The organism is Paenisporosarcina indica (genome assembly GCF_001939075.1).
Taxonomy (GTDB): Bacteria; Bacillota; Bacilli; order Bacillales_A; family Planococcaceae; genus Paenisporosarcina; species Paenisporosarcina indica.
The window spans coordinates 692,057-749,727 of sequence record NZ_MPTA01000001.1; the positions used below are offsets into that span (position 1 = coordinate 692,057).

Genomic DNA, 57,671 nt, shown 5'->3' on the forward strand with positions numbered 1-57,671 from the left:
CATATAGTTACTGATTCAACTGCCGATTTGACAGCTGAACAAATTGAGCAATATTCAATTCATGTAGTACCTTTAACTATTCAAATTGATGGTAAAACATATATTGATGGAGTAGATGTTCAAGCAGAATTATTTCTTGAAATGATGAAAACGTCAAAAAAACTTCCGAAAAGTTCGCAACCGGCAGTTGGTGTTTTTAAAGATCTTTATGATAAATTAGGAAAGAATGGGGATCAAGTTATTTCCATACATATGACGGGTGGGATGAGTGGAACTGTTAAGTCTGCACATGCAGCAGCTGAAATGTCAGAGTCAGATGTAACAGTGATCGATTCACGTTTCATTTCCTATGCCCTTTCTTTTCAAGTGTTAGAAGCTGCACAATTAGCAAGTCAAGGAGCTTCAATGGAAAAAATCGTTACAGCAGTGACCGCCATTCGAAAAAATACAAATTTGTTTGTTGTTGTTGATACATTAGACAATCTTGTAAAAGGTGGACGAATCGGAAAAGGAAAAGCACTGATTGGTTCATTGCTATCCATTAAACCCATCGCGTCACTCGAAGGTGGGGAATATACCCCAGTCGCTAAGGCAAGAAGCCATAAACAAGTCGTACAATATTTGTATAACCGGTTCTTAGAAGATACAAAAGGAAAAGTAGTCAAAGCTGTAGGCATCTCACAAGCCAATGGGCATGCGATGTCTAATCCGTTAAAAAAATTAATTGAAGAAACCGGATTTCCTAATGTTCAAGTAGCTTTCACTTCCCCTATCATCAGTACACACACTGGAATTGGTGCGATTGGTTTTATGTATACGGTTGAATAAGGCTAGAAAGCGGGCAGGGAGAGATCCCTGCTTTTTTATTGGAGGGCTATGTTAAAAAATGATGTTGTTGTGTCTAACGTAAATGTACGATAAACAACAGAATAATTTAACATAGATTGTTGGAAAGGAGAGAATGGTATGGCAAAACGTTTACTATTTGTCATCACTATGTATACTTTCATATTGGTAGGATGTCAAAATGACAAGTTTAATATCCCAGCTGATTTCACTGAGAAACAAACATTTATGTCAAAAGACCTTTCAATAAACAAAACGTTTATTTTGGAAGACATTATACTAGTCGGACTTGGTGATTCATTGACCCAAGGGGTGGGAGATGAACATAACTTTCATGGGTATATAGGACGCTTAAAAGAAGAGATGAGCAATTTTACTGGTGTAAAAGATGTGGAATTGTTTAATCTTGCCAAACGTGGAAAACGAAGCGATCAATTGTTAGAACAACTCAAGTCAGGAGAAGTTGACGAAGAGCTGCGAAAAGCAGATTTTATTATGATGACAATTGGCGGGAATGATATCATGCGAATCGTTAAACAAGATTTATTTCGTTTGCGCATTGATGCTTTCCAAAACGAATTAATCGAATTTACGCAACGTTATCAAAATAGCGTAAATGAAATACGAAAACTCAACCCAGATGCCCCGATTGTATTAATCGGATTATACAATCCTTTCTCAGTTGTAACAGACCAAAAAAATGAGTTTGATCAAATTGTTATGGATTGGAATAAATCAATAAAAAATGTTGTGTCATCCGATACAAATGCTTGTTTTGTACCAGTAGATGATTTATTTAATTCGAATATAGATTTGGTGTATCATACGGATTTTTTCCATCCAAATAGTAAAGGCTACGAACACATGACTGACCGCATCCTCGAATCCCTTGAAACGTGCGGTTTAAATAAATTGACAAATGGGGAAATAGACTTCTAAGGAGTTGAACCATACATGAATCGTTGGAAAGTGGCGTTTTTCTTTCTGATTGCGCTGATTATTACAGTATTTGTTGTATTTATCTTTTGGATCAGCTCGCCATCCGAAAAAACACACATACGGGAGCCGAAAGTTGCTTCCGAAGGAAATGTTTTGACTCTGAAAACAACGAAAGTAGATTTTGAAGGAATCGCAAATACCTACATGAGGGAAGCTATGGAAGGTCAACCAATGCCCGTGACGATCAATGTGGAAGACCAGATATTGATTTCTACAGAAATGACGATATTTTCATTCAAGCTACCCGTCATCATGAAGTTTGAACCTTTTGTTGAACCAAATGGAAATTTGCGATTAGTACAAACGGAAGTTGAAGTCGGCAGACAAGAAATCCTACCTGAAGTTGTGCTAATGTTATTAAAAGATTCGGTTTCATTACCTGAGTGGATGATTGTGCGTCCTCAAGAAAATGATGTATATATTGATTTATCGAGGATACCTATGAAGTCAAATGTGGAAGTACGGGCAAAAGAATTCAATTTAAAACAAGATGAGATTATTCTCGAGATTCTCATACCGAGCAAGTAAAGGAGGACTCACGATGAAATTAGAAAAAGCGACTTTTGCAGGTGGGTGCTTTTGGTGTATGGTCAAGCCATTTGATTCCTATGAAGGCATTCATTCCGTTATTTCAGGTTACACAGGAGGGGAATTAGAAAATCCGACATACGAACAAGTTTGCTCGAATAGGACTGGGCATAAAGAGGCGGTTCAAATCACATTTGACCCTGACTTGTTCTCGTATGAAAATCTAGTTCAACTATTTTGGATGCAAATAGACCCAACAGATCCAGGGGGCCAATTCTTCGATAGAGGATCTTCCTATGAATCTGCGATTTTCTATCATGATGAGGAACAAAAAAATATTGCCGAGCAATCAAAAAACGAGTTACATGCAAGTGGGAAATTTTCAAAACCTATCGTGACACCAATTTTACAAGCTAAACCATTTTATCCAGCAGAACAATATCATCAAGAGTATTACAAAAAAAATCCAACCCACTATGAACGCTATCAAACAGGTTCAGGGCGAGCTGGCTTTAAAGAAAAAATGTGGGGTGAGCATTAATGTCTAAAGAAGAGTTGAAAAATAAATTAACGCCTTTGCAATATCATGTTACACAAGAAAATGGCACAGAACCGCCACATCATAATGAATACGATCAACAATTTAATGAAGGCATTTATGTTGATATTATTTCTGGCAAACCATTATTTAGTTCTAAGGACAAATACGATGCTGGTTGCGGATGGCCTAGCTTCTCAAAACCAATCGATGGCCCAGAAGTGACAGAACATTTTGATGAATCACACGGGATGAGAAGAACGGAAGTACGAAGTAAAACGGCGAATTCACATTTAGGTCATGTTTTTCCAGATGGCCCAGGACCTGATGGGTTAAGATATTGCATTAATTCTGCAGCATTGAGATTTATTCCAAAGGAAAAATTACAAGAAGAAGGGTACAGCGAATACGTATCTCATTTTTGAACTTAAAGCTAAACCTTGTCTGCATAAAAGGTTTAGCTTTTTTAAATGTGTTTCTCTTTTTACTTATTAAAAGAATTGCTGTATATAGAGATATAGAAGCACAGTCGAACTTTTAGGAGGGAGGTTACTATGAATCAATCATTTTATAAATACGTACTTACTTATAGAGGTGGATCAAAATCCGATTTAAAAGCAACTTTCGCGGAAGTGATGTTTTACGATTTAAATTTTCCAAAACACTCCACAGATTTTGAAGAAATCTCTAGATATGTTGAAGAATTGGCACATCCAGATATGGCAGCTACAATCTTTGATGAATTGTGGTTATTATATGAAACTAATGTGGGCTTCCAATCGTATTAACTACTAGTTAATAAAAGGGGGATTTATCGTGTCTATTTTCCACAAAGTTTTAGCCTCTGTTGGTGTAGGGAATGCAAAGGTCGATACAAAACTAAATAACTCTACATTTGTAGCAGGTGAAATGATTTCCGGCGTAACAGAAGTGGTAGGAGGTAATGTTTCTCAATCTGTAGATTCAATTTATATTAAGGTTTACACAACGTATGAGCGTGAGGCCAATGACAAAAAATATACAGATTCAGTCGCAGTCTCTTCTTTTAAATTAAATGAACCATTCAGTATTGAGAAGGATGAAAAAAAGGTATTTCCATTCTCATTTAATCTCCCTTTAATTACACCCGTCACAATGGGGAAAACTCGAGTTTGGCTTCAAACAGGTTTAGATATTAAGAATGCTGTAGACCCTGGTGATAAAGATATGATTGAAGTTCGTCCAAATGCATTCATTCAAGCGGGATTAACGGCAGCCCAGAACTTAGGATTGAAATTACGTAAAGTAGACTGTGAAGAAGCACCACGTGCCTATAAAGGGTTGACTAAGTTTGTACAAGAGTTTGAATTCGTTCCAGCCAGTGGACCATTCAGAGGTAAATTTGATGAGGTTGAGCTAACATTCATTCCTAAAGGCTTGGATCAAGTTGAATTACTTATTCAAGTAGATCGCAAAGTGAGAGGGCTTAGCAGCTTATTTTCTGAAGCTTTAAATATGGATGAATCCTTTATTCGATTAATACTTACAAAAGCAGATTTAGCAACACTTGAATCAAGACTTCATCAGGAATTCACACGTTATTCATAATCGATTTGCATCTGAGCTGAAAAAACAGTATGATTAGACGGAAAAGTTTATAAAGTGAGGTTATAATAATGAGTGTTCATATTAATGCAAAAAAAGGCGATATTGCTGATACGATTTTATTACCAGGAGATCCACTACGTGCGAAGTACATTGCTGAAACGTTCTTAGAAGACGTTGTTCTTTACAATGAAGTTCGAAACATGTTTGGTTATACTGGCACTTACAAAGGAAAACGCATTTCCGTTCAAGGAACTGGTATGGGTGTCCCTTCAATTTCGATTTACGTCACTGAATTAATGAATGAATATGATGTGCAAAAATTAATTCGTGTAGGTACTTGTGGTTCAATTCACAAGGATGTAAAAGTTCGCGACGTAATTATTGCACAAAGTGCGTCAACTGACTCAAAAATGAATGAAATCATTTTTAATGGTGTTAATTTTGCACCAACAGCGGACTTTGATTTGTTGTTAAAAGCATATAACGCTGGGAAAGAAAAAGGCTTGAACTTAAAAGTAGGAAATGTATTTACAGAAGATGTTTTCTATAACGAACATGCAGAACATGAAAAATGGGCGCAATACGGAATTCTGGCACTAGAAATGGAATCTTCAGCTCTTTACACGTTAGCTGCTAAGTTTGGACGTCAAGCACTTTCAATCTTGACTGTTAGTGATCACTTATTAACAGGTGAAGTGACAACAGCAGAAGAACGTCAATTAACATTTAACGATATGATTATTGTTGCATTAGAAGCAGCAATCCAAGATTAAGTAGGTTGACCAGGAAAAGGCTGTCATACGTTTATTGACAGCCTTTTTTGTTTCCGTTAAAGGAACTAAACTGATAAACTATACATCAGCATTTACAAGTGAAGAGTAACGGTATCGATTTGAAAGTGGTGAAAAATATGGATGAACAAAAAAATAATCCGAATGAGCAAGATGAACAGCCAAAACTTGATCAACATGATGCACCAGCGGGAAAATATATTCGATTGAAGCCATTCGTCTTCATCATGCTTATCTTTGTATTGATATTAAGTACAACAGGTATAACAATGTTCGCATTAACCTTTGGTGATGAAAAAGTTGTAGATGTAGGAGCACCAGAACGACGCGAGTTTCAAAAACTGTATCAAGCATATGACGAGTTAAAAGCAGGTTATTATGCAGATATTAATCAAGAGACTTTAGTTAATGGGGCCATTAACGGAATGATTGATTCACTCGGCGATCCATATTCTGATTATATGAATCAAGAGGAAGCAGCGCAATTCCACGAAAATATTTCTTCTAGTTTCCAAGGAATTGGTGCTGAAATTCAAGAACGAAACGGTTATATATCTGTCGTATCTCCAATCAAAAATTCACCTGCTGAAAAAGCAGGAATTCTTACAAACGATAAAATAATGGCGGTGGATGGTGAAAGCATTCAAGGAATGGGTGCATCTGAAGCTGTCCTACTAATCCGTGGTGAAAAGGGAACTTCGGTTACATTAACGATTCAACGTGGAGAATTGACCGAACCAATGGAGATAACTATCGTGCGCGATGAGATTCCAATTGAAACCGTGTATGCTGATATGTTGGAAGAAAAAGTAGCACATATCCAAATTACAAGTTTCTCTGAAAACACATATGATGAGTTACTATCTGCCATTTCCGAAATGGAAGAAGCCGGAATGAAAGCCCTTGTACTCGATGTTAGACAAAATCCTGGTGGACTGTTAACATCAGCCATTGATATTTCTAATTTGTTTATTGAAGATGGAATGCCGTTATTCCAAACAAAAGAAAAAGGAAAAGATGCAGATATCTATGTAGCTACGAATGGCACGAAAGTAAAAGTGCCTGTGTCGTTATTGATTGATGGTGGAAGTGCATCAGCGTCCGAAATTTTAGCTGCCGCAATGAGTGAATCTGCTGGCATAAAACTTGTTGGTTTAAACACATTTGGTAAAGGGACGGTTCAAACTGCCAATGAGTTAACTGATGGTTCAAACATGAAATTTACAACAGCAAAATGGTTAACTCCAGAAGGTAACTGGATTCATGAAAAAGGAATAGCTCCCGATGTGAAAGTAGAGTATCCTTCCTATACACAATTACCTTATTTAGACGCTTCCCTACAAATGAAAAATGGCGTTTTATCTGATCAAGTTAAATCTGCAGAAGAAATGCTTACTGCGATTGGTATTGATCCAGGTAAAATAGATGGTTTATTTGATAATCAGACTGAGACTGCAGTAAAACAAGTTCAAAAAGAAGCTAAACTTGAAGAAACAGGTATCTTAACTGGTGAAACAACATATGCCTTAATGGATCGATTACGTCTGAAAATAGAAAAAGAAGACCCACAATTATTAAAAGCAAAAAATCTAATTTTAGAAGAATTAGCAAAATAAACAAAAGCTGGCCTGCAATTTGAGGTCAGCTTTTTTCACAGGAAAGGTTGATAAACATGATAGATGTGTATTTATTTAGTGGCTTTTTAGGGAGTGGAAAGACATCTTTATTAACAGACGTCATTCGTCAATTAAAAGAAAAAGGTCTTAAACCGGCAGTCCTAATGAATGAATTAGGAAAACTCCCATTTGATTCGCAAGCCGTAGAGGAGAACATTCCACTAAAAGAGATGTTAGAAGGATGTATTTGTTGTTCAGGAGCAGAGAAAACAGAGGCACAACTCCAAACGTTGTTAGCAGGTGAGACGTTTGATGTCTTATTAATAGAGACAACTGGAGCCGCTCATCCTGTAGAAGCCTTAGACGCCGTATATTCTCCGTTATTTGCGAAAGAACTGAATGTAAAAGGCATCGTAACACTCGTAGATAGTAAACTATGGATTGATCGCCAACAGCTAAAGCCACAAATACGTTCTTTATTTTTGGAACAAATTCGTCATGCCCATTTGCTCCTAGCAAATAAAATGGACTTATTAACTGAAGGAGAACAAGCAAAAGTGATTTATGAGTTACAAAGCTTTAATCCATCAGCACAGCTTATCCAAACTTCTCATGGGAAATGTCCCATTTCCATTTTAGAACGATTAAAAGGAACGATTCAAAAAAAGGAAGTTCAGCAAGCAAGAATTGGTGAGGAGCTTTCGTTGACAACTAGACTGGTGACGTTTAAACGTTCAGTGGAACAAGAAACCTTTGAAGCATGGTTAAGAACTTTACCGTCAACAGTTTATCGAATGAAAGGCTATGTCCCAATTGACGGCATGAAAAACCCAATGCTATTTCAATACTCATACGGTATGGTGCAATGGTTACCCGAATATGTAAAGATGGAACCTATTATTGTGATCATTGGTGAACAAATTGCAAGTTTACAAGTTCCAGGAAGCGAGTGATTGTTCATGAATGAATTAATACAAGCCTACCAAACCTTATTCTCCAATCGACAATCAGTTTTGAAGTTAGAAACGACAAGTCAACTTGAATCAAGTATACAAATAGAGTTGTTGGATGAGTTAACTCACCCGCGTGTTCGCAAAAGTCCTAAACAAAAACTAGATATTGCCTATGAACGGATTGAAAAAAGCACAGTAAATCCTGCAATAAAACAACAACTAAAAGAGCTATATTCATCTGTCTATAATAAAGTCAATAGCTTATGAGATGAAATATTTGGGATAAAAACTAAAACGAAACAATAAATAGGTAAATAAACAAGCATACTGAGTACCTTTTCATTTCCATTGGCAACATTGGAAACGATTAGGTACTTTTTTAATAGATTTTAAAGATAGACTAGGAATCAGAAAGAGGAGGGAAAACAAATGAAAAAATGGTTACTATCTTTAACAATGGGCGCAATGGTCGTCACATTAGGTCAAGCTGCAACAGCAGAAGCTTCATTTTCATCAAATGCTTCCAAGTCTGATTGTAAAATTAACATGGTAGGGTCTGCAAATTCTCTACAAGTTCAAGAAGCTCTAAAAATGGAGCTGAATAAACATTATGGGTTTGAAAATATTCTTGCTGAATATAACGCATTGAACCCTTCAGTACAAAAAGAGGTTGCACAAAAACCTGCAACTCAAAAGCCAGCAGCACAAAAACCGGTTGAAAACCCAGTTACTCAGAAACCTGTAGCACAAAAACCGGTTGAAAACCCAGTAGCTGAGAAGCCTGCAGCACAAAAACCGGTTGAAAAACCTGTTGCTGAGAAGCCGGTAACACAAAAACCGACTACACCTGCAGCACCGGCAAAACCAGCAACGCCGACTACACCTGCAAAACCAACAGCACCAGCACCAACATCACCATCTGCTTCGATTTCTTCAATCGAACAACAAGTTCTTACATTAACAAACCAAGAACGTTCAAAAGAGGGTTTAAAACCACTTGCTGCTGATACAGCATTGATGGCTTCTGCTCGTGCAAAATCAGCAGATATGAGCAACAATAATTACTTTTCTCATAATAGCCCAACTTTAGGTTCACCATTTGATCAAATGAAAGCACGTGGAATTACTTATAGAGCTGCTGCGGAAAATATCGCAATGGGTCAAAGAACTGCTGCTGAAGTTGTGCAAGGATGGATGGAATCACCGGGTCACCGTGCAAATATCATGAACGGTAACTATACGCATATTGGTATCGGTTATGTTGCAAACGGAAACTATTGGACACAACAATTTATCCAAAAATAATGAGATTAAAAGAGTAACCCAAAAGCTAAGCCTTTGGGTTACTCTTTTTTTTATTTTGAATGCTGATAAGTCGATATGAAAGAGTTACTGCACCTGCAGTTAACCCGACAATTAATCCAACCCAGTAACCGAATGGTCCTAAATCTGTATACTTTGATAATAAGTAACCGATTGGCAATCCAATAACCCAATACGAAATGATTGCCATAACAAATGTCACATTAACATCTTTATAGCCGCGTAAAGATCCTTGTACAGGTGCTTGAATTGCATCTGATATTTGGAAAAGTGCAGCAAAAACAAAGAATTGTATGGTTAAATGAATTACATCATTGTCAGTGGTATAAATACCTGCAATTTGTTCGCGGAAGAAAAACAAGATACACGCAGAGAAAAAGCTAAATAAAACAGCTGTACCCACACTCAACCCACTATAAGCTTTTGCATCTTTAAAGCGTTTTGCACCTACTTCATACCCTACTAAAACGGTAGCACCTATGGATATGCTCAATGGAACCATATAGAGCAAAGAAGTAAAGTTCAAAGCGATTTGATGAGCAGAAATAACAGCAGTACTGTAGGTGCTCATCATTAATGTAACTGCTGAAAAAATACTTGTCTCCGCAAAAATTGATAAACCAATTGGAACGCCTATTTTACTAATATCACGCCATTTGGAAAACTGAACTGACTGCCAATGTTTAAATAATTCATATTGTTGAAATGGTTTTTGTTTATGTACGATAAAAGCGGCAATTAAAAAGAGTAGCCAATAGGTAATGGCGGAAGCAAAACCAGCACCAGCACCTCCAAGTTCAGGGAATCCGAAATTACCGAATATCAACAAGTAATTAAAAAAAACATTAATTGGTGCGGACAATAGGGTGATGAACATTGTAACGCGTGTTTTCCCTAATGCATCCATGTATGAACGCAATACATTGAAAGCAAATAATGGGATTATTCCAATACTCATTGCCATTAAATAAGATTTTGCAATTTTTCCGACTCGCATCTCTAATGACATTGCCTGTAATATTGGTTCTAATACAAGGAATAAAATAATGATGATTACGATTGATAATGCTAATGATAGCAGTAATCCTTGTTGAACTACTGACCTGACTTCATCCTTTTTTTGGGCTCCGACGAGTTGTGCTACGATAGGTGTGATTGCAAGCAAAATTCCTGCTAACCCAGTATAAACAGGTAGCCAAAGCGATGAACCCACTGCCACACCTGCTAAATCTGCACTGCCATACCGACTTGACATTAAAATATCAAAAAATGATACTAAATAAAGTGCGATTTGTGTGACTAGAATAGGAAAAACAATTTTTAACATTAGAGTCCACTTTTGTTTAATGTTTGTTGTTTCATACATAAGTTTTCACCTTGGTTTCTTAAAATTACCAATCAGTATAGCATAAATAAATATAGGTATTATGTTGTGCAATTTATCAGAGTTTTATCGTAAAGTTCAGGTCTTTACCTGAATCGTTCATTTTGTGACAATAGATAGTGTATATTATGTAAAGGACAAATGATGTTCATTATAATTATTAAGACAATGGAATTAATTTGTGATAATGATAGGCACGAAAGAATAGGAGATTAAAATATGAATAAAAAAACGATTGTATTAACAGGTGGGGGTACTGCCGGTCATGTTTCATTAAACCAGGCGATTATCCCGACTTTAGAAAGAGAAGGATTTGAAGTTCATTATATTGGTTCAAAAGATGGCATCGAATTAGAATTAATTCGTGATGCATTTCCACATATAAAATATCATGCGATTTCTAGCGGAAAATTGAGACGCTATGCTTCAGTCAAAAACTTTACAGATCCACTACGTGTAGGGAAAGGTTTATTACAAGCTTTTTACATCCTTAGAAAAGTGAAACCGGCTGTTATTTTTTCAAAAGGTGGATTTGTATCCGTTCCCGTTGTCATGGCAGGTAAGTTATCTGGTATTCCAGTGGTTGTACATGAATCGGATGTAACTCCTGGTCTAGCTAACAAAATTGCAAAGCCTTTTGCCCAGCATATCTTCACGGTTTTTCCAGAAACATTAAAACATTTGCCTGCTGATAAGTCGAGTTGTTCGGGATCCATTATTCGCTCAGAGTTATTTGAAGGAAATAAAATGAATGGCCTAAAAATTTGCGGGTTCAATGGGTTTAAATCGATCCTTCTCATCATGGGAGGGAGTCAAGGTTCTACAGTTTTAAATGATGCAATTCGCACAAACTTACCTCGACTGCTGGAAATGTACGACATAATCCATTTGTGTGGAAAAGGAAAAGTAGATCAAACACTTAGTGGAATCGCTGGCTATAAACAATTTGAGTACGTAACTACTGAGCTGCCAGATTTACTACATGCTGCTGATGTAGTCGTTTCCAGAGCAGGTTCAAACTCGATCTTTGAATTTTTAGCATTACGAAAACCGATGTTATTAATCCCGCTATCTAAACTCCAAAGCCGTGGTGATCAAATATTAAATGCAAATATCTTTGAAAAACAAGGATGGGCTTTGGTTCTTGAGGAAGAAGAAGTTACACCTAAATCTTTTATTAAGACACTAGAAGAATTGCATTTTCAAACAGAACAGATTCGTCTAGTAATGGAGAAATCCGAACTTCCAAAAACACCAAATGATATGGTGAAACTCATTAAATCTTTTGCAAAATAAAAAAATACCGACCATACACTTTTTTAGTGTGGTCGGTATTTTTTACATTGCTTGTTCTTCATCCTCAGCAAACCTTGAACTAGCAGTGGCCAAGTAGAATAAATCTTTGGGTATTTGATAGAGCAAAAACTTGACTTCACCTGCATTTATTTCCTCAAATAATGCCGGATGCGTATTTCTGGCATCCATCGTATAAGGGAGTTTTTCTGTGGCTCTGATGGATTTTATGTTTGTTTGTCGAATGCGAAGAAAAACAGTCGTGATATTATGTTGATAGAACAGTTCTTCCAAGAATAAGTTTTTAGCCTTTTGGTTAAATCCTTTCCCTTGAAAAGGGTGACCAATCCAAGTCCCCAAAAAACCTGATTGATCTTGTATATCATATAGATTAATGGTTCCTATCGGCATCCCATAATCGTCGGTAATCGTACGGGAAATTACTTCTCCTCGTTCTTCTTCTTCCATCAACTGTTTCGTCATAAATAAGAATTCATCAGCTGAATCTGCTTTTTGGCGAACGAAAGGGAAGACAGATGGGTGAGCTAAATACTCGAATAAAGTTCCACATTCGTGTAGTTCTCGTCTTTTAATCATAATAAACGCCTCCAGAATGGGGCAGAAAAGACAGAAGTCTCGCTCTAGCCCCTCGAAATTTTTCATTTTGTGGTGCATAAAAAATTCCGGGGTGGGAATCGAACCCACTAGAACCAGTCTTAATACTGGTGGCGCACCATTTGCCTTCCCTCACGATTTATGGTGGATAAATCGCTTTATGAAATTGTTGTTTGCATTCTTACTATACTAATTTTTTTAAAAAATGAAAAGTGAAAAATTCGTAAAAATTGTGTTCGTTTTGTTACAAATTCAAAGGCTTAATATGATGGAATAGTTGTATACGTTTTCAATAAGATTTATCATAAAAAGATAGAGACTTGGAGGGATTATTTTGACCATCAAATTTGATAAAGTACACGGTTCGGGCAACACCTTTTATTTACATGAAGAAATGCCGAATGTCACTTACAATTGGCCTTTAACAGCAAAACACATGTGTGATTCTACTTTAAATAATGGTGCGGATGGATTGTTAATTATTTCAGAATCAACTGTAGCAGATGCTAAAATGCGTGTTTATAATGCAGATGGATCGGAGGCATCTATGTGTGGGAACGGTCTGAGATGTGTAGCACGTTATGTCCTAACGAAATTAGGTAAATCGACTGCAACCATCGAAACAATGAAAGCAGTATTATTTGTACAGAAGGTAAAGCCCATTTATAAAAATATTGATACGTATTCTGTTGAAATCTCACCTGTATCAGTTGAACTTCCATCGCTTCCGATGAGTTATCAAAATAAACAAGAGTTAATTAATATTGTCATACCAGAGTTTTCTAATTCAATAACCTTTACTGCCGTATCTGTTCCAAATCCACACTTAATAGGGATTGTTCCTATTCAATATATTGAAGATATACAGTTTCAAGAACAACTTTCATCCTCTTTAAATAGAGAAAATGATTACTTTAAAGATGGTGTGAATGTAAGCTTTGTTCATCCTGTTGATGAAGATAGTATTTTTGTGAGAACATATGAACGTGGTGTGGGATTTACCAATGCATGTGGGACAGCCATGACTGCATCTGCATTGGTTTCTGCAACAATAAAACTTGTTCCTTTTGGTGAAGTCACTGTTTATAACCCAGGTGGTTTTGTAAAATGTTTAATTGAAGAAAAAGACAAAAAATTAAATTTATCGTTAATCGGAAACGCAACATTTTTTGCCGAATACACTGGTGAGTTAACAGAAACTGGTGAATTTAAAATACATACAAGTATCATTCATGATCAAGAAATTGCAGAGTACAATGAATTACAAAATGTAGCCCAACAAAAAATTAAGGATGGTTGGTCTAAATAATGAAGACGTGATTAGTAATGAGATACCCCCTCTTTTTGTCAAATCAAGTTAATTTATAGTATGGTATTTTTCAAATTAGTGCTCCTTTTGCTTAGCCTGATAGACAAGACAATTCCACATGTTGGAACGGTTTATTTGAAAATGTTGATAAGTGGGTGAATGAATGCGTAATCGTGTGTTACTGGTTGAAGATGAAAAAAATATTGCTCGTTTTATTGAACTTGAATTGCAACATGAAAATTTCGATGTTACTCATGTACTTTCGGGTAGAGTAGGCTTGGATATGGCAAAACGGGAAGAATTCGATGTAATCTTGCTAGATGTGATGTTACCTGAATTAAATGGAATTGAAGTTTGTCGTCGAATTCGCATGTTTTCACAGATTCCTATTTTACTTATTACAGCAAGAGATGCCATAATGGACCGTGTTGCAGGGCTCGATGCAGGCGCAGATGATTACATAGTCAAGCCGTTTGCAATCGAAGAACTGTTAGCACGAATCCGTTCCGTTCTTAGGAGAACTAGCGGCATGGACGAAGCCAGTACAAGACTAGTATATAAAGATATTACCGTTGATACGGCAGCTCATCTTGTTGAGGTGAACCAAGAGATCGTTGAATTAACAAAAACCGAGTATGATTTACTCGTGTACTTGATCCAGCAAAAGAATCGTGTGGTGTCAAGGGACTTAATCTTACAAAATGTATGGGGATATTTAGCAGATATCGAAACAAATGTTGTGGACGTTTATATCAGGCATTTACGATCAAAGTTACCTCGAAAAGTAGCTAGTTATATAGAGACAGTCAGGGGAGTTGGATATGTGATGCGTGAATGAATCGAATGAACCATTGGAAACAAGTAATATCTTCTCAGTCTTTAAAGAAAAAATGGGCGATTAGCTCATCGGCTGTCATCTTCACAAGCTTTACTGTCATGAGTATCATTTTGTATTTGGCATTAAAAGGTTGGCTCTACGAACAAGAAATGCAAGAAGCTAAACGTACGATGAATGATCTGACAAGTTTCTTTGAATCCCAGGGACCATTTTTAACAGTCAAAGATATTCAAGCGAACACAGGATTAATGACGTCAATTGTGGACAAAGAACAAACCGTCCGTTTACTAAATGCCGATGGAATTGAATTACTTCGAATAAATGATTCCTCTACATTCCCAGTTTTTGATGAAATCGAACTACCGGCTGAAGGTTATTCTCTAATGACTGACGATTCATCGGCAATATCTGCTATTGGAAATGTTGAACTTGGAAGATTTCATGGGTATGTTCAACTTGAACACCCATTAAAAGCATTTCAATCCATCATGACATATATGTTAACTGCACTACTCCTTCTAAGTGTTTGCTCCTTATTATTGTCTGGTTGGATTGGTTATTTACTGGCTAGCTATTTATTAAAACCACTTCAAGACTTAAAAATGACAATGGACGACGTAGCGGCACATGGATTTGAAAAAGAATTATCTATTGATTATAGTGCCAAAGATGAGATTGGGGAGCTAATTGTTGTATACGAAAGCATGATGTCTAAACTAAAAGCATCCTTTGAGCAGCAGCAGCAATTTATGGCGGATGCCTCTCACGAACTGCGGACACCAATTCAAGTCGTAGAGGGCCATCTCGCCTTATTGAATCGATGGGGAAAAGAGGATCCCGATATTTTGAAAGAATCCCTAGGGATCTCATTACGAGAAGTACAACATATGAAAACTTTAATTGATGAGATGCTTGAACTTGCACGTGGTGAGCAAATAAAGGAACGGTCATGGACAAACATTGTAATACTAACTGAAAAAGTGATTGAAGAATTATCTCGAGTTTACCCATCGGCAATTATTGAACATAAACACCCTGTCCAAGATGAACTGGCGGTTTTCATATCTTCGAATGTGTTTCAGCAAATATTGCGTAACATCATAACAAATGCCATACGATATAGTAGAGATCAAGCTAATGTATCAATTTCATATGAGCGTAAGAATGAATATATATGTATTCGTATCCAGGATCAAGGAATCGGTATCGCACCGCAACACATGTCCAAGATTTTTGATCGTTTTTACCGAGTTGATGCAGCACGATCTCGTGACTTGGGTGGTAGTGGACTTGGTTTAAGTATTGTAAAAATGCTGGTCGAACATTCAAGAGGTTCGATAGATGTAGCTAGTGTGGAGGGGGAAGGGACGACATTTTCCATCACATTCCCACTTAATTAAAAGTTGAATACTTGTCAAAATAACATGTTATTTCGGCTTTATGAAAAAGTTTGCTTAATTTTTCAAAAAGCATTGTATTTTCTATGGATAGTAGTAAGATTGTAATGGAAAAAATGTTCTGACTTTTAATCACGTGTGAATCCTTTGATATCAAGACATAACGTGATAAAATAGTGTAGATGTATAAAAGATAAATAGGAAATGCCGTTTGGCAATAAGTTGGAGGGTATTGTAAATGTCGAAAAGCGGGACACCGAATGGGTCACCATGGGCTAAACTTTCAGGTCCAAACTTAGGTTATGTTTTAGAAATGTATGAATTGTTTACACAGTCACCAGAATCTGTAGATACTGATCTTGCTGATTTATTTGAAGAATATGGAGCACCATCTTTTAACGAGAATGTTGTCGATTATTCTGCAGCCGGTCAAGTTGATCCAAACAACTTTGGGAAAGTTTTGGCAGCTGTGCAATTAGCAGATGCTATCCGAGCACACGGTCATTTAGCTGCGGATATTTATCCTTTAAATGATCGTCCAAAAGATACGACAAGAATGGATCCAGTTACATATGGATTAACAGATGCTGATTTGATTAATATGCCTGCAACATTACTGATGAAAAATGCACCGAACAGTGTTCAAAATGGTTTGCAAGCAATCGAATTATTGAAATCTTTCTATACAAATAAAATCGCATACGAATTTGCACATATTATTAATCCACAAGAACGTCAATGGATTCAATCAAAAATTGAATCATCATCCATGAAAGTTTCGTTGAAGTCAGAAGAACGTCAATCATTACTAAAACGTTTATCTGAAATTGAGGGCTTTGAAAAATTCATTCACCGCACATTTGTCGGAGCTAAAAGATTCTCAATTGAAGGCCTAGATACATTGGTTGTTTTACTTGATGAATTAGTTCGTCAATCTGAAAAACAAAAAACGAAACAAGTATTAATTGGAATGGCACACCGTGGTCGATTGAACGTCCTGACACACATCATCAACAAACCATACGATATGATGTTTGCAGATTTTGCACATGTTCCAAATGACTCATTCTTGCCAAAAGATGACTCTTTGAATATTACAAAAGGCTGGTATGGCGATGTGAAATATCACATGGGGGCAACTTACACTGCGAAATCAGGTCTTAAAGTAAAACTTGCGTATAATCCTTCTCATCTAGAAGTTGTGAGTCCAGTTGTGAATGGTCAAACACGTGCTGCACAAGAAGTGACTTCGACTACGGGAATCCCTACTCAAGATCCAAAAGCTGCGTATTCTGTGTTGATTCATGGTGATGCTGCTTTCCCTGGTCAAGGAATTGTAACCGAGACTTTAAACTATAGTCGTGTTCGTGGGTACCAAACTGGTGGATCTATTCATATCATTACAAATAATATGATTGGTTTCACAACTGAATATTATGATTCTCGTTCAACTCATTATTCTTCAGATCCTGCAAAGGGATACGAAGTACCAGTTGTGCATGTTAATGCAGATGACGTAGAAGCTGTAGTAGCTGTTGCACAATTTGCATTTGAGTATCGTGAACAATTTGGCAAAGATATCGTTATCGATCTAATTGGTTATCGTCGTTTTGGTCACAATGAAATGGATGAACCATTAGTAACGAATCCAACGATGTATCATGCCATTCACAAACACCCAACTGTCCGTGAATTATATGGGAAACAATTAGTGGCGGACCAAGTCCTAACAGCTGATGAAGTGAAGAGCTTTGAAACTAAGGTTCAAAAAACGATGCAAGATGCATACGATCGCGTTAGAGAAATTCCAGTATCAGATGAACATCAAGAAATCGTCATTCCTGAGGTCGTATTAAATGGCTATCCAGAAGTTCCTACTGGTGTGAATGAAGAAACACTTGTGAAAATGAATGCTGAGTTATTGTCTTGGCCATCAGAATTCTCTGCATTTAAAAAATTGGAACGTATATTAAAACGCCGTGAAGAACCATTTAAAGGCAAAGGGAAAATTGATTGGGCTCATGCTGAAACATTGGCAATTGGTTCGATTTTACAAGATGGAAATCCTGTACGTTTAACTGGTCAAGATGTACAACGTGGGACATTCGCACATAGACATGTAGTTTTACATGATGAAAAAACAGGTGCTGAACTTGTTCCTCTACACCATATTTCGGATTCAAAAGCATCTTTTGTTGCCTATAACAGTCCGTTAACTGAATCTGCTATTTTAGGATATGAATACGGCTACAACTCTGAGAATGAAAAGGCTCTAGTTATTTGGGAAGCACAATATGGAGACTTTGCAAATATGGCTCAAGCAATGTTTGATCAGTTTATTTCGGCTAGTCGTTCGAAATGGGGACAAAAATCCGGATTGGTTATGTTACTACCACATGGCTATGAAGGTCAAGGTCCAGAGCATTCAAGTGCACGTTTAGAGCGATTCTTACAAATGGCAGGAGAAAACAACTGGACAGTAGCAAATCTTTCTAGTGCAGCGAACTATTTCCATATATTACGTCGACAAGCAAAAATGCTTGGAGATGAAACAATGAGACCATTAATCATTGTGTCACCAAAATCATTGCTTCGTCATCCACAAGTGGGTGCGGATGTTGCAGACTTGACAACTGGTCAATTCGAAACAGTGCTTGAACAACCAGGTCTAGGGAAACATGCTGATAAAGTAGAACGCATTTTACTTGCTAGCGGGAAAATGGCCATTGATTTAGCTGATAAAGTGAAAGATGGTAAAGAATTTGATCATCTACACATCATTCGAGTTGAACAATTGTATCCATTCCCATCTGAGAAGATTCAGACCATTCTTGGAAGATTTCCAAACGCGAAAGAAATTTCATGGGTACAAGAAGAACCTCAAAACATGGGGTCATGGTCATTTGCAGATCCATATTTACGCGATTTAGCTGGAACAAAGAGCGTTCGCTACATTGGGCGTGTTAAGCGATCTAGTACAGCTGAAGGTGATGGCGAAACACATAAAGCTGAACAATCTCGCATCATTGAAGAAGCAGTTTCACGTTAAAGTAACGAATGATTGATTGATTTTAGAGGAGGAACATATAGTGGCAGAAATTAAAGTACCGGAATTAGCAGAATCGATTACAGAAGGAACAATCGCACAATGGTTAAAACAACCAGGTGATACAGTTGAAAAAGGTGAATTCATCGTTGAACTAGAAACAGACAAAGTAAACGTTGAAGTTATTTCTGAAGAAGCTGGAGTTGTTCAAGAACTACTTTTCGCTGAAGGCGATACAGTAGAAGTTGGGCAAGTCATAGCGGTTGTTGGAGAAGGATCTGGTGCAACTAAAAATCCAGTTGAAGCTGACCCAGCAGAATCTGACGCACCAGTTAAAAACGTTGAGGTCGCACCGGCTACAACAGCACCAGTTGAAAAAGAAGAATCTTCATCAACAGACCGTACAATTGCTAGCCCAGCTGCTCGCAAACTTGCACGTGAAAAAGGAATCGACTTACAAGCTGTTTCTACAGTAGATCCAATGGGACGTGTACGAGTCCAAGACGTTTCAGCACACACTGCAGCACCTAAACAAGCTCCTGCTGCTGCACCTGTTGCTAAAACAACTTCTGCTCCTCAGGAAGATGATGGACGCACAACGCGTGAAAAAATGTCACGTCGTCGCCAAACGATTGCATCTCGATTATTAGAAGTACGTCAGAGCACAGCTATGTTAACTACATTCAACGAAATTGACATGACAAATGTTATGGCACTACGTACTCGTAAAAAAGACAAATTCTTTGACGATAGTGGAGTACGTTTAGGATTCATGTCATTCTTCACTAAAGCAGTGGTAGCGGCTCTTAAAAAATATCCATACGTAAATTCACAACTTGATGGTGATTATATCGTCAAAAACAACTTCTATGATATCGGGATTGCAGTATCAACTGAAGGTGGATTAGTAGTACCGATTGTACGTGATGCAGATCGTAAAAACTTTGCTGAAATTGAAGGAAACATCGGTGAATTAGCTAAAAAAGCTCGTGATAACAAATTGTCACTTTCTGATATGTCAGGCGGTTCGTTCACAATCACTAATGGTGGTGTTTTCGGTTCATTGATGTCTACACCAATCTTAAATGGTACTCAAGTAGGTATCTTAGGAATGCATACAATTCAAAAACGCCCAATCGCTGTTGGAAATGAAATTGAAATACGTCCAATGATGTATGTTGCATTATCATATGATCACCGTGTAATCGACGGTAAAGACTCAGTAGGTTTCTTGAAAACAGTAAAAGAATTGCTTGAAAACCCTGAAGACTTATTGTTAAATTCTTAATTTCTTTAAAAGACAGTTTCGCATTTGCGAAGCTGTCTTTTTTTTGGCAAAATAGGCATACATAGTATGTGAAAGTAGTTGAAAATATGGATGCTTCTTTTTTGTTGGATCTTGTTCAAAGGTTTGGATACCTAAGTATGTTTCTTTTTAATTGGCTGTTGTTATTTGGTTTACCCATACCAAATGAAGTGGCGGCTTCATTTTCAGGTGTCTTGACAGAATTAAATGGTTTTCATCCCGTCTATGCATTTATTTCTGCCTATTTAGGATTAATAACTGCGACGATGTTTGCCTATTGTCTAGGTCGTAAACTAGGACCGAATTTTATTCGAAAACTGGAGGAATCTCGTTTCGTCAGACCGGTCAAAGCCTTTCAACCCATTTTAGCTAAGCACGGATCCAAAGCGATTTCATTCAGTTTCTTTTTGCCTGGCATTCGCTGGGCAATGCCATACGTAGTAGGTGCGAATAGATATCCTATCATTCAATTTGTAAAATACTCGCTTATCTCTGGCTTCGTATGGATGATGATCTACTTTCAGATAGGACGAGCCTTTCCATATGCATATGGACTAATATTGGAAAATGTTCAAATCGCTTTGATATTTGTGTCAATCGGAGTTGTCGTAATTATTATATTTGGATACCTACGTACACAACGGAAAAAGTGAAAAGGGAATTGTAATGTTGAAAATCGCTAAGCTCTTGCTTATACTATAGAGAGATAAAGATTTGAGGAGATGGACTATGTTACATAACGTTTGGAAAGATGCACCGACAACAAGAACTGTCACTTGCAAGCATACGAATGCATCAAAATATTTGGTTTCTAATGTCTTAACTGTAGGACAAACATATGAAGTGAAAAATGAAACAGAAGAATTTATTTTTGTGATTGATAACACAGGCCAAATTGGTGGTTTCTATAAAGAATATTTCGAATAACCGATGACTCATTCATCGGTTTTTTCAATGGAGGAGACTGTCAATGAAAATGCACACAGTAGTAGAAAAAGCACAATTACAACGTAAAGACCGAAATCATTCAGTAGAAGACGCAGTATTAATTGGACATGGAGGCTACGTTGCCCCAATTCCATTTCTTTGGGATGATATCTTAATAAGTACGTCATTGCAAAAGAACGTCTTATTAAAAGGGCCATCAGGTTCTGGTAAAACAAAATTAGCCGAGTCAATATCTGAGTTTTATCACCAACCGATGCACAGTATCAACTGTTCGGTAGACTTAGACGCAGAAGCACTTTTAGGTTTCAAAACACTCGTTCAAGAAAATGGACAAACGGTAATCGACTTTGTTGAAGGACCTGTTATTCAAGCCATGAGAAAAGGCCATATCTTATATATTGATGAAATCAATATGGCCAAACCAGAAACACTTCCCATATTGCACAGTGTACTTGATCATCGTCGCATGCTAACTAACCCTTATACGGGCGAGGTATTGCAAGCTCATGAAGATTTCACAGTGATTGCTGCCATAAATGAAGGATATATAGGAACATCTCCATTAAATGAAGCATTAAAAAATCGTTTTATTTCTTTTTCAATACCTTATTTAAAGGGTGACCCTCTACGTGATTTATTTGTTCGGGAATTCCCTGAAGCATCTTCACCCCTCATTCATACCATGCTCAATCTTTCCGAGGACTATTTCATTCAAGTTCAAAATGGTTTACTCAGTGAAGAGGCTGCTTCGATTCGCAGTTTACTTGATGCGACTGAGCTTGCTCAATATATAGATCCATTGCGAGCGATCCAGTATGCAATTGCTGAGAAACTGGAAGACGATAGTGAAAAAGAGTTGGTTATCGAACTCGCAAAAACTTGGCTTAAGTGAGGTGAGTGAAATGTCTTCTGTGAATCGATTTATTCAGTTTAATAATGAGACGATTAATACTAAACGCATGATTCAGTTGGAACAATTAGCACAGGCTCTGAGCCGTAATCCAAACTTATCGTTAACCGTTCGAAAACTTATGGAATTCAGACCAAAAGAAGGCGCGATCTCAATCAGCCATTTTTGGAATCATAGGGAACCTGTTATTGAAGAGAAAGGGCAACTTTCCGATTTGTATCTACTCACAGCTGGATTTTGGCGTCATTTTGATCTTAAGGCGTGGAATCAATATAAAAAAGAAATCAATCAATTCAAGCTAAAAGATTTTGCTTTGCAGATAGCAATTTGCGCTGAAGAATTTAGGTTATCCAATTTAATACGAAATGAACGACCTGGAACCGAGCAAGCGTTTGCAGTGCGAGAAGACGTTTATTCTACTTATCACGAACAACAAGCCGGTGTAAATTTACAAAAAGGCTTTATTGCGGATAGTTTATTTAGCTTTTTATATGTATTCTTACACAAGGGGACTCTATCCAATTTGAATACTGGCGATTTCCCGGATTTTTTCCTTAGAATTCTATCGAAATGGCAATTTATGTTTGACTCGTCAAGCACTTCTTACAGTTGTCAAATATGTCTAGAAATTCTTTATTCTATTGAAGAAGAGGTAACTAAAGATTTGACCCATACCTTTATCTCTATTCAGGATAATCTGGAAGAGCCTTCCTATTCAGAGAAAAACCAATCGAAAATAGAGCAGTCTGATATATCTGATCAACATGAAAGTGCCTCGATTGAAGAGATGTTTGCAACTTGGCATCGTGAGAATGAAAAGCAAAAAGGTCCGCATATGGAGTATGAGCTGACAACAGGTAATAAGGGAAAGATAGAAAACGGTCGCATTGAAGAAGGCGATGAAGCCAATGAAATTCAAAGTGAAGGATCCGGAACTTCTGCAGCAAACAAGAAAAATAATCAATCTGGTCTTAAAGACAATGTGCAGAAAAAGAATTCAAAACAATCTGGGGAACGATTTGGTGATGAACATCTGAATGTAACTTATGTTGAAAAGAAAATCGAAATAAGTGAAGATCCTAAAATTAAAGAGAATATTAGTATGATTCGAGCAGAACAAAAACCATTTGTAAAAGCATTTACAAAAGAAATCAAGAAAAGAATCGAACAGAAGCAGGATAGTAAGCGTAGGAATTTATCTAAAGGTCGTTTATCCCCCAGGTTGACTTCATTAATGACAGAACAACGTCCTAAACCATTTTACAAAAAGAATAGCCCTTCCACACCGCTAGATGCTGTATTTGGTTTACTGGTAGATAGCTCCGCTTCCATGATTGATAAGATGGACGAGACCAAAAAAGCCGTATTGCTTTTTCATGATGTCTTACGCGACTTAGGCATTCGTCATGATATCGTTTCTTATTATGAAGATGCCTATGAAGCAACAGCACAGGAACAGCCTAACTCATTTGTGTTTTGTCACCAATTGGATGAGGGTGTGAGTGACCACGCACAAGCCATTCTTTCATTGGTTGCCCATGAGGATAATCGCGACGGTCTGGCCATTCGATGGATTGCGGAACGACTTAATAAACGAAGTGAGAAACATAAGTTTATTTTGTTATTTTCAGATGGTGAACCTTCTGCTTTTGGATACGCGGCAAACGGCATTGTTGATACTGCTGAAGCGGTAATCGAAATTGAGAAAAAGGGGATTCACCTATTGCATTTATTTTTGAGTGCCGAGGAACCAGTAGAAGAACAATTGAGGGTATTTCGGATGATGTTTGGGACCAAAACAGCAACGGCAAAAAATGTCGATGAGTTTACAACGCAAACCTTGAGACTATTAAGGAAAATGTTATATATCATCGTCAAATAAACAAGAAAACCGTCCTCATTAGCGAGGACGGTTTTCTTGTTCTTGATGTACGATTAACAAACGCTGTTTTAATTGTTCTTCCATACGTGAGATTTCTACTTCTGCCGCTTTTCGTTTCATACGTCCATCTGCTTGAATCCGTAGTGTTTCTTCAATTGTTTGCAGCAAGTTTTCTTGTGTTTGTTTTAATGTTTCTATTTCAACAATGCCGCGCTCATTTTCTTTCGCAGTTTCAATACTGTTCATTTTTAACATTTCCGAGTTTTTTAAGAGCAAGTCATTTGTTGTTTTGGTTACTTGCTTCTGAGCTTCTACGGCTTTTAACTGACGATTCAGTGTTAAAGCAATAGCAATTTGATTTTTCCACAATGGAATAGACGTCATTATGGATGATTGAATCTTTTCGGCCAAAGTTTGGTTGGTTTGTTGAATCATTCGAATTTGTGGTGCACTTTGAATCGTTATTTGTCGAGACAGTTGTAAATCGTATAGACGTTTTTCTAAGCGATCTAAAAACTGAGCCATATCATTCACTTCTTGATAGGCCATTTGATCTGAAGAAAGTTCTGCCTTTCGACGAAGGGAAGGGATAATCTCAGTGAGTATTTCATCGCGTTTAATTTCAGCTGCTGCAATATAGACGTTCAAAGCTTGAAAGTACGCTTTATTTTGATCATATAATTTATCAAGCATATGAACATCTTCAATCAATCCTCTTTTGGAATGTTCAAGTTGAATTCCGATACGATCGATTTGAGTGCTAAGTTTTTGATATTTTGTCATTAACTCCTGTACCGAACGAGAGACCTTTCCAAACAAACGTTTAAGCCCGGATTTTTTTTGAGTAGTTAATTCATCGGCATTTAGTTGGCCCAGCTTGTCCATCAAATCTTTTAAAATATCGCCAACAGGACCAATATCTTTCTTCTGGACATGATCAAGCATTTGATGGGAAAATCGAGATAATTCCGTTTGGGCATTAGCCCCATACGTTAGAATTGCTTCGTAATTTCCAGCAGGAATTTGAGAAGCAAGTGCTTGTGCTTTTTGTTTTTCTTCATCTGATAAGCGATCTAGTAATTTAACAGGAATCTCATCGTTTATGGGTTCCTTCTTGCCCATCTGAGGTTGTAAATCAAATGGAGAGTTTAGTAAATCATCCAATGTTCTCGTTTGGCTAGGAGTCGATTGATTTTCGGTCATTCTTTATTTCCCCTTTCATCAATAGAGACAGATCTTGTTTTTTAAATGAAACTTTTGCAAAATCGAGTTCCATTTTTAAATGCTCGATATCTGAAGATAATACTTGATGCAAATCTTGTTCCATCACTTGATTAAGATCAAGTAAAGTTTCACGTGTCTCTTGTAAAGCAATTTGAACATCAATTGCTTTTACTGGCTGGGAGACGAGAAGTGTATATTTGGATGTTAATTGTACAGCGGTATCCAGATGTGCATAGAAAAATGTTTCTACTTGATAAAACTTTTTGGGATTGGTTTTTACAATATTAAAAATCCGCTTAGCAAGTCGATTCATTTCAAAGAGTTGTTTAAATGCACGAACCGAACGGACTTTGACAAAATAACCATTTAATTGTTTTAGTTTCGCTTTTGCTTCTTTTAACTGCTTTTTAATGTGACGATACTCTGACATGGATAAGCCATATCTAGAAACAAGTTTACGAGATTGGATCATTTTGATGAGTTGAATAGAAATGGCATATGGACCAACTGAGAGTAGACCCGAAAGAGCGAAATGTAATCCTAAACCAGATTGAAGTGCAATCCAACTTCCAATAAAAATGGGGATACTCAATAAATGTCGAATAATGAAGTATTTAACTTCGAGCATTATGTAACCCTCCTTAAGTGTTCTTATATAATACATACGATTGACGTAAAAAAAGGTTTCATATGTAGTATTCTAAACTTATCTTAATTTTTGTGGCTTATCAATGTTTATGATTTGTTATAGATCTTACATAATAGGGAATAGAATATCATAAGAAACGAATTAGTAGACGTTCGCGATTTTTTTGCTAAAATAAGGATAAATGTTGTAACAGAAAAGGGTGGATTTAATATGAATGAAATCATTTATATGAAAGCCGAATATGAACCGTGGTGGATGTTCTCTGGTTGGGAGAAGACCATCATTGAAAAGAATGTTTTTACAACAGATAGGGAAGCGAAGAACTATTTAGATTCACTTTTAACGAAATTCCGAAATGCATATCCAAACGAAAGTAAACAAAAAGGAGCATGTTGGGCTTTTTGGACAGAGGATGAACAGCAATTTTGTGAAGCTTGCGATGATGATTTACAAACATACCATGGCATTTTATGGCTAAAAGATGGAAAACCATTTCAACTTTAATCTGACATAATTGTTTATAAAAATACAAAAATTCAAATTGACTGTTATTTCCGAGATGGTATAATATTCTTAACAATTGAAATTGTTTAACTGAAAAACTGTCTTGCACATATTTACATGCATGATCTGAATATGCAGGTCTAATGTAAAAAAATGCCAAGTTTTCATCAAATAATGAAATTGTTAACTTTACTTTTTGGGGGTTTTGTTCATGAAACAGGGTACAGTAAAATGGTTCAACTCAGAAAAAGGGTTTGGTTTCATTGAAATTGATGGGGAAAATGATGTATTCGTTCACTTCTCAGCAATCCAAGGTGAGGGATTTAAAACACTAGATGAAGGTCAAAAGGTTGAGTTTGAAATTGTCGACGGCAACCGGGGCCCACAAGCAGCTAACGTAACGAAACTCTAATATTCATATGAAAAAAGAGGCTTCCATTTTTGGATGCCTCTACTTTTTTATTTCATCGATTCTAGTGTGGATGTAACAATGAAGTCGTTCTCGGCTTCGTTCAGTATGAATTCTCTTTTCACTTCACCAAAATCTTTGGCTATATATTTACGATTAGTCACTCCGCTTTCGTCCTTCATTTCTAAAATAATTACGTTGTCAAATGTTCGAAATGGTGTCTGAACGGTTTGTTTAACATCCATAATTATCCACTTACCAAAAGTAGATCCTTTTTCTAATGGAATTTGCAGAAATGTTGAAATTACTGGAAGTTTTTCTAATTCAGCTGATGATGGTGTAAAGGTATCATAGAATTCTCCTTGTTCTTGTATTAAATCAATGGAGTCTTCTGTAATACGATAGGTTCGTAGTACAGTTGTTCCGCCATTGTCTTCATAGATAGAAACTGTGTTTTCATTATGCCACTGTGTACGTGCTTGATAACTGGCATATTCATTGCCTTCCCCCAGGTAATTTGCCACAACACCATCTCGCATGAAATAGCTTGAAAGTTCTAAGGTTTCATGGCCAGATTTATCGGGTTCCGCGACAATTTTCGACGGGTGTTCATTAGTATGAATTGGTTGATCAGAAGAAGTCACAGGTGGAGCGCTTACATCGCTTTCACTACATGCGCTTAATAACAAAAGGAGTACCAACACACTAAAAGTTTTCAATTTACAATAGCCTCCCTGTTTACATGTTAGACGCAACTAGTTCAGAAACGTTTCAACTACCAGTTTTTTTGGTATAGTATTTTAATAGGAAGGGAGAATACACATGACAAAATATGATTTAAAACGAGAATTACCAACATCACAAAAACAACAAGATTTTTATGGAAAGATTCGTGTGAAAATCACTGACTTCCTTGAATCCAAAACTGGCCGTGCAAGTCGATTCGCACCTTACTTGTTGTTTGCACCAGATTTGTTTCATTTACTAACAAAAGCAATGTTAGACAATCGGATAGACGGAAAAAGCAAAGCCTTAATAGGGAGTGGGATTCTTTACTTTATAGCACCTGTCGACTTCATACCAGAAGGTTTAATCGGACCAGGTGGATTTATGGACGATATTATTGTTGCTACATTCGTGGTGAACTTATTGTTAAATAAATTCTCGCCTGACATATTGGAAGAACACTGGGTAGGAGATCAAAAATTATTTGATGCATTAAAGAAGATATCGGAAACGGGCGATGGGTTTCTCGGTAAGTTGCCTGCACGTTCACTACTTGGAAGATTTATAAAAAAGTCAAAATAAAAAGTGCGAAGTAGAAAATACTTCGCACTTTTATTATGATTTAATTCCTTGTGATTCTTTCCATTCTAAAAACTCATCGAAAGATAACTGCTTATCTAAAATAGAACCGTCAGGCATAATTTCAATTACACGATTCGCAATCGTTTGGATAAATTGATGGTCATGAGATGTGAAAATCATAGCACCTTTAAACGAGATCAATCCATTGTTAAGAGCTTGAATTGATTCCAAGTCTAAATGGTTGGTAGGTTCATCAAGTAATAATACGTTAGCGTTCGTTAACATCATACGAGATAGCATACAACGAACTTTTTCTCCACCTGAAAGGACAGAAGGTTTTTTCTTTACTTCTTCACCAGAGAATAGCATACGACCAAGGAATCCGCGCAAGAAAGTTTCGCTTTCATCATCAGGAGAGTATTGGCGTAACCAATCGACTAATGAAATCTCATTACCCGTGAAGTATTCACTATAGTCGATAGGGAAGTACGCACGTGTTGTAGTAACTCCCCATCTAATTGTACCTTCAGTAGGTTCAACTTCTTCTGCTAACACACGAAGTAAAGCAGTTTTCGCAATTGGATCACCGATTAAAATAATCTTGTCATCTTTGTTAACCGAGAAATGTAAGTCTTTAAACAAAGTTTTTCCTTCATGCTCCATTGAAATGCCTTGAGCAGCGAAGACGTCATTACCTATGTCACGACCTAATTGGAAGTTTACATACGGATATTTTCGTGAAGATGGACGAATATCATCTAACTCGATTTTATCCAACATTTTTTTACGAGAAGTTGCTTGTTTTGATTTCGATGCATTGGCACTGAATCGTGCGATAAATGCTTGTAGCTCTTTAATCTTTTCTTCTTTTTTACTATTTTGATCTTGAGACAACTTTGTAGCTAACTGACTTGATTCATACCAGAAATCGTAGTTTCCAACATAAACTTGAATTTTCCCGAAATCAAGATCCGCAATATGCGTACACACTTTGTTTAAGAAGTGACGGTCATGGGACACAACGATAACAGTGTTAGCAAAGTTAATTAAAAATTCTTCTAACCATTGGATTGCTTTTAAGTCTAAATGGTTAGTAGGCTCATCTAGTAATAAAACATCGGGTTTGCCGAATAAAGCTTGAGCCAATAATACTTTCACTTTTTCTGAACCTGTTAGGTCAGACATTTTTTTCGTAAGAGATTCTTCTCCGATGCCTAAACCTTGTAGAAGGATAGCTGCTTCTGATTCAGCTTCCCATCCATTCATATCTGCAAATTCACCTTCAAGTTCAGCTGCTCGCATACCATCTTCATCCGAGAAATCTTCTTTCATATAGATGGCATTTTTTTCGTTCATCACTTCATATAAACGTTTATGACCCATCATCACCGTTTCTAATACTTGGAACTCTTCATATTCGAAATGATTTTGCTTTAATACAGCTAAACGCTCATTCGGGTTCATGATGACATTTCCTTCTTGTGTATCAATGTCACCTGATAAAATTTTAATGAATGTAGATTTCCCAGCACCGTTTGCACCTATTAAACCGTAACAGTTACCCGGGTTGAATTTTATATTGACGTCTTCGAAAAGCTTACGATCTCCGAAGCGTAGACTTACATTACTTACAGCAATCATGCTAGTACCTCCTTATTTTTCACAATACTTCTATTATATCATGAAACCACTATACAATGCTCAAACTTTGAAAGTGGAAAATACTCTGAATTCGAGATACGATGAATGGGGAACTGATTCATCAGGAACTAATCGTATTTTTATGGTTTGATTCCAATAAAGTTTGGAGTGAAATGATGACAAAGGGGTACAAGGATGCCCATTCATTAATCAAATCAAAAAATGAGGAATTCATGAAGGTATGATGCATTTATTTTTATTGAATATTACTTTGTTGAGAAGTATAATTATTGAATAAGAGGGGTGTCATTTTATGGATAATATGGAACAAGTGATTTTAAAATCATTACAACAAATGGCATTGAACGGTCCTATTATTTTATTGAAATGGGTTATGACAGAAGACAAACCATTGGTTGAGCAAATTACACCAAACGTTGAACATATTTTTGGATACACTTCTAAACAGTTGGTTTCAGGAGAGGTCCCTCTGTTCTCGATTATAGATAAAGACGATCTTCGATACTTACTGGAATCGATGACAAATGCGCTTGCTTCAAAAAGTCATTTTTGGGAATCATCTTTCCGAATAAATGCATGTGGTGAAGTGAAATTCGTAAAAGCATTTTCCTACATAGAACAAGTATCAAAAAACAATGAACTATCAATTGTTTCCTACTTTTCAGAAGAAACTACAGTAATAAATCAATCCAGTAAGCAAATTTCTTTTGACAACCGCTGGGAAACAGCTATTATGACTGCTGGAGAAGGTGTTTGGGATATACATCTGCAAAGTTGTATAGTTTTTTTCTCAAAACACTGGAAAGGAATGCTAGGTTTTGAGGAACACGAGATTCCAAATGAGTACAACGAATGGATCAAACGTATTCATCCAGATGATTTAGAAGAAACACAATCCCTCTTTATACAGCATGTACAAAATGAAACGGATTATTTTGAAAGCAAACATCGCTTACTTCATAAAAACGGAACGTATCGTTGGATTCTGTGTCGCGGAAAAGCGGTAGAGAGATATGGGAATGGGATTGCCATTCGTCTAATTGGAACACATGTTGACATCACTGAGCACACAGAAATGAAAAGTTTACTGTTAAGACGGAATGAAGAATTGGAACTACTCGTCGAAAGAACGAAGGAATTGGCCGTTACTGATCCATTAACATCCTTATTTAATCGTCGAAAAATGATGGAAGAAATTAAGAAAGCTAAAGATCAATTTATTGTGAATGAGCAAACATTTACGTTAGCCATTCTAGACTTAGATTATTTTAAACAAATAAATGACAAATATGGTCATACTTTTGGTGACATTGCACTCCAAACATTTTCAAACTTATTAAAGAAGAAAGTAGAACCTCCGAACGTGATTGCAAGGTGGGGAGGAGAAGAGTTTATCTTGCTTTTTCCTGATAAGAACATGCAACAAACGAAACGTGTTCTAACGTCTCTGCAAGCGTGTTGCAATGAGGAATTATTAAGGTATCGAAGCGAATCGGTCATGCTTACATTCTCGGCAGGTGTGTGTGAATATATTGCCTCATATTTGAAAAATGATATTATAAAAAAAGCCGACCAAGCTCTTTATTTAGCCAAATCACTTGGTCGAAATCAGATTGTTCTTTATGATGAAGGGCTTCCAATTTTATAACTTGGAAGTCCTTTTTCTAGTAACAAAGAATTAATCCATGTCGTTTCAGTTGATGCATTTCGAGCTATATAGGCAGGCAAAGTTTGCAATTCGTCATTGATTAACAATTCCATCTCTACATAATCTTTGCGAGTTGGATATTGATCCCGTAGGTTTCCTTTAGTGGTGAAAACAAAATAATACGAACCAATTGAACGGAAAATAATGGTCATTTCTGGAAATTCACTAAAAATTGCTTTGACTTGATATTTTCTTGTATAGCTCCATTGAATGAGTTCCAAACTCTAGCCCCCTTTCTACTAAATTGTACTAATTTAATAGTGGGAACACAAGTTTGCCCTCGGAACATCTAATTGTTGGCGTAAAACGATTAGTGTGTTTTACTAAACAAAAGCTAATATATTGAAAAGGACTGAAAATATGCAATCCCAAAAATCGTTGATTTCATTATTAATTGCAATCTTTTTAATTTCATTAAACTTACGTCCTGCCATTACATCAATTGGACCCTTATTAGAAATAATCCGTAACGACTTAAATTTATCGAATAGCGAAGTTAGCTTATTAACAGCAATCCCAGTTATATGCATGGGATTGTTTGCACCTCTTGCAGTTCATTGGTTGAACAAATTTGGACAGAAGCGTGGAATTACCATATTAGTGATTATAATTGGTGTACTTACACTAGTCCGTGCCTGGTTGAATGATTATATTACGCTATTAATTACAGCATTTGTTATTGGTGTAGCGATTGCCATCATAGGTCCTATTATGTCATCACTGATTAAAGAAAGATTCCCAACTCGAATAGCTTTTGCAATTGGTATCTACTCTTTAGGGATGGGTGCTGGTGCCACATTAAGTGCTGGGTTAACAGGAGTAATATATGTCTGGGTAGGGGAAAGGTGGGGGATTGCTTTAGCTTCATGGGCGTCATTAGCTTTACTGGCATACTTAGTATGGATGATGTCAATGAAAACACAATCAGATGAGCAGGTTAATAAAAACATCGATCAACAAGCCGCATTTCGTTCACCATGGTCAAACAAACGAGCATGGCTTATTTTATTATTCTTTGGATTTCAATCTTCCTTGTTTTTCTCCCTGACTACTTGGCTAGCTTCTGCTGCAAGCGAATTGGGATTTAGTGTCATACAAGCAGGGTCTGTCGTTAGTGTAATGACGATCGCACAAATTGTATCGAATATTTCACTTTCATTTTTACTGGATAAATTTCCGAATCGCTCATTTTGGATTTATTGTTCTCTCAGTATCGGGACAATTGGGATTGTCCTTTTATTAACAGAAAATATAACACTTATTTGGACGGCATCTATTCTTTTAGGGATAACTCTTGGTAGCTTATTCCCGCTAGCTTTATTGCTGCCACTTGACGAAACATCCGATGCGAAGGAAGCAAATGCATGGACGGCAATGGTTCAAACAGGTGGTTTTATCATGGGTGGACTTGTTCCGTTGGCGATTGGAATACTGTATGACTGGAGTGAAACGCATCAAATAACATACTTTGTCATGCTCTTTTTGATCATATGCATGTTTATTGTGACGTTTTTATTAAATAAAAAAACCTTGCATAGGCAAGGTTGATTTGAATTATTTTTTCCAATTTTCTTTGATGAATTCATCACGGCCGGACATCGCGCGATCTTCTGCGTAATGTTGCGGCTCTTTTTTATAGTAATCTTGGTGATAATCTTCAGCGGCATAAAAGGTTTCAGCTGGACGTATCGGCGTAATAATTGGTTTTGTGAATCGTCCGCTATCAGCAAGTTCTTGCTTGGATTTTTGCGCAATTTCCGCTTGTTCCGATGAATGTGTAAAGATTGTCGTTCCATAAGACTCACCACGGTCCTGGAATTGACCACCAGTATCGGTTGGATCAATTTGTTGCCAAAAAATTTCTAGTAACTGCTTATATGTAAATGTAGATGGGTCATACTGAATCTGTACTACCTCGAAATGACCTGAATTTCCATTTTTTACATCTTCATATGTCGGATTGATAACATGTCCACCCATATACCCGGAAGTGACGGAATGTATACCTTCCCATTGATCAAATGGCTTGACCATACACCAGAAACAACCACCTGCAAATGTTGCTTTTTCCATTGAATTAATCTCCTCTCTAACGCTATATAAATCGTATTGTAGCACTTGAAACATAACGGCTCAACAACTATGATTGAAACTAGCTCCAACCGCAACCTGCGAGCGGTTTAGAACGTTCTATGCTTGTATAAAATGAAAGGGGGATGCGTTTTGGAAGAAAATTATCCAAATCGACGGTCCACACGAAAGAAAAGAAAGCTTCGCTTCGGACGAATCATTATGACATTGTTATTATTCTTGCTTATTGGGATTACTGTGTACTCAATCATTCAATTTAATGCGGGATATAAACTAGCCTCTACAAATGAACGGAAAGATGTTGACTTTACTGGCGATCCAATGGATGTCAAAAGTTCAGCTATCGAAAATATTTTAGTGCTGGGTGTGGACACCAGAGGAGAAGAACATTCACGAACAGATACAATGATGCTAGTTTCTTGGAATAAGGAAACGGATGAAGTGAATGTTGTGTCGTTTATGCGAGATATCTATGCACAAATCCCAGGATATAAATCCTACAAGTTGAATACAGCCTATTATTTGGATGGCGTACAATTAGTGAAAGATACGATTAGCAGTATGTTTGGTGTTCCGATTCATCATTATGCACTTATCGATTTTAATAGTTTTGAATCACTTGTTGATATCGTGGCACCAAATGGGGTGGAAATCGATGTTGAAAAAGCGATGTCTGAAAAGATTGGGGTCGTTCTTGAACCAGGTGTTCAACAATTAAGTGGAAAAGAACTATTAGGGTATGCGAGGTTTCGTGCTGACGAGGAAGGTGACTTCGGCCGCGTTGCGAGACAACAAAAGGTAATGGAAGCCTTGAAAGATGAAATGTTAAGCCCTTCAAATGCCAAGAACTATCCGAAATTTGTTGGTGCGATACAAGGATATGTTCAAACTGACTATACAACAAACGAAGAAATAACACATGTATTAAGTCTGGCCTTTAGTGGCGGAATTGATATAAATAAATTAACGATTCCTGTTAAAGATAGTTATGTATTTACATCTTACTCGCATGCTGGTTCGGTCATAGAGATAGATCTTGAACAAAATAAGAAAGAATTAAGTGATTTCATCGGTATGCCTTTACGTTGATATTGTTAAATCTCTCTTATTTCCTGTAAAATTGAAGTAATACTACATTTCTGTATTTAAATGCTTAGAATCAGAAAGCGAGGAAACCTTTATGCAGCCAGAAAAATCTTCCTTTTTTGCCACAAGATTCATTCAATTTCTAGGCGGGAAGAATACACTCTTTTTATTACTTACCATGTTATTAGTTGGGTTAATTATCTGGATCTTTGATATTGTTTCGTTCATCTTTTACCCTATTCAAGTATTGTTGGCAAATGTCGTAGTCCCGGTTATTTTAGGGACAATAGCCTATTACTTGCTACGGCCATTTTTGGCTTTTCTCATACGAATTAAAGTGCCTAAAATTTGGGGGATACTGATAATATTCGTTGCTTTGATTGGCTTGATTACTGGAGTTGTATTAATAGTCTATCCATTTTTGAAAACACAGTTTAGTAATTTAATTATTGAGTTTCCAGAATATTTTAAACAACTTGTAATATCTCTTGATGCTTTCTTAAAAAACTCGATCTTCGCTACATATTATTCGAATTTAGCATTTGATGTAGATACGTTAATGAAACAAATTCCTGATAATATCGGGAAAACCATACAAAATACTGTTGGTGGCGTGGCAAGTGGAATTGGGAAATTATTATCCACCTTGACCGGGTTGTTGTTGGCTATTGTTACGGTTCCATTTATCTTATTCTATTTATTAAAAGATGGAGAAAAGTTACCACAATACATACTAAAACTTTTTCCGCCACGGATGCGTGCAGATACCCATCATTTATTGAAAGAAGCAGACAAACAAATCAGTGCTTATATTCAAGGACAAATTTTAGTTTCCATATGTATTGGCTTCATGGTATTTATCGGGTTTTTAATTATTGGCATGGATTATGCATTCTTATTAGGGTTTTTAGCCATGATTACGAGTGTAGTGCCATATTTAGGACCGTTAATTGCGATCATACCAGCTGCTGTCATTGCGATTGTAACGTCTCCGTTTATGTTAGTAAAATTAGCAATAGTATGGACAGTGGTTCAATTAGTTGAAGGGAAGTTTATTTCACCCCAAATTATGGGTAAATCCTTACATATACATCCAATTACGATTATTTTTGTGCTATTGACTGCTGGTTCGTTATTTGGAGTTCCTGGCGTAGTTTTAGGGATTCCTGGATATGCTTTGATTAAAGTGGTAGTAACACACATGTACAAGCTATTAAAACAAAGATATAATCGCCATGTAAAAGAGATTGAACATCACTACGAATCCACTTTTTTTGATGACTAGTATTATGCAACACATATAATGGTTCAAGATAATAGGAGGAATATTGATGTTGAAAAAGTTTTTGTCATCAATTAGTTATGGATCAATGAAAGTCGATATAGTAGTTGATCAACCTGAGATTGCATATGGAGAAACATTGTCAGGAACCATTTATATAATGGGTGGCCAATCCAATCAACTCATTGAATTTATTAAACTTGAGATTTTGAAACGAACTGAAGGTCTTCAAGAAGACGGTGATTTTAATGTTACAAATAATGTCGTTGCTAAACATACAATCGAAATGGTTGGTTCAGTTAAATCAAAAGAAACGCGAATGATTCCTTTTGATTTAATGCCGGATGAAAGATGGGAATCCGAAACTGTCAACGAAAAGCTTTACTTAAGAACAACAGTGCATATTAATAATGCGGTAGATGTTCATGATGAAGATGAAATCATTTATGGGAAAGATGTAGGGTAATATATAAACAAAGCCATTCCTTATTTTTAGGGAATGGCTATTCTTTTTTGATATAGTTGCACAATGCATATAATATGCCTTCTTAATACATGCATTATGCAACTAAATGCATTTTTAATAAAAAGTAACCAATAACAATTTCATCACTTGCACTGTGCAAATAAACTAATGGAGAATTAGTTGTGCAGTGCAAGTGAATTTTATTTGATGATTCATACCAATTTGTTGATTAATAAAATGAATTACTCATAACAGTGAAAGCTTGATATTGCTCAAATCACTTCTTGCTCTGCACATATCTTATAGTACATCTTACTTGGGGAAACTCCCCAAAATTTATTAGATGTTTATAAGGAAGGAGAGGAAGACAAATGAGCGTTGAATTGACAGCGCTGCATTGGACTTACGTTGTTTTTATTTTTTTGATTATTGGTTTTATGGTAATGAGAAGGGATACAACACTCGTAAGTATTATCGGTATTTTTTCACTTGCCATTATCGCTACGGGCTCAATTACAGCCTCGGTTAGCGGGGTTTTTTCAAGTTTTATCTACGCAATTACAGAATTACTTCCTACGATTCTCGTTATCTCAATAATTGTTGCAATGAGTAAAACGTTAACTTCAACAGGGATTAATGATGTCATGATCTCTCCGTTTTCCAAACTGATTAGAACTCCTGCACTTGCGTATTGGACAATCGGAATACTGATGATGTTCATTTCCTGGTTTTTTTGGCCTTCTCCTGCAGTAGCGTTGTTAGGAGCAGTCTTACTACCAGTTGCAATCCGTGTTGGACTACCCGCACTTGGCGTCGCGATGGCTATGAACTTATTCGGTCATGGTATAGCTTTGTCCGGTGATTTTATCATACAAGGTGCTCCTAAATTGACGGCAGATGCCGCAGGACTTCCAGTTAATGAAGTAATTAGTGCCAGCATTCCGCTTGTCATTGTTATGGGATTTGTAACCACTGTTATCGCTTTTTATTTCTTGAAGCGGGATATAAAGTCAGGTAAATTAACCGCTACTACAGGTGTAACAGCTACACCAACTACAGAACCTTCTCCTCAACATTCAAAATTACTCTCCTCTATTCAAAAGCGATTTTTTGCTCTTTTTATTCCTTTACTCTTTGCACTCGATGTAGTTGCCATGTCTGTTCTTAATTTGCAAGGCGGCGATGCTACTGCATTAATCGGTGGAACATCCGTCTTTATCCTTCTATTAATTACAATGGTTAGTCACAAAAATAAAGGTCTAGAACAAACAACAAGTTATCTAATTGAAGGCTTCCAATTTGGTTTTAAAGTTTTCGGTGCTGTTATTCCGATTGCAGCTTTTTTCTATTTAGGTGATGCAGGGTTTATTAAGATCATCGGAGAACTTCTACCTGAAAATTCAAATGGGATTGTTAATGACCTCGGAGTAGCTCTCGCATCTGTTGTTCCGCTAAGTAAAGAAGTCGGGGCTATTACATTAACGGTAGTTGGTGCAATTACGGGGCTTGATGGGTCTGGTTTCTCAGGAATTTCATTAGTAGGTTCTATAGCTACAATATTTGCAACAGCAATTGGAGCAGGTGCAGCCACATTGACGGCCCTAGGTCAAATTGCTGCAATCTGGGTTGGTGGAGGTACGTTGGTTCCTTGGGCAATCATTCCTGCAGCTGCCATTTGTGGCGTCGATCCTTTTGAACTTGCTCGAAGAAACCTTTTGCCAGTTACAATTGGATTAGTAGTCACTACAATTGTTGCGATGTTTTTAATTTAAATGATTATGTTACGTTAAACCCTCGTCATGCGAGGGTTTTTCTTGGTTCTACTCGTAGATCGTCTTTCTATTGTTAACGATTTGATGTTAAACTAGAATAATAAATTTTACCAGGACAAGGGGACTCGTATGATAAAAAGATTAGTAATTACAGGGTATAAACAACATGAACTAGGCGTATTTGATGAAAAACATCCCGGGATTCTGTATATCAAAAAAGCCTTGAAAAACGAATTAGTTCCATTGCTTGATGACGGATTGGAATGGGTGATTATCAGTGGGCAATTAGGTGTTGAAACATGGGCAGCTGAGCTGGTCATTGAATTGAAAAGTACATATCCACAATTACAATACGCGATTATTACTCCCTTTTTAGAACAAGATCTAAAATGGAAAGATACTAATAAAGAAAAGTATCAAACGATCTGTCAAAAAGCCGATTTTCAAACGAGCGTGACTAAAAGACCATACGAAGGTCCGTGGCAGATGATGGAGAAAAACAAATTCGTCATTCGAAATTCCGATGGTTTGCTCATCGTCTATGATGAAGAAAATGAAGGATCACCTAAATTCATGAAAAAACTTGCTGCACAATATGCAGAGCGACATGACTATCACATTATATCAATCTCAGCTGATGACTTACAGATGATTGCGGAGGAAGAACAGCAAAATCAGTGGCCAGATGCATAAATTGACAAACATCATACTATAATTTTTTAGTAGCCTATTATTTTATATAGGAACCCAAAGTAGTAGAAAATTCTACTTATTCTAAATAGTGGGTTTGTGTTAAAATGGATAACAGCTATAAAAAGTAATTTAGGAGATTTCTTGAAGCACTAGAATGTTCTTTGCATCGAGATAAAAAGATATTAGGGGATGATTTGAGATGGTCACAAAATTTGAAGAGTTCACGTATACTCGACCAGTATTCGAAGAAATTGAATCAGGATTTGAACTAGCACTACGTAAATTTAGAGATTCAACAACTGTCGAAGAACAAAGTGATGCTATGAAACAAATCAATGAAATTAGAAACAATGTTGGAACGATGATGAATCTCGTTTCTGTCCGGAATTCCATCGATACAAATGATGAATATTATAAAACTGAACGTGACTATCTCGATGAACTTAGTCCCAAAGTGGATGATTTAATTACCAACTATTATAAAGCATTGGTAAGTTCTTCGTTCCGAGTGGAATTGGAAGAAAAATGGGGCACGCAATTATTTGCGATCGCAGATGCACAAATCAAGTCATTTGATGCCAAGATCATTCCGATGATGCAAAAAGAAAACAAACTGACATCTGAATACCAGGAGTTGATTGCATCCGCAAAAATAGATTTTGAAGGTGAAGAACGCACGCTTGCTCAAATGACTCCTTTTACGGAATCCACCAATCGTGACATGCGGAAAAAAGCCAAAGAGGCTTACTTTAATTTCTTTGCGGAAAATGAAGAGCAACTCAATCGCATCTATGATGACCTAGTCAAAATTCGTACAGAAATGGCTCAGACTTTAGGGTACAAAAACTTTGTAGAACTTGGTTATTACCGAATGATTCGAACCGATTATAATGCCGCAATGGTAAAAAAATTCCGTGATCAAGTGAAAGAATATATCGTCCCGTTAGCTTCTAAATTAAAAGAACGCCAACAACAACGTATTGGTGTCGATGAGCTTAAATACTATGATGAATCATTTAATTATAAAACAGGGAATGCAACACCAAAAGGATCTCCAGAATGGATTATTCAGGGCGGCAAAAAGATGTATGATGATCTATCTGTTGAAACAAGCGAGTTCTTTGATTTCATGATTGATAACAACTTAATGGATCTTGTCGCGAAAAAAGGAAAAGCAAGTGGGGGGTATTGTACCTATATCGAAGATTATAAAGCACCATTTATCTTCTCTAACTTTAACGGAACATCAGGTGACATTGATGTTTTGACACATGAAGCAGGACATGCATTCCAAGTGTATTCTAGTCGTCATTTTGAAATTCCAGAATATAACTGGCCAACCTATGAATCGTGTGAAATCCATTCAATGAGCATGGAATTTATCACATGGCCGTGGATGGAAAACTTTTTCAAAGAAGATACGGATAAGTATAAATTTTCTCATTTAAGTAATTCACTCGAGTTTTTACCATATGGCGTTGCAGTCGACGAATTTCAACACTTTGTGTATGAAAATCCTGAAGCAACTCCCGTAGAACGCAAAACAGCTTGGAAAGAACTTGAAGAAAAATATTTACCTTTCCGTGATTATGATGGCAATGAATATTTGGAATCAGGTGGTTTTTGGCAAAGACAAGGCCATATTTATCAATCGCCTTTTTATTATATTGACTATACATTAGCTCAAATTTGTGCTTTCCAGTTCTTTAAGCGAACACTCGAAAATCGTGAAGAAGCTTGGGCTGACTATGTACACTTATGCAAGATTGGCGGAAGTCTGTCGTTCACTGGTCTTGTAAAGGAAGCAAACTTGATTTCTCCTTTTGAAGAAGGCTGTGTGGAATCGGTAATTGGGCCGATTGAGCAATGGTTAAATTCGATTGACGATAAAGCACTTTAAACCAAAATTTTGTATGCATATACCTACATTTCATTTGTTAATTGGAAATAATCCATAAATTTAAAAGGCAGACAATAAATTGTAAACTACAATTTATTGTCTGCCTTTTTCTGTATATCAAATGTAGTAAATCGAGCAAAACTGACTTTCTGAACTATTCTTTCGTTTCATCATTGATAGGGACAAGATTAAATATTTCATGACTTTCAAACACATCAACGAGACGATCGAGCCATTCATAGTAATTCTTAATATACATTAGTTTGTCGATATCTATTTGGACTTCTTTTTTTAGTTCTTCACTAATCGTTGGATCAGATATAAGCTCATGGAGTTCAACTAATGATTTTTTAATAGCCGCTGTATAAAGCGACACAGATCTCCGCCACTTAATTGAAAAAAGATCAATAAAACTTTGATACCAATCTTCAGTTGTATGGTATAAATCTTTTCGTACTCCTTTTTTCCATGCACGCTCGACTAATTTCAAATCGGATAATGCTCTAACGGAAGTACTCATGCTAGTTTTGCTCATCCCAAGTTTTTCTGTCATTACGTCTAATGTAGACGGTTCATTTTGAAAATACATCATGCCATACTGTCTTCCTGTAGAAGGAGTTAAGCCATAAAGATGTATATTTTGGGCTATTGTTTCAATAATTCTCTCCCGAGCTTTTTCATGTTTTTCTTTACCTTCCATCAACGTATTCCCTCCACTGTAATGGCTCTACTCAACTAATCCAACTATTTTATTTAAGAGTATTATATCCTTGCCAAAAATGCAATTTATTATAAATATTGTTTGTACAGTTTTTTCTGTATGAACTATATAAATAGTATTTTATGTTGTATTACAAAAAGTTTACATTTATACTTAAATAGTATTAGGTAATGAATCGAGGAGTGTATGTATGAATGAACAAATAATCAAGAAGAAGATAGAAGTGATAGACGCTACTAAAATCTTCGGCAAAAACAGTAAAAAAGCGGCGCAATTGCTTAAGGAAAGTGCGTCGAAGAAAGATATTTTAAAAGCAACAGGTGCAACAGTTGGGGTGAATAATGCAACCTTCGATGTTTATGAAGGAGAAATATTTGTCATAATGGGACTGTCTGGCAGTGGGAAGTCAACCCTCGTTAGATTGTTAAATAGATTAATAGAACCGACATTAGGACGAATTTTACTTGATGGTGAAGACATTGTACAAATGAGCAAAGATCAACTTCGTGAAGTTAGGCGTAAAAAAATTGGCATGGTCTTTCAAAATTTTGCACTATTTCCTCATAAGACAATTGTTGAAAATACAGAATATGGGTTGGAAATTCAAGGAGTGCCGAAAAATGAACGTTTGGAAAAAGCACAGGAATCTTTGAAACTCGTAGGGCTGGCTGGTTATGAAGATCAGTATCCGAGTCAACTAAGCGGTGGTATGCAACAACGTGTCGGACTTGCAAGGGCTCTTGCAAATGATCCGGATATATTACTTATGGACGAAGCTTTTAGTGCACTTGACCCCCTTATCCGAAAAGATATGCAAAACGAGTTGTTACAACTTCATCACGACATGGGAAAAACGATTATTTTCATTACCCACGACTTAGATGAGGCACTTCGAATTGGCGACCGTATTGCTTTGATGAAAGACGGAGAAATTGTACAAATTGGCACACCAGAAGAAATACTGATGAGTCCGTCAAACGAATATGTCGAACGTTTCGTTGAAGATGTCGACTTATCAAAAGTATTAACAGCTGGTCACATCATGAAAAAGGCAGATACATTGCTAATCGATCGTGGTCCACGGGTTGCTTTACGACTCATGAAACAACTAGGGATTTCTTCAATATACGTAGTAGATAAGAGCAATCGTCTGTTAGGAGCTGTAACGGCTCAGGATGCATTGAAAGCGACAGAATCTGATAAATCGTTAGACAAAGTCCTTATTACTAATCTTCCCATGGTATCTGCAGATACAGTGCTAACAGAATTATTTGACGTAGTATCAACGGCTGTCGTTCCTGTAGCTGTCATTAGTGAAGACCAAAAGTTACAAGGCATAATCATACGTGGTGCACTGATTGGTGCTTTATCAGGTGACAATCAGTTTATTAATAGTGATGGAATAATTAACTCCATAAACCAAACGACTACGGAGGTGATTTAATATGGATCAGCTTTTACCTCGTCTTCCGTTTGCAGAGTGGATCGACCACGGAATAGATTGGCTTGTAACAACTTTCGGCACTCTATTTGACGGCATTGCAGAATTATTGGCAGGAATCGTTGAAGGTTCTGTTGACATTCTTGATATGGTTCCATCAATATTACTTGCAGTTCTATTTGCTTTGCTAGCATGGGTTATTTCAACAAGAAAGATAGCGTTGTTCTCTTTAATTGGTCTATTGTTCATCGATTATTTAGGTTACTGGTATCCAATGCTACAAATGTTAGCTCTTGTGTTAACGTCGGTATTTTTTGCAATTGCAATAGGTATCCCAATCGGTATATGGAGTTCACAGAAATCAGGTGTTCGGAAAATCGTTAATCCGATTTTGGATTTAATGCAGACAATGCCTGCGTTTGTTTACTTGTTGCCAGCAATTTTCTTTTTCAATATCGGAGTAGTGCCAGGAGTGGTCGCTTCCGTCATCTTTGCAATGCCGCCGACTATCCGTTTAACGATGCTAGGCATTCAACAGGTTCCGAAAGATTTAATTGAAGCAACAGAAGCATTTGGGTCAACTACTTGGCAAAGATTGAGTAAAGTTCAAATTCCACTTGCCAAACCCACTATGATGGCTGGAGTTAACCAAAGCATAATGCTTTCTCTTTCTATGGTTGTTATTGCATCAATGGTTGGTGCACCAGGGCTGGGCGAAGAGGTTTATCGTTCGGTAACACAGTTGAAAACCGGGCAAGGATTTGAAACCGGTTTATCCATAGTAATCGTGGCAATTATTTTGGATCGCATAACGCAACATGCAGGAAAGAATAAAAAAGGGGGAAGATTATTATGACATTTACAAAGAAAATAACAGGATTCGGTGCAATCGCTCTACTGACACTTGGGTTGGCAGCATGCGGAAATGATGGGGAAACATCTTCAGAATCAAAATCGGTCGGGGAATCAGTCGATAATAAAATCACTGGAATTGATCCAGGTGCAGGAATAATGGAAGCATCCGCGAATGCAATTATAGATTATAAATTGGAAGACTGGGATCTTGTTTCTGGATCAAGTGCAGCAATGACTGCTGCATTGAAAAAAGCGTATGATAAAGAAGAACCAATTATCGTAACAGGTTGGACACCACACTGGATGTTCGCTGAATACGATTTAAAATATCTTGAAGATCCAAAAGGCGTATTTGGTGGAGAAGAGGAAATCCGTACTATCGCAAGAAATGGCTTAAAAGAGGATTTACCGGAAGCTCATCAAATTCTGTCACAATTCAATTGGTCTCAAGAAGATATAGGTGAAGTGATGATCGCCATGCAAACCGGCGAAAAAGAAGAAGTGGCTGCACAAAACTGGGTTGATGCAAACGAGGAAAAAGTTGCGGCCTGGACAAATGGTGTAGAAAAAGTGAATGGCGATAAAATTAAACTTGCTTATGTTGCATGGGATAGTGAAATCGCAAGCCACAATGTCATGAAAATTGTTTTGGAAGATATGGGATATGACGTTACGTTAACACAGGTTGAAGCTGGTCCATTATGGACAGCAGTAGCAGACGGGAGTGCAGATGCATCACTTGCTGCATGGTTACCTCTTACACACGCAACATATGAGGAGAAATTTGATGGCAAGTTTGAAGAACTTGGTATTAATATGACAGGTGTAAAAATTGGTTTAGTAGTTCCTGAATATATGGATATTACATCGATAGAAGATTTACAAGAGTAATAATGTATATAAAAGGCTCATCACTTGAATAAGTGATGAGCCTTTTTACATGCATTTAAAAAAGTAATGGAACGTATGTGTGTTATAATCGGAGTTAATCTTTTTGAAAATACCTAAATATCCAATGGACTGTTTAATTTAAATCAGTTTTTTGGAGAATACTAAGTGGAAGAAAATTCGAATATAGTCACGTTCGGTGAAAGGGGATGACGATGAGTAAATTATTAGATATATACCCAATTGCAATAGAGCAAACTAAACAAAAAATTTATGGGAATATGGATCGATATATGGAAACTCAAGCGGAGTTGCCTGAATTCGAGAAATACCTTTCTGATAAAAAAATATATATCGAACAGATATGGACAGATCTATGGATCAATAAAGCATCAAATGATGTCCCGAAAAAAGAAAAAAAGATGTACTTGAATGAAAATGGTTATATGACTACAGGAGTAGATCATAAACAAATCAGCAAATTGTTCCGTAACAAAATGAAGAATTATAAGCCATTTAATGTTCGAGAATGGCTCATTAAAACACACAAAGAAAACCCGAAAAACTGGGAGCAGAGATATGTAAAGGCTAGAGGTTCTTTCTCTAAATTTCGAGAAGAGCAAAAGAATTCGGAGGAACGATGGAACATTCAATCATTGCTTAAGGAGAAAACAGACAATTTCTTTGAAAAGCACTCCCTTTCATTATATGTACATCTCCGATATCAAATGGCCAAACAATTAATAAATGACCTCCTTACCAAGCCGAAGTACAAAAACATGGAGCCTTATATGATTGAAGAACGCCTTGATATAGTAGGGGATTTTAATCATACAGAATATGTTTTGGTGAATGAATTCCTTGGTGAACTTACTGGTAATATCCACTCTATTTTTGATTGGGGAAGAAGACATTATGAATACGAGACCTATTACTATCGGTATGAAAGGCTTGTCACGGATTTCATTTCGGATTTTGCTCCTACAAAAGTAATTGAACTACTCTCTGATAAAATGCAGCTAACATTTTCGAAGGCATATGGGGAACAGCTTAAAGTGGGCTTCCTTAAAAAGTTGATTCGTGATGAATTAGCTGAGTTATCGGAAACCTTTTATGAAGAACTGCAAGAAGAATTCCTAAGCGATTTACTAAAACTTGCGGAATTCCCTTTTGATGAACAACAGCATTTGAAGATATTCGAAAAGGATGTAGCGGAAAGAGAGCGAAGAAAAGAAGAAGAACTGGCAGAACTGGCTAGATTAAAGGCCGAAAAGGAAAGAATCATTGATGATATTTTTGGCCAGGCCTTTACTCCTACTTTAGGAAAAAGCATGAAGTATGTTTTGCATATAGGCGAGACCAATTCTGGAAAGACACATCAAGCACTCCAAAAAATGAAAGTTGCCGATAGTGGTCTATATCTTGCTCCTCTGCGTCTCCTAGCCTTAGAAATTTATGACAAGCTAAATGCAGAAGGTATTCCATGCACATTAAAGACAGGGGAAGAAGAAAAGGTCGTGGAGGATGCTAAACATTTTTCTTCTACGGTCGAGATGTTCCATGAGCGAGACTTTTATGAGGTAATTGTCATTGATGAGGCACAAATGATTGCCGATAAAGACCGTGGCTTTTCTTGGTTTCAAGCAATCATGAAAGCAAATGCCAATGAAGTTCACATAATCGGTAGTAGAAATATTAAATCCATGTTATATGACCTGTTAGATGAAGCCGAAATTGAATTACACGAGTATAGCCGCGATATCCCTTTAGAGGTAGAACCAAGAGAATTCGTTCTCAAACAAACGAGAAAAGGCGATGCTATTGTCTGTTTTTCCCGTAGAAAAGTTCTTGAAACTGCTTCTTTATTGCAAAGGAATGGGCATAGAGTCAGCATCATTTATGGCAGCATGCCACCAGAGAACAGGAAGAGACAAATCCAGCTTTTTAATCGTGGTGAAACCTCAGTTGTTGTTTCTACAGACGCCATAGGGATGGGATTAAATCTACCAATCCAACGCATTGTCTTATTGGAGAATGAAAAGTTTGATGGAACACGCAGAAGAAGATTAAACTCTCAAGAAGTAAAGCAAATAGCAGGACGGGCGGGACGTAAAGGAATTTATGACATAGGAAAAGTGGCATTTGCGTCTGACATTCAAGCAATGCAAAGGCTCCTCGAACAAGTAGATGAACCTGTACAAATCTTTGCTATTGCACCTACCTCACAAATATTTGAACGGTTCCAAAAATATTACCGCAACATGGGATTGTTTTTTGAAATGTGGGATCAGTTCGTTCCTCCAAAAGGAACGAAGAAATCATCTCTATCACAGGAACGAGAACTTTATGAGCTGATTCGAGATACTGAAATCGAAGTGCGTTTTTCGCTAATGGATTTATATGGTTTTCTCCACTTGCCATTTTCAGGTAAGGAGCAAGGGCTCGTACATCAGTGGTTTAAAACGATAAAAGCAATTGCACAAAGCAAGGATTTGCCGGAACCGGTTATCGCAACGAAAAATCTCGAAGATTTAGAACTATCGTATAAAGCCATAGGACTTCACCTGTTATTTTTATATCGTATTAACAGAAGAACCGAAGCGGTATATTGGGAACGTATTAGAGAAGAAATAAGCAACGGTGTTCATGATCAATTGAAAGATGAAGTGGTTCATTATCAGAAAAAATGCAAGCGATGCAGGAAAAAATTACCAGATGATGCGCGGTTTCCAATTTGCGATGAATGTCATCAAAGCGGATATAAAAATATACCGAAATTCCATCATCACCGAAAATAAAAAGGATATAGAATACTTTTCCACCAAGAAAAGTTCTATATCCTTTACTATTACTTCCGATTTTCACATACTACCATAGTTAAACTGCCATTCAATTCCAAACTTATCGGTTAAACTGCCATAACTTTTGCTCCAAAAAGTTTCTTGTAGCTCCATTCCAACTTTTCCATCTTCTTTTAGTTTATTGAATTTGGAAGTCACATCTTCTAAATTCTCATTTACATAAGCCAAGCTAATGTTATTTCCAACTATAAAAGGCATCCCTGGGAAAACATCTGAAAACATCATAGTGCTTCCGTTAATTTCAAATCGTGAATGCATCACCAGGTTCTTTGCTTCTTCCGGTAAAATATGGTCAGGATGTGGCGGTGCATCGCCAAAAGTCATGATTTCTGGTGTTTCTGTTTCAAACACTTGTGCATAGTAGTTAATTGCTTCTCGACAATTCCCGTTAAAATTAAGATAAATCTCAAGTGCCATCTTCTTCACTCCCGTGTATATGATTTTAGATAAAATTCTATTTGTTAGTGTAACATGAATAGTAATTTTTTTGAACTTTTAGATATATCCCGAATGACGAGAAGAATATCAGAATCGGAAATTGGATTATATTCAAAAAAGCTCGAGAGGAATGAATATGTATACCGACCATAAGGAACAATTCAAACAACACACATATAGGTTAAGACAAAACTGTTTGATGTAATCTTTAATCTCATTTAATCAAAAAATAAGAGCGAACTCCTTTTGCATGAAGGAGTTCGCTCTTATTTTTTTGATTGGGCATGTGTGATTTGCGAAATACCAAATACTCCTGCAATTTCTTGCAACTCCGGAGGTAGGACTCGAACCTACGACCAATCGGTTAACAGCCGATTGCTCTACCACTGAGCTACTTCGGAATAAAAAAATAACATTGTAATAATAGTATGACCAATAAATGGCGAGCGATGCATTCGTTTAGATAAATTGTTTAACTTATTTGCCCAGTGGTAAAACTGGGGGAAAATACGATATGTGAACAGGGGAGAATCTGCTATGGTCACTGAGAAGAAAAAACAGCAGAGTCATGCAAACCGATTTGCTTATTCAAGCCGAAATTTTTGGGGTGGCTTTCTATTCGGCCTCGGCCTTGTTGCCTTTATAGATGAGACCGTTTTCCATCAATTGTTGCATTGGCACCATTTTTACGACAAGTCCACGACGGATATCGGACTGGTATCTGATGGGTTATTTCATGCATTGAGTTGGTTCGCTACGATTGGATCATCTTTCATGTTAGCCGATCTTCATCGTCGACATGCATTTTGGCTCAAACGGTGGGTAGGTGGAATATTCTTAGGAGCGGGTACATTCCAGTTATATGATGGGACTATACAACATAAGTTGATGCGTTTGCATCAAATTCGCTACAATGTGGATATTACATTGTATGATGCTATATGGAATATTACTGCTTTCGCGATGATTGTTTTTGCATATATCCTTTTTGTGCATGATCGTGTAGGAAAAACGGTTAATAACAGTTAATATGGGTGCTAACAATCATGAAAATATCACGTTCATTACACAAATCTTCTTTGCAGTGCCACTTGTTCTAGCAATGTTATGGTATATAATCGCAGTTATTGTGACCTCACGTCGCTATAAGAAAAAATGGCCACTCCATCGAACTTTTTTCTGGGTCACGGGGATCCTCTGTGCTTCAATCGCGGTGATTGGTCCGCTGGCAGAACGTGCACACATGGATTTCAGTTCACATATGATCAGTCATTTACTTCTAGGCATGCTGGCACCGCTACTAATGGTGATTTCAGCACCGATGACACTCGCCTTACGAACATTGAAAGTGAATCATGCACGCAGACTTTCTTTTTTACTTAGAAGTCGCCAAACAGGTATATTAACTAATCCAATTTTCACGACACTTATCAATGGTGGCGGACTTTGGCTTATTTATACGACCGACATCTATATGCTGATACAGCAGAACATGTACCTAATTCTGTTGTTTCATGGCCATGTATTTATTGCAGGTTACCTATTTACGATTTCCATTATATATATTGATCCAACCTCCCATAGAAAAAGTTTCGTGTACCGATCATTCATATTATTGATTGCAGTTGCGGGTCATGGAATCTTATCGAAGTATATTTATGCTCACCCGCCTAATGGAGTTACTAAATCCCAGTCGGAAACAGGGGGGCTGATCATGTACTACGGTGGAGATGCAATTGAACTTGTTCTAATTTTTATCCTTTGTTTTCAATGGTATAAAGCGACACGTCCTAAAGACTGGTTACAGGACATCGTAATTTAGTTCTGATACCACGATAGCTTTAAAAAGGAACCACTATACTCAAGCCTATTTAAGTATAGTGGTTCCAATTTTATTAAGGGTAGAAGGGGTCATTCAATAAAGAACTGATTCTTTCTTTGTTTTAGATATTCAAAGGTATGGACTTGATGCAGCTTAGACTTTCAATAGGTTGCAGTCGCATGTAGATGGAGAGATGAAGAGCAGGGTATGACTCCGAACGATTATACAAAATATAATTAGTCCAGCACAAAAATGCTTTTTTTGAGTAATAAATTTTTTGGACTAACGTGCGCTTTTCTTACGTAAGAAGGCGTCTTTTTGTATTTGGCCAATTTAATTTAAGAGGATAATAAAATAAAGATATGATGACAACTGAATAGAATGGTTACCTAATGACTAAAATATAATTTGACAAGACACCAAATGGTGTTGTATTCTTAAAAACAAATAAGACACCATTCGGTGTCGTTTTGAGTTGTGCAGATCAGGGGGAGAGTGATTTTGAACAACACAAGACCAAATAGAGATATTTATGACGCAGTTGCCGATCCAACGCGGCGTAAACTGCTTCGTTTGTTGGCCGACGTGGAAGAATTGCCTCTCAATGAGATAACGGTTCATTTTCAAATGGGTCGTACAGCAGTTTCTAAGCATTTGGCTATCCTTAAAGATGCTGATCTCGTAATTGCTCGAAGGGTTGGTAGAGAAACGAGGTATCGGTTAAATCCCACTCCGTTGAAAGAGATTCAAGATTGGGTATCTTTTTACGAAGGATTTTGGAAAGAAAGAATTGTTAAATTAAATCATTTATTGGAGGAAAAAAAATGAAATCAGATGTATCATTAGATTTTCAATTTAAAAGTTCAATCGAGCAGGTGTGGAGCGCTTTAACAGATTCGGATACACTTGCAAAATGGATATGGAAAAATGATTTTAAACCAGTCGTTGGACATAAATTTCAATTCCGAGCTGAGCCAAATGAATGGTGGGACGGAATTGTAGATTGCGAAGTGCTCGAAGTCGACGAGCCTCATATATTATCTTACACTTGGGCAAGTGCCGGAGAAAGCACTACGGTTACATGGACTTTGAAAAAAGGTTCGGATGGAACTTCCCATCTACATTTCGATCAAACTGGATTCAGTGAAGAAACAAAAGCACGCCAAGGAGCTATTGAGGGAGCTAAATATAGTTGGATGCAAATGGGTGATCAGCTCGAAAAAGTGTTGGCAGAACTTTAAAAATGATTTCTTCATCCGCCATAGTACCTGCTTTTCAGGACTAATATTCCGAGTGGGTACTTGAAGATATAAATCAAATAGAAATTGATAATTATTAATATTAATCGCTTTAAACAAATAAACCATTCTTCAACAATAGGGTGCAATTCCGTAGCAAGAATTGTACTCTTTCTTTATGATAAGGGCGTATTTCTGAAGTAAGAAATGCGCCATTCTTTTGCAATATTAGAAATTAAAAACAAACGAGCAATTCTCCGGAATATAGTATAGCCAGTATTCTTTAAACAATTTTCTACAATCGGACGCTTTCCGGAACACGGAAAGCGTCGTTTTTACGGAATAAAGAATTGAGTTAAATTACAAGTTTTAAAATAATTGTAGTTTAACAAACCATTAGTAAAAACATAACAACGAATTTAGAAAACTTCGTTTAAAACTAGTATGAAGTCGTCAATTCGAAAATGACACAACAAATTCTATTAAAGTTTTACTAACATGGCAATACTAAATTTAGAGAATGGAGAGGGTATAAATATGAAAATAAATAGATTAATTGCGAACAATATTAACAAGTTAGATTCAGCACTACCAGTAGATAAATCGATTGGGATTGCTGGTTTGTCTGGATCTGGTAAAACAACTTTTTGTCAAACAATTGGTGAAGAATCCAAGAAGCGTCTCGTTTCATTATTGCCAAAGGCTGAATATCAGTATTTATTTTCCAATATTATGGAAACCAATTTCAGTGCCATCAAGATGGAAGAAATGCCTTTAGTACTTTTTCTCGGAAAATCATCCATTTCTTCCAATCCACGTTCAACAATTGGCACACATACTGGCGTATTTAAAGAGATTCGTGATACTCTCGCTGAAAAATTTAATCTTTCTCCAGAAGTTTTTTCATTTAATAATGAATTAGGCTGGTGTCCAGCATGTAAAGGACGCGGTACTACCAAAAATATTGAATGTAAAAAGTGTGAAGGCAAACGCTATAATCCAGAAGTCCTGCAATATAAGATAGAATTGTTGGATCAACCACATAGTATTTCCGATATTAACAACTTAAGTATTGAATCGATTCTATCATTAGCAGAAGTTCTACATATTAGTGAAACGAAACAACATATTCTTAAAAATATTATCAATATGAATATTGGTTATTTAACATTAAATCGCATTATGGGTACATTGTCAGGTGGTGAATTAACACGACTTTACTTGGCTGAATTCATGGCAGCAAGTGAAAATACCGTTATTATTATTGATGAAATCTCCGTGGGTCTTGATCACCAAACACTATTGAAAATTTTAGAACAGATTAAACATTTAGGATATAAGAATCAAATTTGGCTGATTGACCATTCAGACACAGTGCTCGACACAACAGACGTGCAATTATTCTTTGGACCTGGCAGTGGGAAATACGGTGGGAAAATTGTTGAAGTATCCCCACGTCCAAAACCAATCACTTGGGAACGAAATCGGGCAATGCCAACAGAATACTATCAATTTCATGATCTTTACAGTCGTAATATTCAAATGGCTGAAATTCAAATTCCCAAAAATAGAATTGTCACTTTTACGGGGGAGTCTGGATGTGGTAAATCTACGCTTGTCAATGAGTGTATAGCCAAAGATTTTCTCGATCGATATCCAAAAGATAAACTGGTAATGGTGGGGCAAAATCGAAACCAATCGATTACCAGTAGGTCAACAGTTGCTACTTTTCTTGATATTAAAAAGAAACTCACCAAATATAGTGAAGATATTGATGATATTTTTCAGCGCTCGATTGAAGATATTATTGATGAACTGCCAAACGAAGACATCGCTCATAAACGCTTGAGCTTATTGATCAAACTTGGACTTGGTTATTTGACATTGGAAAGAAAAACACAATCATTATCGAATGGTGAATTTCAATGTGTCCATTTAGTTTCTGAGCTGTTTGCCAACTCTAGAAACCCACATACGCTTTTTATTTTTGACGAGCCTTCAAAAGGTCTATCACAAAATATTTTAAATCAATTCATTGATAGTGTCAGGGTCATTCTGCAGGATGAATCTGTCTCAATAGTAATGATTGAACATAATTCTTATATGCTAGAAAACTCTGATTTTATCGTTAATTTTGGTAAAAGACAGCTTGCACCTGTGGAGCATCTTGATGTTGTCAGTCATGATGACTATTTTCGTCAACAAAACAGTACGGATAGAGTTGCTCCATTGCATATTTCTTCAACTATCAATGTACAAAATGGAATTAACTACTTAGAAGAAAATCAGATTGCCTATTTTAATAATGCAGAAAACGTCTATAAGGGCGGGATCTTAAAAAGCTTATCATCAATGGCTCGTTTGATATACGGTGAATACGAATCTGATTCAATTGCACCCGTCATCGCCATTGATCTGGAACGTCACTTGTATAGTCAATATAGTTTTCTCTATGAAATGGGTGGATTGATCAACCATATCATTGTGGCGCATCCAACCAATAAAGATACGAGTAGTTTCGATTTCTATTATCAAGACAATCATTGTCCAAGCTGCTCTGGCCGTAGGATGATTGAAAAATTTGATTTTGATGTTGTTATTCAGGACAAAGCCGTACCATTTTGGGAGGGTCTATTGCATCCAGACGTGATGGAGGTATTAAAACATTATCAATATCCAAAATTGCAATTCATTTTTGATGAAATTAAGAATGAACTCGGCCACGATCTGAGTAAAAGCTATAATGAAATGACAGAAGAGGAAAAGCATACCTTTTTATACGGGTATTGGGAAAAGTCGTTTTATGATAAAGCAGGTAAGACGCAGAGAACATGGCAAGGCTTTAACAACATAATTGGAATGTATATGTTCATTTCGAAATCGATTATTAAAGAGCAAATGAAAGCTTCTAAAGAGAAGATTACATGTCCGATTTGCGAAGGTTCTGTGTTAAATCATCATAAACAGCTCAAATTTGGCGATACGGATATTCGTGAGATTATAAAGCAGCCGATTGATCAAGTTTTGAAAACAGTAGGAACTTTACCGGAACTGGAAAAATTGAAAGCTATTGTAGGCGGCGATATGGCTTTGACGGAAGATGTCTCTCTGTTGCCTAGAGAAACACAAGTCGCTGTGAAAATGCTTGAATTAGAACTTGCAAGCTTTGCTGGTTATGAAATGGTACTGCAAAATGTATACCCATTCTGGGACAGTATTAAAGGCAATATTGAATTCATCAGCAACAGTAATCAGGTAACCATCTGTGATTTTGACAATATCAATGAGACGAGAGAAACAATCATAGACAAGTATTTCACTAATGGAACATATAAAAAACTAACATATGTTTATGAAGCGTTTGGTTACAAAAAACTTGTTACGCATATTAATAAGATAAAGAAAAGTCATCCATGTCCATTCTGTAAAGGAAAGAAAGTCATATCCGAAGATAATCTACATGACGGCGTATTTAAATTAACGATACCTTGTGTGAGTTGTAATGCAAGTGGTATCAATGATGAGGGACTTCTGGAAGTTGTCGAAGACATAGCAGTAGAAACATGGCTAACTGGAAAAGTCAGTGATGTTGTTAGTGAAAGCTTAAATCTTGAGCCTGTTGCAAATCTTCTAATTTTCAATCGTATTCGTGAGTTGAATAAACAAGAAATGATGGCGATCTACCAATACCTTGAGCAAAATAATTAAATTAGATTTATTAAAACAAGTGATATTTAAGTAATGAACTAGCTGTCAGTCAGTGAAGAAAACTCATTTGAATTAAGAGTTTTTATGTTTTTCTGAAGGGATCATGCTGGTTTAAGAGATAAAGGAGATATCAATGGAAGTTGCATACGAAACTAGCAGATTATTGTTAACGGTTTTTCAACAAAAAGATCTCGATGCTACAAAACATTTTTGGGGAGATGCATATGTGATGGAATATTCTGGGGGTGCCACACCTCATGAAAAACTTTCTCAAGTTCTAGAAGGCTATGAAAAATGCCATCAAGAAAAGGGATTATCAGTTTATGCAGTAACGGAAAAAAGTACAGGAAAAGTCATTGGTGCAGCCGGATTTAATATAAGCGATTCAGTCGAGAAAATTGAGTTAATTTATCATTTTTCAAAACCAAGCTGGGGAAAAGGATTCGCAACCGAAGCAGCAAAAGCGTGCATTGAAATTGCAAAACGACTTCAACATGTTGAGCTTATCTACGCGTCAGCAGATCCACATAATCTGGATTCCACCAAGATTTTGGAGAAGATTGGATTCAAGTTTATCGAAATGAGATGGTTTGAAGACACCAACCAGAACGAACCATATTACGAATATCTTGTTCGTAAATGAGATGGCCAGACCATAATATTCAGTTAAAATCATACCAACAATGGAAAAACTAAAAAATGTGGCAACAGACTGTTTACGGGAGACGTAAGCAGTTTTTTTATGGTTTCTTCAAAATCTTTAAATATATACACCTCGATAGTCTATATTCATTCTTTACTCGCACTCAAAACATCCAAAAAAACCACATGTCTTACACACGAACAACTTTTGCAACAAAATAACCCACTTATTTTCTATTTGTTGATTTAAAAGCCTGATGTATATGAGAGGGAAGGGGAGAGCATTAATTTTGGAGAGACATTGGGAAGGGATTTCATTTTTGCATATAGACTATCGAGGTGTATAATTAACAATAAAAGGAGTGTTTTGATGAAAATACCTTCTTTCCAAGATAGTGTTGGTTTCAGTGTAAAAGATACTTTGGCTTTATATTGGCTACATATCGTTTCTACGAATCCTACGTATCCCAAAGATGTGTACCAACAATTTATTGAAACCTTTCCTGGTCGAAAAGTAGGGTATGAATATGTTGCAAGAGTCGCAAAACAATTAGAAAGCAATGGCTTCCTAACATCGACTGTAAATGAAGCAAAGAAAGTGTACTCAATCACTGAGGCAGGAACAAAACGTCTACACGATTACCAGGACACTTATTTCAAGCGATTTAATGAAGTAGCGACAGTAATCAATCGCATGTATTATCATTTGACCCATAATGGGAAGAAACCTGAAGCTCCATCGATGGCACTCCATCCGGATTTCCGTCCATATCTGGCAAAACTTCTCTCAGTCAAGGATGTCGTAAGGTACATGGCATTAAAAATGAGTCTCAATCGATCTTCTTTTTACATGGCGGAAGTGGGGGATCAAATGGACGATTTATTCGGTTGGTCACCATCAAATGGCTATTTATATCAATTGGTCCATGAGATGGAAGAAACAGAATTATTATTTGGTCAATGGCGGGATGAACGGCGAACGGTTCGGATATTGAAAGGAACCGATGTAGGGAACCAGTTTTTGCATACTGTCGAACAATCGCTATTGGAACGTGTTATGAGTGTCCGCACTTATCTTCACTACATTTTGAAATTTTTAAATAAAGAGAAATCAGCAAACTGAATTGTTAACTTTGCATAATTTGTCGAAATGACCAATTAGAAATATACCATCCTTATGATACAATTGCGATAATACATTTTTGTGATGTTATTAAAACAGACTCAACATCAATGGAAGTACTTGATTACCAAACAAAAAAACACTTATATAGATCAACATTGTCCGAACCCAAATTCCTATTGAAGGAGCAAAATACTTGGATGTTAAACTAAATCACAAAATCATTAAAGAAGTATGCGGTACAGTCTCCTTCAAAAAGGGAGACTCTTTTTATCGTACGGGTAAAGTCTCTTTCGAAAGTTACGGTCCAGAAAGTTGTATAGCCGTCGTTTCAGGCACCGAAGATTTTAAAGTGTCGATCGAGAAGAAAATGAATGGCAAATTCAACTCCACATGTAGTTGTCCAAAACTCGTGTCTTTCGAGAAGGATTGCCAGCATATTGCTGCCGTTCTATTATCAATATGCGAGCACCAAAACCGTGGTACATCTACTAGCAATCTCCATGAAAGTCTTGATATTCATCCTGTCCCTGATCAAGGACTTACTGATGGATTCATAACTTTGTTCCAAAAACAACCCAATCGAGCAAGAAAACAGCTGCACTTTGAAAAAAGGCTGTTACTTGATGTCGAGTTTACATGTAAATTGGTCACGGTAGGCATGGGACAATACATGTTAGGTATAGAGCTAAGGGTTGGTCAGTCACTCGTCCAAGATATCCGGAACTTCCTGAAGCATTTGAAAGATGGAACGCCAATCTTGCTATCCAATTCATTTAGTTATAATCCCAGTCTCCATTGCTTTCAACTTGAAACAGATGCAGTTTTAGGGAAACTCATTGACATCGTCAAAGACGAACAAATGTACATGGATGGTTTATTAGATCCTTCAGATACCTCAATTGATAAGCAGGTTTTACTGATTCCGCCATCTTCTTGGAACAGCCTATGTGACAGCCTGGAGAATGCAAAAAATGTTAAATTGGAAAGTCCGACTCAGACGTACGAAGGTCTAAGGATATCAACAGACCCTCTTGATTTAAAATTCATATTTGATGAATCGGCAGGAGT

Annotated in this window: 55 protein-coding genes and 1 tRNA gene (2 of these 56 running past the window's edge); 45 read left to right on the top strand and 11 right to left on the bottom strand. The window is 36.8% G+C overall.

What is annotated here, in order from left to right:
* The 12 genes from GY23_RS03280 to GY23_RS03335 all read left to right on the top strand — a co-directional run.
* Window positions 1-828 carry the 3' portion of a DegV family protein gene (locus GY23_RS03280; RefSeq protein ID WP_075617767.1) on the top strand. 12 nt of this gene lie to the left of the window's left edge, so only the last 828 of its 840 coding nucleotides appear in the window; its start codon lies off the left edge, out of view; the stop codon is at window positions 826-828.
* Between the two features lie 138 nt (window positions 829-966).
* Window positions 967-1,785: a GDSL-type esterase/lipase family protein gene (locus GY23_RS03285; RefSeq protein ID WP_075617768.1), complete on the top strand. Its 819-nt coding sequence runs from the start codon at window positions 967-969 to the stop codon at window positions 1,783-1,785.
* Window positions 1,786-1,800: 15 nt separating this feature from the next.
* The gene (locus GY23_RS03290; RefSeq protein ID WP_075617769.1) at window positions 1,801-2,373 is read left to right on the top strand and encodes a YpmS family protein; all 573 of its coding nucleotides are present in this window, start codon (window positions 1,801-1,803) and stop codon (window positions 2,371-2,373) included.
* Window positions 2,374-2,386: 13 nt separating this feature from the next.
* Entirely contained in the window at window positions 2,387-2,914 is a 528-nt protein-coding gene (gene msrA / locus GY23_RS03295; protein WP_075617770.1) for a peptide-methionine (S)-S-oxide reductase MsrA, read from the top strand.
* Window positions 2,914-3,336, top strand: a complete 423-nt coding sequence (gene msrB, locus GY23_RS03300) for a peptide-methionine (R)-S-oxide reductase MsrB (protein WP_075617771.1) — start codon at window positions 2,914-2,916, stop codon at window positions 3,334-3,336. The genes msrA (GY23_RS03295) and msrB overlap by 1 nt, the downstream gene beginning before the upstream one ends.
* A gap of 129 nt (window positions 3,337-3,465) precedes the next feature.
* Complete coding sequence (locus GY23_RS03305) at window positions 3,466-3,699, top strand: YozE family protein (protein ID WP_075617772.1); 234 nt, start codon at window positions 3,466-3,468, stop codon at window positions 3,697-3,699.
* Between the two features lie 28 nt (window positions 3,700-3,727).
* A complete protein-coding gene (locus GY23_RS03310; RefSeq protein ID WP_075617773.1) occupies window positions 3,728-4,498 on the top strand; it encodes a sporulation protein in 771 nt (256 codons plus the stop codon).
* Between the two features lie 68 nt (window positions 4,499-4,566).
* Window positions 4,567-5,271: a purine-nucleoside phosphorylase gene (gene deoD / locus GY23_RS03315; RefSeq protein WP_075617774.1), complete on the top strand. Its 705-nt coding sequence runs from the start codon at window positions 4,567-4,569 to the stop codon at window positions 5,269-5,271.
* 137 nt (window positions 5,272-5,408) lie between these two features.
* Entirely contained in the window at window positions 5,409-6,905 is a 1,497-nt protein-coding gene (locus GY23_RS03320; protein ID WP_075617775.1) for a lmo1851 family serine protease, read from the top strand.
* Window positions 6,906-6,961: 56 nt separating this feature from the next.
* The gene (locus GY23_RS03325) at window positions 6,962-7,858 is read left to right on the top strand and encodes a CobW family GTP-binding protein (protein WP_075617776.1); all 897 of its coding nucleotides are present in this window, start codon (window positions 6,962-6,964) and stop codon (window positions 7,856-7,858) included.
* A 6-nt stretch (window positions 7,859-7,864) separates the two neighbouring features.
* The gene (locus tag GY23_RS03330) at window positions 7,865-8,125 is read left to right on the top strand and encodes a hypothetical protein (protein WP_075618221.1); all 261 of its coding nucleotides are present in this window, start codon (window positions 7,865-7,867) and stop codon (window positions 8,123-8,125) included.
* Between the two features lie 162 nt (window positions 8,126-8,287).
* The gene (locus GY23_RS03335) at window positions 8,288-9,163 is read left to right on the top strand and encodes a CAP domain-containing protein (protein WP_075617777.1); all 876 of its coding nucleotides are present in this window, start codon (window positions 8,288-8,290) and stop codon (window positions 9,161-9,163) included.
* A gap of 25 nt (window positions 9,164-9,188) precedes the next feature.
* Here GY23_RS03335 and GY23_RS03340 read toward each other — a convergent pair whose 3' ends face one another.
* Window positions 9,189-10,547: an MATE family efflux transporter gene (locus GY23_RS03340; protein WP_075617778.1), complete on the bottom strand. Its 1,359-nt coding sequence runs from the start codon at window positions 10,545-10,547 to the stop codon at window positions 9,189-9,191.
* A gap of 237 nt (window positions 10,548-10,784) precedes the next feature.
* Here GY23_RS03340 and GY23_RS03345 point away from each other — a divergent pair, with 237 nt between their 5' ends.
* Entirely contained in the window at window positions 10,785-11,861 is a 1,077-nt protein-coding gene (locus GY23_RS03345; protein WP_075617779.1) for an undecaprenyldiphospho-muramoylpentapeptide beta-N-acetylglucosaminyltransferase, read from the top strand.
* Between the two features lie 42 nt (window positions 11,862-11,903).
* On the opposite strand, the gene GY23_RS03350 is transcribed toward GY23_RS03345, so the two are convergent.
* Complete coding sequence (locus GY23_RS03350) at window positions 11,904-12,455, bottom strand: GNAT family N-acetyltransferase (protein ID WP_075617780.1); 552 nt, start codon at window positions 12,453-12,455, stop codon at window positions 11,904-11,906.
* 352 nt (window positions 12,456-12,807) lie between these two features.
* On the opposite strand from GY23_RS03350, the gene dapF reads away from it, so the two are divergent.
* From dapF to GY23_RS03395, 9 genes are all read left to right on the top strand, one after another.
* The gene (dapF, locus tag GY23_RS03355) at window positions 12,808-13,782 is read left to right on the top strand and encodes a diaminopimelate epimerase (protein ID WP_075617781.1); all 975 of its coding nucleotides are present in this window, start codon (window positions 12,808-12,810) and stop codon (window positions 13,780-13,782) included.
* 163 nt (window positions 13,783-13,945) lie between these two features.
* The gene (locus GY23_RS03360; RefSeq protein ID WP_075617782.1) at window positions 13,946-14,620 is read left to right on the top strand and encodes a response regulator transcription factor; all 675 of its coding nucleotides are present in this window, start codon (window positions 13,946-13,948) and stop codon (window positions 14,618-14,620) included.
* The gene (locus tag GY23_RS03365) at window positions 14,617-16,020 is read left to right on the top strand and encodes a HAMP domain-containing sensor histidine kinase (protein WP_084543952.1); all 1,404 of its coding nucleotides are present in this window, start codon (window positions 14,617-14,619) and stop codon (window positions 16,018-16,020) included. Before GY23_RS03360 ends, GY23_RS03365 begins: the two co-directional genes overlap by 4 nt.
* Window positions 16,021-16,255: 235 nt before the next feature.
* Window positions 16,256-19,066, top strand: a complete 2,811-nt coding sequence (locus GY23_RS03370) for a 2-oxoglutarate dehydrogenase E1 component (RefSeq protein WP_075617783.1) — start codon at window positions 16,256-16,258, stop codon at window positions 19,064-19,066.
* 40 nt (window positions 19,067-19,106) lie between these two features.
* Complete coding sequence (gene odhB, locus GY23_RS03375) at window positions 19,107-20,351, top strand: 2-oxoglutarate dehydrogenase complex dihydrolipoyllysine-residue succinyltransferase (protein WP_075617784.1); 1,245 nt, start codon at window positions 19,107-19,109, stop codon at window positions 20,349-20,351.
* 68 nt (window positions 20,352-20,419) lie between these two features.
* Window positions 20,420-21,022, top strand: coding sequence for a DedA family protein (locus GY23_RS03380; RefSeq protein ID WP_245827559.1), 603 nt, complete (start codon window positions 20,420-20,422; stop codon window positions 21,020-21,022).
* Between the two features lie 76 nt (window positions 21,023-21,098).
* The gene (locus GY23_RS03385) at window positions 21,099-21,296 is read left to right on the top strand and encodes a DUF6501 family protein (protein ID WP_075617786.1); all 198 of its coding nucleotides are present in this window, start codon (window positions 21,099-21,101) and stop codon (window positions 21,294-21,296) included.
* Window positions 21,297-21,339: 43 nt separating this feature from the next.
* Window positions 21,340-22,209, top strand: a complete 870-nt coding sequence (locus GY23_RS03390; RefSeq protein ID WP_075617787.1) for an AAA family ATPase — start codon at window positions 21,340-21,342, stop codon at window positions 22,207-22,209.
* Window positions 22,163-24,109 carry a vWA domain-containing protein gene (locus GY23_RS03395; protein WP_245827560.1) on the top strand — a complete coding sequence of 649 codons (1,947 nt, stop codon included), beginning with the start codon at window positions 22,163-22,165 and terminating at the stop codon, window positions 24,107-24,109. Before GY23_RS03390 ends, GY23_RS03395 begins: the two co-directional genes overlap by 47 nt.
* Window positions 24,110-24,127: 18 nt before the next feature.
* On the opposite strand, the gene GY23_RS03400 is transcribed toward GY23_RS03395, so the two are convergent.
* Window positions 24,128-25,312 (bottom strand): toxic anion resistance protein, encoded by a 1,185-nt coding sequence (locus tag GY23_RS03400; protein WP_075617789.1) that lies wholly within the window; start codon window positions 25,310-25,312, stop codon window positions 24,128-24,130.
* The gene (locus GY23_RS03405) at window positions 25,287-25,961 is read right to left on the bottom strand and encodes a 5-bromo-4-chloroindolyl phosphate hydrolysis family protein (RefSeq protein ID WP_075617790.1); all 675 of its coding nucleotides are present in this window, start codon (window positions 25,959-25,961) and stop codon (window positions 25,287-25,289) included. The genes GY23_RS03400 and GY23_RS03405 overlap by 26 nt, the downstream gene beginning before the upstream one ends.
* 231 nt (window positions 25,962-26,192) lie before the next feature.
* Between GY23_RS03405 and GY23_RS03410 the strand changes: the two genes are divergently transcribed.
* A complete protein-coding gene (locus GY23_RS03410; protein ID WP_075617791.1) occupies window positions 26,193-26,486 on the top strand; it encodes a DUF1033 family protein in 294 nt (97 codons plus the stop codon).
* Window positions 26,487-26,697: 211 nt separating this feature from the next.
* Window positions 26,698-26,898: a cold-shock protein gene (locus GY23_RS03415; RefSeq protein WP_075617792.1), complete on the top strand. Its 201-nt coding sequence runs from the start codon at window positions 26,698-26,700 to the stop codon at window positions 26,896-26,898.
* A gap of 47 nt (window positions 26,899-26,945) precedes the next feature.
* On the opposite strand, the gene GY23_RS03420 is transcribed toward GY23_RS03415, so the two are convergent.
* Window positions 26,946-27,614 carry a hypothetical protein gene (locus GY23_RS03420; protein WP_139311061.1) on the bottom strand — a complete coding sequence of 223 codons (669 nt, stop codon included), beginning with the start codon at window positions 27,612-27,614 and terminating at the stop codon, window positions 26,946-26,948.
* A gap of 103 nt (window positions 27,615-27,717) precedes the next feature.
* Between GY23_RS03420 and GY23_RS03425 the strand changes: the two genes are divergently transcribed.
* Window positions 27,718-28,203 (top strand): YkvA family protein, encoded by a 486-nt coding sequence (locus tag GY23_RS03425; protein ID WP_075617794.1) that lies wholly within the window; start codon window positions 27,718-27,720, stop codon window positions 28,201-28,203.
* Between the two features lie 33 nt (window positions 28,204-28,236).
* On the opposite strand, the gene GY23_RS03430 is transcribed toward GY23_RS03425, so the two are convergent.
* Entirely contained in the window at window positions 28,237-29,844 is a 1,608-nt protein-coding gene (locus GY23_RS03430; RefSeq protein ID WP_075617795.1) for an ABC-F family ATP-binding cassette domain-containing protein, read from the bottom strand.
* A gap of 313 nt (window positions 29,845-30,157) precedes the next feature.
* Here GY23_RS03430 and GY23_RS03435 point away from each other — a divergent pair, with 313 nt between their 5' ends.
* Window positions 30,158-31,513 (top strand): sensor domain-containing diguanylate cyclase, encoded by a 1,356-nt coding sequence (locus GY23_RS03435; protein WP_075617796.1) that lies wholly within the window; start codon window positions 30,158-30,160, stop codon window positions 31,511-31,513.
* Here GY23_RS03435 and GY23_RS03440 read toward each other — a convergent pair.
* A complete protein-coding gene (locus GY23_RS03440; RefSeq protein ID WP_075617797.1) occupies window positions 31,486-31,794 on the bottom strand; it encodes a hypothetical protein in 309 nt (102 codons plus the stop codon). The two genes, GY23_RS03435 and GY23_RS03440, sit on opposite strands and share 28 nt — an antisense overlap.
* 139 nt (window positions 31,795-31,933) lie before the next feature.
* On the opposite strand from GY23_RS03440, the gene GY23_RS03445 reads away from it, so the two are divergent.
* A complete protein-coding gene (locus GY23_RS03445) occupies window positions 31,934-33,121 on the top strand; it encodes an MFS transporter (protein ID WP_075617798.1) in 1,188 nt (395 codons plus the stop codon).
* A 6-nt stretch (window positions 33,122-33,127) separates the two neighbouring features.
* Here GY23_RS03445 and msrA (GY23_RS03450) read toward each other — a convergent pair whose 3' ends face one another.
* A complete protein-coding gene (msrA, locus tag GY23_RS03450; RefSeq protein ID WP_075617799.1) occupies window positions 33,128-33,646 on the bottom strand; it encodes a peptide-methionine (S)-S-oxide reductase MsrA in 519 nt (172 codons plus the stop codon).
* A gap of 150 nt (window positions 33,647-33,796) precedes the next feature.
* Between msrA (GY23_RS03450) and GY23_RS03455 the strand changes: the two genes are divergently transcribed.
* From GY23_RS03455 to GY23_RS03480, 6 genes are all read left to right on the top strand, one after another.
* Window positions 33,797-34,753, top strand: a complete 957-nt coding sequence (locus GY23_RS03455) for an LCP family protein (RefSeq protein WP_075617800.1) — start codon at window positions 33,797-33,799, stop codon at window positions 34,751-34,753.
* Window positions 34,754-34,844: 91 nt separating this feature from the next.
* Window positions 34,845-36,035, top strand: a complete 1,191-nt coding sequence (locus GY23_RS03460) for an AI-2E family transporter (protein ID WP_075617801.1) — start codon at window positions 34,845-34,847, stop codon at window positions 36,033-36,035.
* 46 nt (window positions 36,036-36,081) lie between these two features.
* Window positions 36,082-36,498, top strand: coding sequence for a sporulation protein (locus GY23_RS03465; protein ID WP_075617802.1), 417 nt, complete (start codon window positions 36,082-36,084; stop codon window positions 36,496-36,498).
* A 371-nt stretch (window positions 36,499-36,869) separates the two neighbouring features.
* The gene (locus tag GY23_RS03470) at window positions 36,870-38,270 is read left to right on the top strand and encodes a hypothetical protein (RefSeq protein ID WP_075617803.1); all 1,401 of its coding nucleotides are present in this window, start codon (window positions 36,870-36,872) and stop codon (window positions 38,268-38,270) included.
* Between the two features lie 129 nt (window positions 38,271-38,399).
* Window positions 38,400-38,963 (top strand): SLOG family protein, encoded by a 564-nt coding sequence (locus GY23_RS03475; protein WP_075617804.1) that lies wholly within the window; start codon window positions 38,400-38,402, stop codon window positions 38,961-38,963.
* 199 nt (window positions 38,964-39,162) lie between these two features.
* Complete coding sequence (locus tag GY23_RS03480) at window positions 39,163-40,863, top strand: M3 family oligoendopeptidase (RefSeq protein WP_075617805.1); 1,701 nt, start codon at window positions 39,163-39,165, stop codon at window positions 40,861-40,863.
* A 154-nt stretch (window positions 40,864-41,017) separates the two neighbouring features.
* Here GY23_RS03480 and GY23_RS03485 read toward each other — a convergent pair whose 3' ends face one another.
* On the bottom strand, window positions 41,018-41,563 hold the full coding sequence (locus tag GY23_RS03485) for a GbsR/MarR family transcriptional regulator (protein ID WP_075617806.1): 546 nt from the start codon (window positions 41,561-41,563) through the stop codon (window positions 41,018-41,020).
* 211 nt (window positions 41,564-41,774) lie between these two features.
* Between GY23_RS03485 and GY23_RS03490 the strand changes: the two genes are divergently transcribed.
* The 4 genes from GY23_RS03490 (at window position 41,775) to GY23_RS03505 (ending at window position 47,566) form a co-directional block, all read left to right on the top strand.
* Entirely contained in the window at window positions 41,775-43,028 is a 1,254-nt protein-coding gene (locus GY23_RS03490; RefSeq protein WP_075617807.1) for a quaternary amine ABC transporter ATP-binding protein, read from the top strand.
* Between the two features lies 1 nt (window position 43,029).
* On the top strand, window positions 43,030-43,881 hold the full coding sequence (locus GY23_RS03495; protein ID WP_075617808.1) for an ABC transporter permease: 852 nt from the start codon (window positions 43,030-43,032) through the stop codon (window positions 43,879-43,881).
* Window positions 43,878-44,771 carry a glycine betaine ABC transporter substrate-binding protein gene (locus GY23_RS03500; protein ID WP_075617809.1) on the top strand — a complete coding sequence of 298 codons (894 nt, stop codon included), beginning with the start codon at window positions 43,878-43,880 and terminating at the stop codon, window positions 44,769-44,771. The genes GY23_RS03495 and GY23_RS03500 overlap by 4 nt, the downstream gene beginning before the upstream one ends.
* Before the next feature lie 212 nt (window positions 44,772-44,983).
* Entirely contained in the window at window positions 44,984-47,566 is a 2,583-nt protein-coding gene (locus GY23_RS03505) for a helicase-related protein (protein WP_075617810.1), read from the top strand.
* 63 nt (window positions 47,567-47,629) lie between these two features.
* Here GY23_RS03505 and GY23_RS03510 read toward each other — a convergent pair whose 3' ends face one another.
* Both GY23_RS03510 and GY23_RS03515 read right to left on the bottom strand, forming a co-directional pair.
* Window positions 47,630-48,046: a VOC family protein gene (locus GY23_RS03510; RefSeq protein ID WP_075617811.1), complete on the bottom strand. Its 417-nt coding sequence runs from the start codon at window positions 48,044-48,046 to the stop codon at window positions 47,630-47,632.
* Window positions 48,047-48,396: 350 nt separating this feature from the next.
* Window positions 48,397-48,468 (bottom strand) — tRNA-Asn (locus tag GY23_RS03515).
* Window positions 48,469-48,604: 136 nt separating this feature from the next.
* On the opposite strand from GY23_RS03515, the gene GY23_RS03520 reads away from it, so the two are divergent.
* From GY23_RS03520 to GY23_RS03555, 8 genes are all read left to right on the top strand, one after another.
* On the top strand, window positions 48,605-49,096 hold the full coding sequence (locus GY23_RS03520) for a DUF2243 domain-containing protein (RefSeq protein ID WP_075617812.1): 492 nt from the start codon (window positions 48,605-48,607) through the stop codon (window positions 49,094-49,096).
* 1 nt (window position 49,097) lies between these two features.
* The gene (locus GY23_RS03525; RefSeq protein ID WP_075617813.1) at window positions 49,098-49,889 is read left to right on the top strand and encodes a cytochrome c oxidase assembly protein; all 792 of its coding nucleotides are present in this window, start codon (window positions 49,098-49,100) and stop codon (window positions 49,887-49,889) included.
* Between the two features lie 495 nt (window positions 49,890-50,384).
* Window positions 50,385-50,717 (top strand): ArsR/SmtB family transcription factor, encoded by a 333-nt coding sequence (locus GY23_RS03530; protein ID WP_075617814.1) that lies wholly within the window; start codon window positions 50,385-50,387, stop codon window positions 50,715-50,717.
* Window positions 50,714-51,130 carry an SRPBCC family protein gene (locus GY23_RS03535; RefSeq protein ID WP_075617815.1) on the top strand — a complete coding sequence of 139 codons (417 nt, stop codon included), beginning with the start codon at window positions 50,714-50,716 and terminating at the stop codon, window positions 51,128-51,130. Before GY23_RS03530 ends, GY23_RS03535 begins: the two co-directional genes overlap by 4 nt.
* 534 nt (window positions 51,131-51,664) lie before the next feature.
* The gene (locus GY23_RS03540) at window positions 51,665-54,835 is read left to right on the top strand and encodes an ATP-binding cassette domain-containing protein (RefSeq protein WP_075617816.1); all 3,171 of its coding nucleotides are present in this window, start codon (window positions 51,665-51,667) and stop codon (window positions 54,833-54,835) included.
* A 133-nt stretch (window positions 54,836-54,968) separates the two neighbouring features.
* Window positions 54,969-55,478 carry a GNAT family N-acetyltransferase gene (locus tag GY23_RS03545; protein ID WP_075617817.1) on the top strand — a complete coding sequence of 170 codons (510 nt, stop codon included), beginning with the start codon at window positions 54,969-54,971 and terminating at the stop codon, window positions 55,476-55,478.
* A gap of 369 nt (window positions 55,479-55,847) precedes the next feature.
* The gene (locus GY23_RS03550) at window positions 55,848-56,600 is read left to right on the top strand and encodes a PadR family transcriptional regulator (protein ID WP_075617818.1); all 753 of its coding nucleotides are present in this window, start codon (window positions 55,848-55,850) and stop codon (window positions 56,598-56,600) included.
* Between the two features lie 196 nt (window positions 56,601-56,796).
* Window positions 56,797-57,671: the beginning of a DEAD/DEAH box helicase gene (locus GY23_RS03555; protein WP_075617819.1), read on the top strand. Its footprint extends 2,344 nt past the window's final position; the window shows 875 of its 3,219 coding nt (coding positions 1-875); its start codon is at window positions 56,797-56,799; its stop codon lies beyond the right edge, outside the window.

Excerpts from the sequence above, each read along its gene's own strand:
- GY23_RS03425 (WP_075617794.1), top strand. The coding sequence starts at position 27,718 with ATGACAAAATATGATTTAAAACGAGAATTACCAACATCACAAAAACAA.
- GY23_RS03500 (WP_075617809.1), top strand. The coding sequence starts at position 43,878 with ATGACATTTACAAAGAAAATAACAGGATTCGGTGCAATCGCTCTACTG.
- msrB (WP_075617771.1), top strand. The coding sequence starts at position 2,914 with ATGTCTAAAGAAGAGTTGAAAAATAAATTAACGCCTTTGCAATATCAT.
- msrA (WP_075617770.1), top strand. The coding sequence starts at position 2,387 with ATGAAATTAGAAAAAGCGACTTTTGCAGGTGGGTGCTTTTGGTGTATG.
- GY23_RS03545 (WP_075617817.1), top strand. The coding sequence starts at position 54,969 with ATGGAAGTTGCATACGAAACTAGCAGATTATTGTTAACGGTTTTTCAA.
- GY23_RS03480 (WP_075617805.1), top strand. The coding sequence starts at position 39,163 with ATGGTCACAAAATTTGAAGAGTTCACGTATACTCGACCAGTATTCGAA.
- GY23_RS03485 (WP_075617806.1), bottom strand. The coding sequence starts at position 41,563 with ATGGAAGGTAAAGAAAAACATGAAAAAGCTCGGGAGAGAATTATTGAA.
- GY23_RS03385 (WP_075617786.1), top strand. The coding sequence starts at position 21,099 with ATGTTACATAACGTTTGGAAAGATGCACCGACAACAAGAACTGTCACT.
- GY23_RS03475 (WP_075617804.1), top strand. The coding sequence starts at position 38,400 with ATGATAAAAAGATTAGTAATTACAGGGTATAAACAACATGAACTAGGC.
- GY23_RS03370 (WP_075617783.1), top strand. The coding sequence starts at position 16,256 with ATGTCGAAAAGCGGGACACCGAATGGGTCACCATGGGCTAAACTTTCA.
- GY23_RS03345 (WP_075617779.1), top strand. The coding sequence starts at position 10,785 with ATGAATAAAAAAACGATTGTATTAACAGGTGGGGGTACTGCCGGTCAT.
- GY23_RS03350 (WP_075617780.1), bottom strand. The coding sequence starts at position 12,455 with ATGATTAAAAGACGAGAACTACACGAATGTGGAACTTTATTCGAGTAT.
- GY23_RS03365 (WP_084543952.1), top strand. The coding sequence starts at position 14,617 with ATGAATCGAATGAACCATTGGAAACAAGTAATATCTTCTCAGTCTTTA.
- GY23_RS03320 (WP_075617775.1), top strand. The coding sequence starts at position 5,409 with ATGGATGAACAAAAAAATAATCCGAATGAGCAAGATGAACAGCCAAAA.
- GY23_RS03405 (WP_075617790.1), bottom strand. The coding sequence starts at position 25,961 with ATGCTCGAAGTTAAATACTTCATTATTCGACATTTATTGAGTATCCCC.
- GY23_RS03495 (WP_075617808.1), top strand. The coding sequence starts at position 43,030 with ATGGATCAGCTTTTACCTCGTCTTCCGTTTGCAGAGTGGATCGACCAC.
- GY23_RS03445 (WP_075617798.1), top strand. The coding sequence starts at position 31,934 with ATGCAATCCCAAAAATCGTTGATTTCATTATTAATTGCAATCTTTTTA.
- GY23_RS03520 (WP_075617812.1), top strand. The coding sequence starts at position 48,605 with ATGGTCACTGAGAAGAAAAAACAGCAGAGTCATGCAAACCGATTTGCT.
- GY23_RS03490 (WP_075617807.1), top strand. The coding sequence starts at position 41,775 with ATGAATGAACAAATAATCAAGAAGAAGATAGAAGTGATAGACGCTACT.
- GY23_RS03505 (WP_075617810.1), top strand. The coding sequence starts at position 44,984 with ATGAGTAAATTATTAGATATATACCCAATTGCAATAGAGCAAACTAAA.
- GY23_RS03400 (WP_075617789.1), bottom strand. The coding sequence starts at position 25,312 with ATGACCGAAAATCAATCGACTCCTAGCCAAACGAGAACATTGGATGAT.
- GY23_RS03430 (WP_075617795.1), bottom strand. The coding sequence starts at position 29,844 with ATGATTGCTGTAAGTAATGTAAGTCTACGCTTCGGAGATCGTAAGCTT.
- GY23_RS03305 (WP_075617772.1), top strand. The coding sequence starts at position 3,466 with ATGAATCAATCATTTTATAAATACGTACTTACTTATAGAGGTGGATCA.
- GY23_RS03470 (WP_075617803.1), top strand. The coding sequence starts at position 36,870 with ATGAGCGTTGAATTGACAGCGCTGCATTGGACTTACGTTGTTTTTATT.
- GY23_RS03460 (WP_075617801.1), top strand. The coding sequence starts at position 34,845 with ATGCAGCCAGAAAAATCTTCCTTTTTTGCCACAAGATTCATTCAATTT.
- GY23_RS03340 (WP_075617778.1), bottom strand. The coding sequence starts at position 10,547 with ATGTATGAAACAACAAACATTAAACAAAAGTGGACTCTAATGTTAAAA.
- GY23_RS03390 (WP_075617787.1), top strand. The coding sequence starts at position 21,340 with ATGAAAATGCACACAGTAGTAGAAAAAGCACAATTACAACGTAAAGAC.
- GY23_RS03330 (WP_075618221.1), top strand. The coding sequence starts at position 7,865 with ATGAATGAATTAATACAAGCCTACCAAACCTTATTCTCCAATCGACAA.
- GY23_RS03550 (WP_075617818.1), top strand. The coding sequence starts at position 55,848 with ATGAAAATACCTTCTTTCCAAGATAGTGTTGGTTTCAGTGTAAAAGAT.
- GY23_RS03535 (WP_075617815.1), top strand. The coding sequence starts at position 50,714 with ATGAAATCAGATGTATCATTAGATTTTCAATTTAAAAGTTCAATCGAG.
- GY23_RS03335 (WP_075617777.1), top strand. The coding sequence starts at position 8,288 with ATGAAAAAATGGTTACTATCTTTAACAATGGGCGCAATGGTCGTCACA.
- GY23_RS03360 (WP_075617782.1), top strand. The coding sequence starts at position 13,946 with ATGCGTAATCGTGTGTTACTGGTTGAAGATGAAAAAAATATTGCTCGT.
- GY23_RS03465 (WP_075617802.1), top strand. The coding sequence starts at position 36,082 with ATGTTGAAAAAGTTTTTGTCATCAATTAGTTATGGATCAATGAAAGTC.
- GY23_RS03435 (WP_075617796.1), top strand. The coding sequence starts at position 30,158 with ATGGATAATATGGAACAAGTGATTTTAAAATCATTACAACAAATGGCA.
- GY23_RS03415 (WP_075617792.1), top strand. The coding sequence starts at position 26,698 with ATGAAACAGGGTACAGTAAAATGGTTCAACTCAGAAAAAGGGTTTGGT.
- msrA (WP_075617799.1), bottom strand. The coding sequence starts at position 33,646 with ATGGAAAAAGCAACATTTGCAGGTGGTTGTTTCTGGTGTATGGTCAAG.
- deoD (WP_075617774.1), top strand. The coding sequence starts at position 4,567 with ATGAGTGTTCATATTAATGCAAAAAAAGGCGATATTGCTGATACGATT.
- GY23_RS03525 (WP_075617813.1), top strand. The coding sequence starts at position 49,098 with ATGGGTGCTAACAATCATGAAAATATCACGTTCATTACACAAATCTTC.
- GY23_RS03285 (WP_075617768.1), top strand. The coding sequence starts at position 967 with ATGGCAAAACGTTTACTATTTGTCATCACTATGTATACTTTCATATTG.
- GY23_RS03290 (WP_075617769.1), top strand. The coding sequence starts at position 1,801 with ATGAATCGTTGGAAAGTGGCGTTTTTCTTTCTGATTGCGCTGATTATT.
- GY23_RS03540 (WP_075617816.1), top strand. The coding sequence starts at position 51,665 with ATGAAAATAAATAGATTAATTGCGAACAATATTAACAAGTTAGATTCA.
- GY23_RS03510 (WP_075617811.1), bottom strand. The coding sequence starts at position 48,046 with ATGGCACTTGAGATTTATCTTAATTTTAACGGGAATTGTCGAGAAGCA.
- GY23_RS03410 (WP_075617791.1), top strand. The coding sequence starts at position 26,193 with ATGAATGAAATCATTTATATGAAAGCCGAATATGAACCGTGGTGGATG.
- GY23_RS03325 (WP_075617776.1), top strand. The coding sequence starts at position 6,962 with ATGATAGATGTGTATTTATTTAGTGGCTTTTTAGGGAGTGGAAAGACA.